The sequence below is a fragment of the Mesorhizobium sp. B3-1-6 genome (genome assembly GCF_006439555.1).
In the GTDB taxonomy this organism is placed as follows: Bacteria; Pseudomonadota; Alphaproteobacteria; order Rhizobiales; family Rhizobiaceae; genus Mesorhizobium.
The window spans coordinates 1-54547 of the sequence record NZ_VFTM01000022.1 but is presented as its reverse complement, the minus strand read 5'-3'; the positions used below and the strand labels follow the sequence as shown (position 1 = coordinate 54547).

The following is a 54547-nucleotide window of genomic DNA, read 5'->3' as shown; positions in this document are numbered from 1 at the left end:
CAGCGCCCGCCGCACCTCGGTCAATTCCAGCGCCATCACCGGCTCGCGCGCCGTCTTCTGGTTGGCGGCCTGGTGCGCGCCGTTGAGCGTCAGCGGATAGACATCCGGCGTCAGCTCCTTCTTCTCGATCAGCGAGCCGAGGACACGGGCTTCGACGGGGGACAGGGTCGGAAGATCGGTCATGGGCTGCAATCCTTTCTTGCGCCGGCGGGACAGCGCCCCCCTCTGTCCTGCCGGACATCTCCCCCACAAGGGGGGAGATCAGCAGCTTCGTCAACAGCGCTTATTCTTCGACGGCAGCGATTGGCGAAAGCCGCGGTGACAGCCAATCTCCCCCCTTGTGGGGGAGATGTCCGGCAGGACAGAGGGGGGCGCGAAGGATCGCTGCCTTCAAAGCACCGCGAGCGAATTCGCCCGACTAGACCCTTCTCTCCACCATCATCTTCTTGATCTCGGCGATCGCCTTGGCGGGATTGAGTCCCTTCGGGCAGGTCTGCGCGCAGTTCATGATGGTGTGGCAGCGATAGAGCCGGAACGGGTCTTCCAGATTGTCGAGCCGCTCGCCTGTCGCCTCGTCGCGGCTGTCGATCAGCCAGCGATAGGCCTGCAATAGGGTGGCCGGGCCGAGATAACGATCGCCGTTCCACCAGTAGCTCGGGCACGACGTCGAGCAGCAAGCGCACAGGATGCACTCGTAGAGCCCGTCGAGCTTCTCGCGGTCCTCGTGGCTCTGCAGCCATTCCTTGGCGGGCGTCGGCGAGACCGTCTGCAGCCAGGGCTGGATCGAAGCGTGCTGGGCATAGAAATTGGTGAGGTCAGGCACCAGGTCCTTGATCACAGCCATGTGCGGCAGCGGATAGACCTTCACCGCGCCCGAAATGTCCTCGGCGCCCTTGGTGCAGGCCAGCGTGTTCGAGCCGTCGATATTCATGGCGCAGGAACCGCAGATGCCTTCGCGGCAGGAGCGGCGCAAGGTCAGCGTCGGGTCGATCTTGTTCTTGATCCACAACAGCGCGTCGAGAACCATCGGCCCGCAATCGTCCATGTCGACGAAATAGGTGTCCATGCGCGGGTTCTCGTCGTCGTCCGGCGACCAGCGGTAGATGCGGTATTCGCGCAGGTTCGTGGCGCCTTCCGGCTTCGGCCAGGTCTTGCCTTGCTGGACCTTCGAATTCCTGGGAAGCGTGAGTTCGACCATTACTTGCGGTCCTTTCGGATGACGAGCTTCAGCCCGGACCAGATTTCGTTCACGGCGGCGACCTTGACGTCGACGAGGTTGTTCACAAAGATTAGCGGAGTTGTCATCAGAAAAGCCCTAGGTAGCGCTTCCGCTTGACAGCGCTTGGTCTGCCTGCATCCAACACATCGGAAACACCTGCGGTGTCGAGCGCAATAATCAGAGCCTCGACACCCTTATTCAACTTCAGCGTCATCTCATCTGCGTGTAGCGGGACGACGGCAAAGAAATTAACCTTAGTGCCATCGGCCGCGCGGAGGATATCTCTCTTGTCGGGCCAACTCGGTGGACGGAGAAGAATTACGCCGGACATTTTGGTGTTCTCGGCGTAAGGCTCCGGCGGACCGTCTTGCGACGCAACAGTATGCGAACTCCATATCCAGCTTCCATAGTCGTGAGGCATCCGGGCGAGCGACTTCATCAAGCGGATGGGCCAGTATTTATTCGGGTCAGCGAGTTGGTTTTCGGGGATCATTCCGTTTTCCCCAGCAGCAAACCATGACGCCGGGAGCGTGAAAACCAGTTCGGCTCGTTCATAATCCTCGCGGGGGTGGAGATTGCCCGGAACATTCATCGGGAGATCGCTCATTCCGCTCGTTACAAGAGTCCAGTTATTCCTCACCTCGTTTGGTGGAAACACGAGTATATCAAGATGCACTTTATCGGAGATGATTTCGTGGAAAACACCCGCTTGTTCGCCCAGGAATTCTCCAAGAAATCCTTGGATTTCTTCCAGGTAGACGGCGACATCTGTCGGGCCTCGAAACTCCGTTCTCACACCAGTGTAGTCGTACACTGAAGTTCCGTTGGGTAATTTCGACAGCTTTATCATTGCCGCGTCAGTACACCCTGGCCTTCGGCGCGATCTTGGCCAGGCTGATGCCGCCGTCCTTTTCCGCCAGCAGCGGCTCGGTGTGCACCGGCCGGTAGGTCAGCGTCACCTTGCCGTCTTCGCTCAGATGAGCCAGCGTATGCTTACGCCAGTTGGCGTCGTCGCGCTTGTCGAAATCCTCACGCGCGTGCGCGCCCCGGCTCTCCTTGCGCGCCTCGGCGCCGTAGACTGTGGTGATGGCGTTGGCCATCAGGTTTTCCAGCTCCAGCGTCTCGACGAGGTCGGAATTCCAGATCATCGAGCGGTCGGTGACCTTGATGTCCTTGAGCTCGCCCCAGAGTTCCGAAATGCGCTTGCAGCCGTTCTCGAGCGATTCCTGCGTGCGGAACACGGCGGCGTCTTCCTGCATGGCGCGCTGCATTCTCTCGCGCAGCACCGCCGTCGGCGTCGAGCCGTTGGCGTGGCGCAGCCTGTCGAAGCGCTCCATGATCTTTTCGACCGAAGCTTCGTTGGGCGATGGGATCGCCGACTTGCGGTCGATCACCTGGCCGGCGCGGATGGCCGCCGCGCGGCCGAACACGACGAGGTCGATCAGCGAGTTCGAGCCGAGCCGGTTGGCACCATGCACCGAAGCGCAGCCGGCCTCGCCGACGGCCATCAGGCCGGGCGACACGCGGTCGGGATGCTCGGCCGTCGGGTTGAGCACCTCGCCCCAGTAATTGGTCGGCACGCCGCCCATATTGTAGTGGACCGTCGGCAGCACCGGGATCGGCTCCTTGGTGAGGTCGACGCCGGCAAAGATCTTGGCCGATTCCGAGATGCCCGGCAGCCGCTCGTGCAGCACGGCCGGATCGAGATGGTCGAGATGCAGGAAGATGTGGTCCTTGTTCTTGCCGACGCCGCGGCCCTCGCGGATCTCCAGCGTCATGCAGCGCGAGACGACGTCGCGCGAGGCGAGGTCCTTGGCAGACGGCGCGTAGCGCTCCATGAAGCGCTCGCCCTCGGAATTGACGAGATAGCCGCCTTCGCCGCGCGCGCCCTCGGTGATCAGGCAGCCGGCGCCGTAGATGCCGGTCGGATGGAACTGCACGAACTCCATGTCCTGCAGCGGCAGCCCGGCCCTGGCTGCCATGCCGCCGCCGTCGCCGGTGCAGGTATGCGCCGAGGTGGCGGAGAAATAGGCTCGCCCATAGCCGCCGGTCGCCAGCACCACCATCTTGGCCGAGAAGCGGTGGATGGTGCCGTCATCGAGGTTCCAGGCGACGACGCCGGTGCAGGTGCCGTCCGGCTCCATGATCAGGTCGAGCGCGAAATACTCGATGAAGAACTGCGCGTTGTTCTTCAGCGACTGGCCGTAGAGCGTATGCAGGATGGCGTGGCCGGTGCGGTCGGCGGCAGCACAGGTGCGCTGCACCGGCGGACCGTCGCCATAGTTCATCATGTGGCCGCCGAACGGCCGCTGGTAGATCTTGCCTTCCTCGGTGCGCGAGAACGGCACGCCGTAATGCTCGAGCTCGTAGACGGCGGCCGGCGCCTCGCGCACCATATATTCCATGGCGTCGACATCGCCCAGCCAGTCCGAGCCCTTGACGGTGTCGTACATGTGCCACTGCCAGGAATCGGGACCCATGTTGGACAGCGAGGCGGCGATGCCGCCTTGCGCGGCCACCGTGTGCGAACGCGTCGGAAACACTTTGGTGATGCAGGCGGTGCGCAGCCCCTGCTCGGCCATGCCGAGCGTGGCGCGCAGGCCGGCGCCGCCGGCGCCGACGATCACGACGTCGAATTTATGGTCGACAAAAGTGTAGGCGGAAGCCGTGTTGGCTGTATTTGCGTTGGCCAAGACGTCAGCCTCCGAATGCGAGTTTGAGCAGGGCAAACAGCGAAGCGACGCCGACTGCCACGCAGAAGAAGGTGTTGAGCGCGATCAGCGCCAACCTCAGGCCTTCGCCATGCACGTAATCCTCGATGATCACCTGCATGCCGATGCGCATGTGGTAAAGCGGCGAGATCAGCACCAGCCCGAGCATGACCACCACGAACGGGTTCGCAAGCGCCGCCCGCACATCCGCGTAGTCATGGCCGTTGATCGCGATCAGGAAGCCGACGAAGAACAGGATCAAAGGAATGTTGGCGATGGCGGTCAGCCGCTGCCGCCAGAAATGCCCGGTGCCTTCGCGGGCCGAACCGAGGCCGCGGACTCTCGCCAGCGGCGTGCGCATGTCTGAATTGTTCGCGCTCATCAGAAAGCTCCCCGCGCCATGTAGCCGGCGATCCAGATCAGCAGCGTGAGCACGATCGAACCGGCGAGCGTCGCCCAGGCGATCCTCGACGCGGTGTGTTTTTCCAGTCCCGCGCCGGTGTCCCAGACAAGGTGGCGCAGCCCGCCCAGCATGTGGTGCATCAGCGCCCAGGTGTAGCCGAACAGAACCAGCCGGCCGAGCCAGGAGCCGAAGGCCCAGTTGACCCAGTCGAAGGCGGCCTGCGAGCTCGAAGCTGCGATCAGCCACGCCGCCACCAGCAGCGTCCCGAAATAGAGCGCGCCGCCGGTGATGCGATGGATGATCGACATCGTCATCGTGATCGGCGGCCGGTAGATCGTCAGATGCGGCGAGAGCGGCCGTTCACGTCTGGCAACTGCGCGGGTGGCTGGTGATTTGCTCATGGCTCCCCCAGATCGGCATCCTGGAGCCGCGATGCGGCGTTTGCCGCCCTCATATATGGCTTCGGACAGCCGGTTTCTAATGCTCTTTTTGCACCGCGTCAAAGCCGGAAAAACGTTTTGGAAACATCATTTAGTCTGACAAATTGGAGGCCGCGCGCTTCAATCGATTAGCGGCTGTTTAGAAGCCGGCGCAGCGTTCGCCGCAGTGCAACAAACTGCGCTATCTTCTGCAAGTCTGCGGGGTGGATCCCCTCTTCATCACCAGCGCCTCGCGTCCGTCGATCACGATTGCGTCATGCGTCGCCGCTTCCTGGTAGCGGCTGCTCTGGTTGGCGGGCGAGGCGGCGAACTCCTCGGCCGAGCCATCGGGCCGCATGACGCGCAATGCGCTGCCCAGATTCTGGATGGTGATCATGCCGCCATTGCCGCACCTGTAGGTGGCCGTGCCGATGCCGGACCGCGGCGTCGTAAGATCGGTGATGATCTTGGTTGGCGGTGCGGGCGTCTTGGCCGCTGTCGGGACCGACGCTGCCGCAGGCACTGGGGGCGTCGCAGGTATCGACGTCGCCGCTGGCCCGGCGGGCTGCTGGTTCGGCGCAGGCGAAGCCGGCGGCGGTGCGGCATCGGCCGACTTGGGCGCGCCGTCCTGCGGTACGCAGGCCGCGGCCGCGAGAAGCAGCGGGATGATGATCGAGACCCGAACCGTGTGGCCAAAGCTCATACGCTGCCCTTTCGTGCGCGGCACCCTACAACAATACCGGGAAAAGTGTGAACGGTTGGGTTCGGCGCCTTCGCCGTGGCCTTCCGTCCGGAATTGCGTCGAAACAAAGAGATAGCCGCTTGCCGTTACTGTGAAACGGTGGACCGCTGTAGCCACGCGACGTTGCAAGATCAAGGTGACCTGGAGTCGGATCGGCACTGCGACCGCCCTGCTGCCTGGCAAGCCGGGCCCTCGAAAATTAACCATGTTCCTTAAGAACCGGCGCCGAAGGTCTCCCGCCTCTTAACAAAGGTTAAGAAAGAGTTAATTTCCGATTCGAATCGGATTCCAGGCGCGATCTGTCGCGCCGATCAAGGGAGAGCGACATGCGTTCGAATTCAGTGCGGGCAAGCCTCGCGGCCGCGGCGCTGGCAGGGCTTGTCATGGCAATCGCCGCGCCGGCCGAAGCCGGCTTGCGCCATCACGACCGCGTCTATGCCGATTCCTTCGGCAATCTCGTCATCGACAGCGCCGCCGGCTACAAGCGCATCATTGTCGGCGAAGGCAAGCTCGCGAAAAAACTTTCCGAATACACCGGCGCCGGCCAGCCGGATGTCGTCTATGACGATGCGGACGAGGCGGGCGCGCCCGGCTGCTACCAGCCGCCGGTGCTGGTGAAGGGCCGCTCCTATATGTACGGGCTTTCCGACGGCGAGATGCCCAATCTCAGCCCTTGCCGTTGAAGATCGTCGGCGTTTGGCGCCGCCGCAGCGCGCCTGACACGCGTCCGGTGTCATAGACGACAACCGCCATGAATGCCGCCGCCGGCAGCCCGGCGACGAGAAGGTTGATCATCAGGCTGAAGTCGGCGCTCGGGTCAAACCCGAGGATGACGAAGTTGCAGGAGCTTCGGGCAATCGCGAACGTTGCGATCGCCTTCTGGACCAAGCAGGGGGTTGCGCCGGGCCTTTATGTATCAGCCGACGGCGAGCGGCTCGGCAGCGAAGGCGGTCTCGGGTCTCTCATAGGAAAGCCGCACGCTGTCGCGGCCGTTCTTCTTGGCCTTGTAGAGCGCCTCGTCGGCGCGCCGCATCAGCGGCGCCAGGCCTTCCCTGCCGGAGCGGGCGGCGACGCCGAAGCTGGCGGTCACCCTGATGCCGGGCGGCAGCCCGTCGATCGCGCCGGCCGAATAGAAAGCGCGGATCGCTTCGGCGAAGAGCCTTGCCGCCCCCAGGTCGCTGAGCGGCAAAAGCACGGCGAACTCTTCGCCGCCGATGCGGCCGGCGGCCCCGCGCGCGCCGGTGGCGGAACGCAGCTTGGCGGCGAAATCGGCGATCACCCGGTCGCCGGCCTCATGCCCATGTTGGTCGTTCAGCGCCTTGAAGTGATCGAGATCGGCAAGCACCAGGGCGACGGGAAAGCCGGCCTTGCCGCACTGGTCGAGCAACACGGTTGCCCGCTCCTCGAAGCCGCGGCGGTTGAGGATGCCCGAGAGCGGATCGGTATGCGTCTCGGCCTTCAGCGCCCTCATCACGTCGAGCGCCGCGGCCGTGAACAGGCTAAGCGCGATCAGCAGCGACAACAGCGCGTGCGAAAGCAGCGCCGTCGTCCAGTAGGACGAGCCGTAGAAGCCGTCATAGCCGGGGAACGGTCCATGCGCGATGACGACGATCAGCGTGCGGGCGATGAAGTTCAGCCCGGAAAGCAGCGACAGCGCGAACAGGATTTTCTCGGTCGGACCGTTGTTGCGCACCGTTCTCAGTTCCGCGGCGACCAGCAGGCTGAGCGCGCCAAAGCCGAAATTCATGACGAGCACGCGCCAGGTGAGGTCCGGCTCGACGAACATGAACCAGATGAAAGCGGCAAGCCCGCCTCCGGTCACGATACCGATGCCGACATAGGGCACGCGCCGCCCGTAGCGCGCGACGATCGCGCTGGAGAGGCAGCAGGCCGCGATCGTGAAGCAGATGTTGGAAGCCAGCTTGGTCAGCGCCACGCCGATCGGAAGCGTGAAATACTGCAGCAGGAAACCCGGCGCCGACAGGCAATAGCTCGCGCCGAGCGCGGCCAGATACGGGCGATGGCGCTGATAGGAAAACAGCACGAGGAACGCGGCGCCAAGCGCCAGCGCTATCGTCGGATTGAGCAGCGCTATGAGCAGACCGGTGTCCAAAGGACTGCGACTTTCCCCAACTTACCCAGGGGGAGATACTAGGACCTAAGCCCAAACAAGCGGTTAAGCCCCCGACGAGCACATCGCATGCCACACGGAACCGGCCTGCCGGAGCGGCGTTGTCCGGCCAGGCAGGAGACGCCAGACGGGAGACGATCGAGATGGCCGGCACGATCACTTTGACGAACCACGATGAAATCCGCTCCTGGGCGGCGGCGCGCGCCGGTTTCCCGGCCATCGTCGACATCTCCCCCGAGGCGGGAACGCAGCCCATGCTGCGGCTGGTTTTTGGGCAGCAGGCCTATGAAGACACCGACCGACCGGAGCGTTCGATCAACAGCGGCGGCTACGAGCTCGTGGAGTGGGACGAGTGGTTCAGGATTTTCGACGAGCGGCAGTTGGCCTTGGTCGTCGCCACCGACGAGCCCGGCCGGCGCGAGGAGTTTCACGAGATCATTCGCAGATAGAGCGCTGAAAGCAAAAGGCCCGGACGGCCTGTCCGGGCCTTTGTTGAGAGACGCAGCCGGCTGTTACTTCCAGTCGCGGATGTCGACAAAGTGGCCGGCGATCGCGGCGGCCGCCGCCATGGCCGGCGACACCAGGTGGGTGCGGCCCTTGAAGCCCTGCCGGCCCTCGAAATTGCGGTTCGAGGTCGAGGCGCAGCGTTCATGCGGCTTCAGCCGGTCGTCGTTCATGGCCAGGCACATCGAGCAGCCCGGCTCGCGCCAGTCGAAGCCGGCGGCAAGGAAGATCTTGTCGAGGCCCTCGGCTTCCGCCTGTTCCTTGACCAGGCCGGAGCCCGGCACGATCATGGCGTTGACGCGCGGGTTGACTTTTCTGCCCTCGACCACCTTGGCGGCGGCGCGCAGGTCCTCGATGCGGCCGTTGGTGCAGGAGCCGATGAAGACGCGGTCGAGCGCTATGTCGGTGATCTTGGTCCCCGGCGTCAGCCCCATATAGTCGAGCGCGCGGATCTTCGACGTGCGCTTGTTCTCGTCCGCGATCTCTTGCGGATTGGGCACGATTCCCTGCACCGAGACGACGTCCTCGGGCGAGGAGCCCCAGGAGACGATCGGCGGCAGTTTCTGCGCGTCGAGCACCACGACCTTGTCGAAATGCGCGCCCTCGTCGGACTGCAGCGTCTTCCAATAGGCGAGCGCGGCATCCCAGGCGGCGCCCTTCGGCGCGCGCGGCTTGTCCTTCACATAGGCAAAGGTCGTCTCGTCCGGCGCGATCAGGCCTGCCCGCGCGCCGCCCTCGATCGACATGTTGCAGATCGTCATGCGGCCTTCCATCGACAGCGAGCGGATCGCTTCGCCCGCATATTCGATGACGTAGCCGGTGCCGCCGGCGGTGCCGATCTCGCCGATGATGGCAAGGATGATGTCCTTGGCGGTGACGCCTTCCGGCAACTGGCCGTCGACGCGCACCAGCATATTCCGGGCCTTGCGCTGGATCAGCGTCTGGGTGGCCAGCACATGCTCGACTTCCGACGTGCCGATGCCATGCGCCAGCGCGCCGAAAGCGCCATGGGTCGAAGTGTGGCTATCGCCGCAGACGATGGTCATGCCCGGCAGGGTAAAACCCTGTTCCGGCCCGATGATGTGGACGATGCCCTGGCGGATATCGTTCTCGGAATAATATTCGATGCCGAAATCCTTGGCGTTCTTGGCCAGCGCCTCGACCTGGATGCGGCTTTCCTCGTTCTTGATGCCGAACTTGCGCTCGGGCGAGGTCGGCACGTTATGGTCGACCACGGCCAGCGTCTTTTCCGGATGGCGGACCTTGCGGCCACTCATGCGCAGGCCCTCGAAGGCCTGCGGACTGGTGACTTCGTGGACGAGGTGGCGGTCGATATAGAGCAGGCAGGTGCCGTCGTCCTGACGGTCGACCGTGTGGTCGTCGAAGATCTTGTCGTAGAGGGTGCGCGGTGCGCTCATGTGCGTAAATCCGTCGATATGAGAATAGGAAAAGCTGGCGTGGCTTCGGCCGGCAAGCGACTTCGATCAGCCGGCCCGGCGAAGTCGGCAGGTGAGCGCGCCGCAGACCCGCGCGGCAAATCGCGACGGCAGGCGCTTTCTGTCCTGCAGCACGAAGCCCTTGTAGGCCGGATCGCTGAAAAGCTTTTCCATGGCGGCGTAGATAGCAATGTTTTGGCTTTTCGGCAATTGCGCGCGGGGCCTGGTTCCTCGCCCTCACATTCCCACACCTTCGGAGGGCAAAGGCAGAGCGCCAAGGTCGGCGAGCGCGCGCCCTTCCTCTCCCCCGCCGATCGGGGGCTATCGCATATGAGTGATCGCATTGATGAGATAGTCGTCGTTCCAGGCGCATTTCTTGATGCGATGGCTGATGGGGACTTTGGCAGCATCGGCGGCCTGAAGGATGTTTCTAGCGAGGCGATTGAGAAGGGCTGTGTTGGCGGGAGCATTGTCCTTGCGGGCACGGCTGAGATCCTCATCAAGATGGACATCGAGCATCCAATGCAGGCCGTTCTCGATCTGCCAATGAGCTCTAGTGAGGTCGAGCGCCTGCTGAGGCGACATGAGCGTGGAGGCCATGAACAGGCGCATCAACGGCTTGGCCTGATCGCGTCGGCTGGTGATGCGGATGAAGGCCAGGTGGCCAGGCATCAGCGGCTCGGCCGCCGCCACGATCTCGGCTTGCCGCCATTCGTTGCGGCCGTGGCTGGTCTCGGTCCGCTCGGCAATGGAAGGGGTCGCGTCGGCCAGTTTCAAGTTGGCGCGGCGCAGCCAATGACGCCGGTTGCCCTTCAGCGCAAGCAGGTAATCGCCACCTCTTTGGGTAATGGCCGCAGCCATTCGGGTATGACAGTGGAGCGCGTCGGCGGTGACCAATCTGCCCGTAAGATCAATGAGTTCGACGACTTTGAGCGCGGCCTCGACTTCGTTCTCACCATCACTCGGCGAGACTGCCGCCAGGCACAGCCGGGTCTCGGCCGCGAAGGCCGACACCGTCAACGGCGGACTGGCTGCCAAGCCCTTCTCGTAGGCCCGCCGCAAAGCCTTGCCGTCAAGCGATACCACCTCGGGCGTCTCTCGGCTGGCTCGGGCGAAAGCGGCGGCAAAGGCGGCAAAAGCGCGACCGAAGGCCTCCGGGTCGAGCAGGCGCAGCAGCCGCGAGAAAGTGTCGTGGCCGGGAGCTGCGTCATAGTCGATCAGCCGCGACAGCGCTTGCTTGCGCTCCTGTGCGAACAAGGCAAATTCCGTCGCATTACTGGCACCGCACAGGCTTGCCGCGATCATCATCACGATCAGGTCGCCAAGCCGGTGCGTGGCGTTGGGCGCGCGGGGATCAGGCACCGCGCCAAAGTAGCTCTCAAGACAGGAAATGGCAGTCGCTCCTTCGCTCAACTGCCTCTCCAAAGAATCCTTTCTCAGCCTAAACTCAACCCCAAAAACGCCATATGCGATTCCCCTGCCCGCCGATCGGGGGAGAGGTGGCGAGCGAAGCTAAACGGAGTGGGGGTCGACTTGGCTCGGCCATTGTTATTTCAAACCGAGCAATGCCTCGGCTTTATAGGGGCCGGTGGCGAGTTATTAGCGACGGCGCATTTGAGCACCGCCGTCCTCCGCTCCGTCGCTGCTTCGCAGCGCCACCTCTCCCCCCTCCGGAGGGAGAGGAAGGGAGCCAAGATCGGCGAGCTCACGGCTCAAACCACCTCGAACACGAATGTCTTCACCAGCGCTTCCGGGTCGCCGATCGCGTAGCAGCGGAACCACGGGCTTTGCTCTACGAGCCGCCATCTCTTCGCCTGGGTCAGCTCGTCGAACACCGTTTGAAAACCGCCGCTCTCGAAAACCTGGTCGCGCACGGTGAAGATGGCGTGGCCGCCGCTTTTGGTGATGCGCACCAGTTCGTGCAGGCCGGAGGCAGGGGCATGACCGATGGTGAAGACGCCGGTCGAGAAGAAGGCTCGGAAATGCCGGTCGGGCCAAGGCAGCGGACCGCCAAGCATCGCCTTCTTCAGCTCGCCATAGGCCGGCTTGCCATTGGCCTGGCGGCTGCCGGCGATCTTCAGCATGTCGTCGGAGAGGTCGAGCCCGGCGATGTCGCCATAGCCCAGAGCCTTGAGCGACGGCCCCGACAGGCCCGTGCCGCAGCCGGCGTCGAGCAGCGGACCTTCGCCCGCCGGCACGTGCCGCGCCACCCAGGCGGTGATCAGGAAAGGCAGGAGATAGCCGAGCGAGGCGGTCTCGCTGTCATAGGTCGCAGCCCAGTCGGCATAGGCCTTTCCGAGTCCTTCCGGCGAGTCGGCCGAATAGACGGAGTCCAGCGCCGCATTGGCCTTGTCGAAATTCATGGGACGTCTCCTCCGCCGGATGCATGTGACCAAGGTAGAGCAATTCCAGGAAAAGTGGGAACCGGTTTTCCGTCCGGAATTGCGTCGGAAACAAAGAGGTAGCACCGACTTTGGTGCCCCCGCTATTCCTGATGCTGCCGGCGCAGCCGCTGTTCCAGCGTCCGCAGCGCCAGCGACAGGCCGACGGTCAGGATGAGGTAGATATAGGCGACGATCGAATAGGTCTCGAAGAAGCGGAACGAGCCCGCGGCATAGACCTTGCCGATCTGGGTAATGTCGGCGACGCCGAGCACCGAGACCAGCGAGGAATCCTTGACCATGGCGACGAAATCGTTGCCGAGCGGCGGCAGGATCATGCGGATCGCCTGCGGGAACACGATCAGCCGGAAGCGCTGCGCCCGGCTGAGCCCAAGCGCCTTCGCGGCTTCGATCTGTCCCTTCTCGACCGACTGGATGCCGGCGCGGAACACTTCCGAGATGAAGGCCGAGTAGCCGATGGTCAAAGCCATGATGGCGCGCCAGAGCAGCGACACGTCGCGCACCAGCAGTTCGCCGATCAGGCCGGCGCTCTGCAGCGGCGCAGTCAGCGCATTCCAGGCGGCGACCAAGGCCGGCGCGCCGGCAAAGGCGATCCAGAACAACAGCACCAGGATCGGCACGCCGCGGATGATCTCGACATAGAAGCGCGCGATCTGCCGCAGCCATTGCGACCCCGACAGCGCCATTAACGCAATGCCAAGTCCAAGCGCGGAGGCCAGCGCGAATGCGACCGCGGTAACGAAGATGGTGACGCCGATGCCCTTGGCGACGGTGGCGAAGACTTGCGCATAGAGGTCGCTGGAGGCAATGGCGAGGGCGGCGGCCAAAGCAAGGGCGAGGGCGGCGGCCAGCCACCAGGGGAATTCGGATTTGGCGGATGATGTGGGTGGCATCAGTTCCCAACGCTGGTGAATAGATGCCTTCGCAAGAGCTGCCGATCTCCCCCCTTGTGGGGGAGATGTCCGGTAGGACAGAGGGGGGTGCTGTCCCGCCGGCCTATCAACTGGTTGCGATCACCGCCTCTGACCGGATTCTCTTCGCAGAAGCTTAGAACGGAAATGTCGCGATCCTGCACACCCCCCTCTGCCCTGCCGGGCATCTCCCCCGCAAGGGGGGAGATTGGCAGCTTTGCCGGCCGTCGCGACAACAGCGCCTACTGCCCCATCTTGTAATCGAGGAACCATTTCTTGTTGAGCTTGTCGAACGTGCCGTCCGCCTTGAGCGCCGCGATGGCGGCATTGACAGGCTTCACCAGGTCCGAGCCCTTCGGGAAGATGAAGCCGAAATCCTCGGTGCCGAGCGGCCCGCCGATCAGCTTCAGCTTGCCTTCGGAGGCATCGACATAGCCCTGGCCGGCGGTGCCGTCGGTGAGCACGACGTCGACGTCGCCCGTCTTCAGCGCCTGCACGGTCGCGCCGAACGTCTCGAACAGTTTGATGCGCGGGTTCTGCTCGTTGCCGTCGAGCACGCTGTAGACGGCGGTGTAGAAGGGCGTGGTGCCGGGCTGGGCGCCGATCAGCCCGTCTTTGAAGGCGCCGAAGGTCTTGGCGTCGGTGAAGCGGCTTTCATCGCCGCGCACCAGCATGAATTGCTCCGAACGCATATAGGGGTCGGAAAAGTCGACCTTCTCCTTGCGGTCGTCCTTGATGGTGATGCCGGTCATGCCGATGTTGTACTGGTTGTCGGAAACAGCCTGGATCATCGCGTCCCAGGAGGTGTTCTGATACTCGACCTTGAAGTTCAGCCGCTTGGCGATCTCGTCCATCGCGTCATATTCCCAGCCGATTTGCTTGCCGGTCTTCTTGTCGATGAACTGCAGCGGCGGATAGGCGTTTTCCGTCACCACCACGACTTTTTTGCCGCCGAGATCGGGCAGATTGTCGGCGAGCGCCGCGACAGGCGCGAGAAGCCAGGCCACCATGGCGGCCAGCAGCAGTTTCGACTTGGTCATGACAAATCTCCGAAGGTGCAGGCCGCGCTGCAATCTCGCGGCCAGGAAGAATCCGGTGCCGACTTTAGAGCAATTCCAGGAAAAGTGTGAAGCGGTTTTCCGTTCGGAATTGCGTAAAAACAAAGAGATAGAGCCGCATGCGCCTTGCAAGCCGGTCCGCGCTGAAGCAGGCCGGCCAACACGCATCCGATGCTCTTCGGGGATGGTTTCGAGGACAGCCTTAGCGGCGTTCAGTCCTGATCGGCCGTGGCTTCGCGCAATCCGGCGACCAGTCGCGTCAGCGTGCCGTGCAGGGCTTTGAGTTCGGCTCGCTCCAGCGGCATGCCGCAGCTCAGTCCCTCCTGCACGCCCTTCATCTTCGCCCGCAGCGCCTGACCCTTCGCTGTCGGCTCGACCAGCACCCGGCGTTCGTCGGCGCTATCGCGCTGGCGGGTGACGAGGCCGCCGGCTTCCATCCGCTTGATCAACGGCGTCAGCGTCGCCGAATCGAGGCCAAGTGCTGCGCCGAGCTCGCCGATCGTGCTCGGCGAATGCCGCCACAGGGCCAGCATCGCCAGATATTGCGGATAGGTGAGGCCGAGCGGATCGAGCAGCGGCCGGTAAAGCTTCGTCATCAGCCCGCTTGCCGAATAGAGCGCGAAGCAGAGCTGCTGGTCGAGGCGCGGCACCTCGAGCGCCCCGACGCCCTGCGCCGGAGCTTGCTTTGTCATGATTTCGGTTTTCGTCGTCATGCAGCCTTTGCCGAGAGCGCCACGTCGATATTGCCCCGGATGGCATTGGAATAGGGGCAGATCTTGTGCGCTTCGGATACAAGCGCCTCTGCGCCCGCCTGATCAAGTCCCTTGATCTCGGCCGCCAGTGAAACGCCGAGCCTGAAGCCGCCCTGGTCGTTCGGATAGAGGCTCACCGTGGAGGTGACCGAAGCGTCCTCAAGCGGCAGGTTCTGCTGGCGTGCGACGAAGCGCACCGCGCTCTCGAAGCAGGCGGCATAGCCGACGGCGAAAAGCTGTTCGGGATTGGTGGCGCCGCCCTTGCCGCCGAGTTCGTTCGGCATCGCCAGATCGACCTTGAGCAGGCCGTCGCTCGTCTCGCCGTGACCGTTGCGGCCGCCGGTGACGTGAGCCTGGGTGCTGTAAAGTGCCGACATTTTTTGTCTCCATTTGATTTGTATGCGATTATTTAGTGTACAAGATAATTTGTTGTCAACGATGGCGAGGCGACTTTCCTGCGGCTGGCGATCACGGCTCGGTGAAAATGAAAAAGGCGGCCGAAGCCGCCTTTCCAAAACCTGTTTCGACGAAACCTTATTCGGCGGAGGCGGCCTCGGCCGAAGCAGCCTCAGCGGCGGCCTTCTTCTCGGCGGCTTCCTTGGCGGCCGTCTCGGCGGCCAGCGCCTGGGCGGCCGCGACCTTCTCGGCCTCGATGCGGGCGCGCTCGGCGGCCAAAGCATCACGCTCTTCGTCGTTCAGCTTGCGGGCGCGCACGCCGGTGTTTTCCGAAATGCGAGCCGACTTGCCGCGACGGTCGCGCAGGTAATAGAGCTTGGCGCGGCGCACCTTGCCGCGGCGCACGATCTCGACGCCCTCGACCATCGGCGAGTAGACCGGGAAAACGCGCTCGACGCCTTCGCCGTAGGAAATCTTGCGAACGGTGAAATTCTCCTGGAAGCCCGAGCCGGCGCGGGCGATGACGACGCCCTCATAGGCCTGGACGCGGGTGCGGGTGCCTTCGGTGACGCGCACCTGGACGCGCACGGTGTCGCCCGGCTGGAATTCTGGCAGCTTGCGCTTGGCTTCGATCTTGGCGGCCTGTTCGGCCTCGAGCTGACGGATGAGATCCATCTCAAATATCCACTTCTTGTTCTTCCGACAGTCAGAGCGTCCAACGCTCGCCTTGCAGTTCCAATGACCGCTCGGCTATGCCCCCAGTCCCCAAATTGTATCGGGGAACATCGGGCAGGGACGGCTACACCGCACTTGTTGACGGGTCCGAAAGATCGTTCTTCCGGTTCGGGCGGGCACATACAGGCATTTTGCCGCTTTGTCACGCCCTAATGCATGTCGCCAGGAAGTGTGAGCGGTTCCGGCACGCCTCATGCATCAAAAAAGACCTTGAGGCATATTTTTTGCCCCCATGGTCCCACATTACCGCGGCCGTGCCGGGTTGCGCGCGGCTTGTAAGCTTCCTAAGCGGGGAAAATGACTTTTTTCGATGCCGCCTTGCTCTTTCTCTCGGGTTTTGTCTCCGGTGCGGTCAACGCCGTCGCCGGCGGCGGCACCTTCGTAACCTTCGGCGCCATGACGCTGGTCGGCGTGCCGCCGATCGTCGCCAACGCCACCTCCTCGGTGACGCAGTTTCCCGGCTACATCACCTCGACGCTGGCCTATATCGACGACATCAGGCATTTCTGGCGCCAGGCGCTGCTGCTCTGCGTGATCTCGGCCTTCGGCGCGCTGGTCGGTTCGCTCATCCTGCTTGCGCTTTCCAACCCTTCCTTTCGCGCGCTGGTGCCCTGGCTGCTGATCGCCGCGACCGCGCTGTTCGCCGCCGGGCCATGGCTGAAACCGGCGCCCAAACCCGGCGCCGAAGCCAGGGTGGGCTCGTTCGCCGGATCGCTCGCCCAGTTCGTGACCTCGATCTATGGCGGCTTCTTCGGCGCCGGCATGGGCGTGATGATGCTGGCGACGCTCGGCCTGACGCAGGCCGGCGATTACCACCGGCTCAACGCGCTGAAGAACATGCTGGCCGTGGTCATCGCGGCCATCGCCATCCTGGTCTTCGTTTCGGGCGGCGTCGTCGCCTGGCCGCAGGCGATCGTCATGATCCCGGGCGGCGCGCTCGGCGGCTATGCCGGCGTCTGGATCGCCAAGCGCGTGCCGCAGGGCCTCGTGCGCGGCTTCGTCGTCGCGGTCGGCCTGTTCCTCGCCTTTTACTATTTCACCAAGGGCTGAACCGCCCCCAGCAAATCCGGCCGACGCTCCCGTGTGAGCTTCTCGGCCTCGGCGCGCCGCCATTCGGCTATTTTCTTGTGGTTGCCGGAGATCAGCACGTGAGGGATCGGCCTGCCTTCGAATTCCTGCGGCCGCGTGTAATGCGGATGCTCGAGCAGGCCGTTCTCGAAACTCTCTTCCTCGCCCGACACCGCATTGCCCATGACGCCGGGCAAAAGCCGCACCACGGCGTCGAGCAGCACGAGCGCCGCAGGCTCGCCGCCCGACAGGATGAAATCGCCGATCGACACCTCCTCCAGCCCCCGCGCTTCGATCAGCCGCTGGTCGACGCCTTCGAAACGGCCGCACAGGATGACGGCGCCCGGCCCGGCGGCCAGTTCGCGCACGCGCGCCTGCGTCAGCGGCCTGCCCCGCGGGCTCATCAGCAGCCTTGGACGCTCATCGCCCGGCGGCGAGGCGTGGTCGATCGCCTTGGCCAGCACGTCGGCGCGCATCACCATGCCGGCGCCGCCGCCGGCCGGCGTGTCGTCGACCGTGCGGTGCCTGTCGGTGGCGAAATCGCGGATCTGGATCGCCTCGAGCGACCAGGTGCCGGCCTCCAGCGCGCGGCCGGCCAGCGACAGGCCGAGCGCGCCCGGGAACATCTCCGGATAGAGCGTCAGCACCGAAGCGGCAAAGCTCAACGGTTGCCTCCGGCATCCTTCGGTCCGCGCGGCCGACCCTTAGGGTCGAAGCCGGCATCCCTGGGCGCTTCGCCGTCTTCTTCGTCTTCAACCAGCCCCGCCGCCTGAGGGTTGACCTCCACGAATCCGTCGGCGATCGAAACATGCGGCACCGCGGCCTGCGTGAACGGGATCAGCACGCCCTTGCGGCCGGCAAGGGTGACGTCGAGGATGTCGCCGCCACCGAAATTATGCACGGCGACGACCTTGCCGATGATGCCCGTATCGTCCCTGACGTCGAGACCGATGAGATCGGCGTGATAGAACTCGTCCTCCTCGCCGTCGTCGGGCAGCACCGAGCGGTCGACGAACAGCTCGGTGCCGGCCAAAGCCTCGGCGGCGTTGCGGTCACCGACGCCCTTGAAGCGCACGACCACGACGGTGCCGGCCGGCCTGATGTCCAGGATCTGGAAGGCGCGGCCGTCCTTGGCATAAAGCGGACCGTAGTCGGCCAGCGCCAGCGGGTCCCCGGTGAAGGTCTTCACCCGCAATTCGCCCTTGATGCCGTGCGCGGCGCCGATAACGGCCATCTGTACGGGGTTTTCGAGCTTCGACATCGGCGGCGCTTCCTTTGCCCTGCTCTACCCCCCTGAGGCCATCATTTCAATGATCGCCTCTTCACCGCTTCCTAACTTGCATGCCCGAAACTGCCGCCATGCAGGAATTCCTCATCCCAGCCAAACCCGACCTCCAGGCGGCGCGCCAGACCTGGCTGAAGACGCTTGCGCATGAACGCCGGCTGTCGCCGGAGACGGTCGAGGCCTATGAGCGCGACACCCGCCAGTTCCTGCATTTCTTGACCGAACATCGCGGCGGCTCTCCAGGCATCTCGGACATCGCCGACCTGCGCCCCGCCGATTTGCGCGGCTTCCTCGCCAAGCGCCGCAATGAAGGCGCTGGCGCGCGCACGCTGGGTCGCGGCCTTGCCGGCATCCGCTCGCTGCTGCGCTTTCTCGAACGGCGCGGCCTGGTCAATGCCGCCGGTGCCGCTGCTCTGCGCGCGCCGCGCCAGCCGAAATCGCTGCCCAAGCCGCTGACGGCAAGCGACGCCAAGCAAGTGGTGGCGATGGAAGGCCAGCTCGCGGACGAGCCATGGATCGCCGCCCGCAATGCCGCCGTGCTGACGCTGCTCTATGGTTCCGGCCTGCGCATCTCCGAGGCGCTCAGCCTGACCGGCGCCGATCTCGCGACGGAAGCCGACACCGTGCTGCGCGTCACCGGCAAGGGCGGCAAGACGCGGCTGGTGCCGGTGCTGCCGGTCGCCCGCAAGGCGGTCGCCGAATACCGCCGGCTTTGTCCCTTCCACATCGATCCCAAGGGTCCTTTGTTCCGCGGCGCGCGCGGCGGCCCGCTCAACCCGGCCATCGTCCAGCGTGAGATGGCCAGGCTGCGCTCGGCGCTCAACCTGCCGGACACGGCGACGCCGCACGCCTTGCGGCATTCCTTCGCCACCCATCTGCTTGGCCGCGGCGGCGACCTGCGCACCATCCAGGAACTGCTCGGCCACGCCAGCCTGTCGACCACCCAGATCTATACCGGCGTAGACACGGCAAGGCTGCTGGATATTTACGAGAAGGCGCATCCAAGGGCGTGAAGCCGCTGGGGGATGGCGCGAAGCCCTCCGGACTTCGTCATTCCAGGGCGGAGCAAGGAGCGAAGCGACGCGCGCAGACCCTGGAATGACGAAGCGATAAGCGTTGCGGCCAAAGCATTCTCTCCGAAAACCCGAGCGAACGTCAAAAGAGCTCACCGCACCAGAAACAATTTCATCCTCCAATTAACCGTTTTGCCGCTTTTCGGCGCTAAGACGCTTCTCCATGAAACGCGTCATCGCCATCGCCGACCGCGCGGCCCTTGTCTCGTTGAAGCTGCTTGCGGCGCTCAACCTGCTGTTTTTCCTGTCTTTCCTCGTCGTTCTGCTGATCGCCGGCCGGGCGCATGCCGAAGCGCCCAGTTGCGCCGGCACCGATCTTTTGACCACTCTGGAAAAGAACGACCCCGCCGCGTTCAAGAAGGTCGAGACCGAAGCGGCGGCCGTTCCCAACGGCAAGGGCCTGCTTTGGAAGCTGGAGAAGCCGGGCGAAAAGCCATCCTATCTGTTCGGCACCATGCACATGACCGATACGCGCGTCACCACGCTGCCGGCCGCCGCGCAGAAGGCCTATGACGGCGCCGGCACAATAGTCATCGAGACCACCGACGCGCTCGACAAGGCCAAGATGATGGCCGCCATGGCCAGCGAACCCGGCCTGATGATGTTCACCGACAACACCACCCTGTCGTCACTGTTGTCGCCGCAGGATGCGGCGGCGCTGGACAAGGGGCTCGACGCGCGCGGCATTCCGCCGGCGACGGTCGCCAAGATGAAGCCGTGGATCCTGTCGGCGATGATGGCGCTGCCGGCCTGCGAGGTGGCGCGCCAGAGCGCCGGCGAACCCGTGCTCGACGTCAAGCTCGCCTCGGACGCCAAGGCTTCGGGGAAAGACATCGAAGGGCTCGAGACCGCCGTCGATCAGTTGCGCGCCATGGCCTCGCTGCCGCTCGAATTCCATATGAAGAGCCTGGTCGAGACGATGAAGCTCGGCGACAAGGTGAACGACGTCAACGAGACGATGATCGTGCTCTACCAGCGTGGCGAGGTCGGCATGTTCTGGCCGCTCTTCCGGGCCGTGCTGCCGGAGACGGCGGACGACAAGGCCGGCTATGCCGCCTTCGAGCAGACCATGATCACCAGCCGCAACAAGGTGATGGCGGCGCATGCCGGGCCGATTTTGGCCAAGGGCAACGTTTTCATGGCCGTCGGCGCCATGCATCTGCCCGGTCCGGAAGGACTGGTCGAGGATTTTCGCAAGGCAGGGTATAGTGTTACCGCCGTCAACTGAGTCGTCTGGCGGCTGGCGGACCTGAAAACGCCGGTTTTTCAGCGCTTTCCGTCCGTCCGCGTGAAACCCGATGCGGGCTCAGCGCGTTGATGGCTGTTATTTTGATGACTTTCATCCAAGGAGGACACGTTTCATGGCGAACCCTAACGACCCCTTCACCCCTTCGAGCACGCCTCCCAAGTCGGGTGGTGGCGGCAGCGGGTGGCTGATCGCCCTGGTTGTTATTATCCTGGCCATTGTTGCCTATTATGTCTTTGGCAGAAGCGGCGGCGAGCATGCGCCGGCCCCGGCTGAGCCGCCGGCCGCCAGCACGCCGGCTCCGGCGCCTGCAACGCCGGCTCCAGCCCCTGAGCCAGCTCCGGCGCCTGCCCCGGCTCCCGCTCCGGCTCCCGCACCTGCACCCGCCCCTGCGCCAGCTCCGGCACCTGCACCGGCTCAGTAATAGGACGGCATCAAACGACAAACGGCCCGCCAACAGGCGGGCCGTTTTGGTTGGGACAACTGCGGCGCCTCGTCATACCCGGGCTTGACCCAGGTATCCATGCCGTAACCGTTGCCGTAGAGCGCAACAGAGCAAAATTCTGTAACCGTTGCAACGGCTTAGCGTCACGGCATGGATCCTAGGGTCTACGCGCGTCGCTTCGCTCCTTGCTTCGCCCTAGGATGACGAAGCGATGGGTTCCGCGCTGGCGCGCAGCTAAATATGAATCGGCTTGAAGAACGTCGCCAGAGCCGCTTCCTTCACCGCTTCCGACATCGTCGGATGCGCGTGGCAGGTGCGGGCGAGATCTTCGGACGAACCGCCGAATTCCATCAGCACCGCCGCTTCGTGAATCATCTCGCCGGCGCCGAAGCCGACGATATGGACGCCGAGCACGCGGTCGCTGGCCTTGTCGGCCAGGATCTTGACAAAGCCGTCGGTGTGCACCATGGCCCGCGCGCGGCCATTGGCGCTGAACGGGAATTTGCCGACCTTGTAGTCGATGCCGGCCTTCTTCAGCTCTTCCTCGGTCTTGCCGACCGATGCGATCTCCGGGCTGGTGTAGACGACGCTCGGGATGACGTCGTAGTTCACATGGCCGGCCTGTCCGGCGATGGTCTCGGCGACTGCCACACCTTCATCCTCGGCCTTGTGCGCCAGCATCGGTCCGGCGATGACGTCGCCGATGGCATAGATGCCGGGCACATTGGTTCTGAGATGCCCATCGGTCTTGACCCGGCCGCGCTCGTCGAGCTCGACGCCGGCTTCCTTCAATCCGAGACTGTCGGCATAGGGGCGCCGCCCGGTGGCGACCAGCACGACATCGGCCTCGATGGTTTCCGCCGCGCCGCCCTTGACCGGTTCGAAGGTGACAGTCGCGCCCTTCTTGGCCTTGGCGACGCCCGTGACCTTGGCGCCGAGCTTGAACTCGAAGCCTTGCTTGGAAAGCAGCCGCTGGAACTGTTTCGACACCTCGCCGTCCATGCCGCCGAGGATGGTGTCGAGGAACTCGACGACCGTGACCTTGGTGCCGAGCCTTGCCCAGACGGAGCCTAGCTCCAGCCCGATGACGCCGCCGCCGACCACCACCAGGGTGGCTGGCACCTTGGCCAGCGACAGCGCGCCGGTGGAGGAGACGACCGCCTTCTCGTCGAAATCGACCTTGACGCCTGGAATGCCGGCGACGTCCGAACCGGTGGCGATCACGATGTTCTTGGTCTCGATCTCCTCGACCTTGCCGTCCTCGCCGGTCACCGACACCTTGCCGGCGGAAATCACCTTGCCGGTGCCGCGGAAGGAATCGATCTTGTTCTTCTTGAACAGGAAGGCGACGCCGTTGACGTTGGAGGCGACCGTCGCGTCCTTGTGCGCCATCATCTTCTTCAGATTGAGCTTCGGCGCCGGTATCTCGACGCCCAGCGTATCGAAGGCGTGGCCGGCTTCGGCGAACATCTCGGAGGCGTAGAGCAGCGCCTTCGACGGAATGCAGCCGATGTTGAGGCAGGTGCCGCCGAAAGTGGCGTTCTTCTCGACCACCGCCGTCTTCAGCCCGAGCTGCGCCGCCTTGATGGCGCAGACATAGCCGCCGGGCCCCGATCCGATGATAACGACGTCATAAGCCATGTCTTTTTCCTTGTCCTGGCGCCGGATCGGTTCGGATAGGAACCACTCCAGATTATTTCCTTGTAAGCAATTCCGAACCGGAAAACCGCTACGCACTTTTCCTGGAATTGCTTTAGCGGCCGCCGCTCACATCGAGGATCGTGCCCGTTATATAGGAGGCCGCGTCCGACAGAAGATAGAGAACCGCGCTCGCGACTTCATCCGCCGTTCCCGCGCGTTTCATCGGCAGCGCGTCCTGCATCCGCGCCACGCGGTCTGGCTGGCCGCCCGAGGCGTGGATTTCGGTCTCGGTGATGCCGGGGCTGACCGCGTTGACGCGGATGCCTTCCAGCACGACTTCCCGCGCCAGCCCGATGGTCATGGTGTCGATCGCGCCCTTGGAGGCGGCATAGTCGACAAATTCGCCGGGCGAGCCGAGCCTCGCGGACGCCGAGGACAGGTTGACGATGGCACCGCCCTTGCCGCCATGCCTCATCGACATGCGCTTCACCGCCTCGCGGACGCACAGGAAGGAACCAACGACATTGATGCGCATCATGCGCTCCAGCCGCGCCATGCTCATCTCGTCGACCCGCGCCTTGACGTCGACGATGCCGGCATTGTTGACGAAAGCGTCGAGCCGGCCAAAGGCCTGGTCCACGGCTTCGAAGATTGCGATGACATCGGCCTCGTTGCCGACATCGCCCTTGACCGCGAAGGCGTCGCCGCCAGCGGCTTTGAGTTCGGCGACAAGAGCATCGGCAGCCGACTGGTTGGAGACGTAGTTCACCGCCACGCGATAACCAGCCTCGCTCGCCTGCCGGCAAATGGCCGCGCCGATGCCGCGGCTGCCGCCGGTGACCAGCAGTGTCTTCCTGTCCACGCTCATTCCTGGCAGCCTTTCAGCACGAAGATGTCCCACGGCACTTTGGAGAAGCCGGCGGGGCCATAAGCGGCCGACATTTCGAGCGACGGCCCGAGATCGGGAAAGATCAGGCTTTTCGGCGCGTCGGCGCCTTCGGCCGGCAGCAGGCCGATCGTGCCCTTCTCGTCGGCGCTGTAGATGACGCCTTCCCAGACCGTGCAGGCGGCAAGCTCCTCGCCGGTGACGTCGCCGGTCGGGCATTTGTACATCAGCGAGCCATGCGGCCGCGCGGCGCTGCCCTCGGTCCACATCGCGATGCCGTCGAGCACGACATTGTTGTCGAGGATCATGCGAAAGGCGTTGGTGATGGTCGCCGAGCTGCCGGCCGGGGCAAAGTCGATCTCGGCGCCGCTCTGCGCCTCGCCATAGACAGCGAGCTGGATCGGGCAGGCGGCCTGCGCGCCGGAACTCGCCGCAGTGAGCACCAGCGATCCGGCCATCAATCCGATCATGGGCGAGGCGGCATTCGTCATCACTTGGCCTGGTCGCCTTCTCGGCCGTCGGCGTTTTCGAGCACGCCGAAATCGGTCATCAGGACGACCGGCTCGCCGGCTGCGTCCAGTCCCCAGAAAGACGGATAGAAGCCATCGCCCCAGCCGCTCCAGAACATCGCGACGTTGACCGGATTGCCGGCGTCCGGATGGTGCATGACGAACCGGTCCTGGTTGGGTGCGAACTCGGCCGCCAGCACATCGTCATAATAATTCTGATCCGGCTTGAGCTTGTCCTGCGCCGCCGACATCAGGGCCATCGCGGCCTTGTCCATGAACGAGCCGAGGCCGGCATCGACTGGATAGCCGAAGATCTCGTCGCCGTTCAGCGTCGAAACGTCCTGTCCCGGCAGAAGGGCAAGCTCCCAGCGCACCGGCACGCCGGAACGGAAGCGAAGGAATGCGGCGGCGACGCGGCCCTGCGCCTCGAACAGCATGACCGGATAGCGCCCCGGCTTCACCTTGCGGGCCAGCGCCGGCCAGTCGTCGGTCGTGATCAGGGGATCGCAGGCGATGATCTCGCCGGTCGGCAGTTCCAGCTCGCCGATCGGCGTGACGGTGATCTTGCGCTCCGCCAATTGCGCATCGGAGAGCGCAAAGATGCCGAAATTGCTGCTGGCCGTCGCCGGATCCCAGTCGGCGGCCATGGCGAGCGATGGGATGGCGGCGGAGAAGCCAAGCAGGACAGTGCCGCACCGGAAAGTCCGCCGCATGCCGCGCGCCGTCTGGCCGAGCCCGAACCCGAACTTTTCCAGCCAGCTGCTCACGGCACGACCGATCCGATCACAGATCGAGCACCAGCCGCTCGGGATCTTCCAGGCTCTCCTTGACCCGCACCAGGAAGGTCACCGCTTCCTTGCCGTCGACGATGCGGTGATCGTAGCTGAGCGCCAGATACATCATCGGACGAATGACAATCTGGCCGCCGACCACCACAGGCCGGTCCTGGATCTTGTGCATGCCAAGAATGCCGGACTGCGGCGCGTTCAGGATCGGCGTCGACATCAGCGAGCCGTAAACGCCGCCGTTGGAGATGGTGAACGTGCCGCCCTGCATGTCGGCGACCGACAGCTTGCCGTCTCGCGCCGCCAGCCCAAGCCGGCCGATCTCCTTCTCGATCTCGGCGATGGACATCTGGTCTGCATCGCGCACCACCGGCACGACGAGGCCCTTTTCGGTGCCGACAGCAACGCCGACATGGGCGAAATTCTTGTAGATGATGTCGGTGCCGTCGATCTCGGCATTGACCGCCGGGATCTCCTTCAGCGCATGCGTCACCGCCTTGGTGAAGAAACCCATGAAGCCGAGCTTCACGCCATGCTTCTTCTCGAACACGTCCTTGTACTTGGACCGCAGCGCCATCACCGCGCTCATATCCACCTCATTGAAGGTGGTGAGCATGGCGGCGGTCGACTGCGCCTCCTTCAGGCGGCGTGCGATGGTCTGGCGCAGCTTGGTCATGCGCACGCGTTCCTCGCGCGGCGTATCCTCGGTCGAGGACGGCGCCCGGGCAACGACCGGCGCCGGAGCAGCCTTCGGCGTCTCGGCGGGCTGCGACGGCGCGCCCTTGGCGATGGCGTCGAGCACGTCGCCCTTCAGCACCTGGCCGCGCTTGCCGGAGCCGGACAACTGGTCGACGGAGAGATTGGCCTCCGCGATGAGCTTGGCGGCGGCAGGCGCCGGCGGCATGGTGCGCGGCTCGATCTGGCCGGCATCGCCAGCGATCCTGGCGGTTTCGGCCGCAGCCTGCTTGCCGGTGGATGCGGCATCCGGGCTGGAGGCCTGGGCGACTGCCTGCGGCTTGGTCGCCGGGGCTGCGCCGCCCGCCGAAATCGAGCCGAGCAGCGCCCCGACATTGACTGTCTCGCCTTCCTTGACGGCGATCTCGGCCAGCGTTCCGGCGCCCGCGGCGGGCACTTCCACCGTCACCTTGTCGGTTTCGAGCTCGACCAGGGGCTCGTCCGCGGCGATCGCGTCGCCGACCTTCTTGAACCACTTGCCGACAGTCGCCTCGGTGACGGATTCGCCGAGAGTGGGGACGCGGATTTCGGTAGCCATTGTGCCTGTCCGTTGTCTTCTTGAGGTCTGTTTAATCAGGTCTGCTTATTCACCAAGCGCCCTATTCGCCGAGAGCATCGTCGAGCAACGCGGCGAGCTGACTGAGATGCTTCGACATCAACCCTGTCGCCGGCGAGGCCGAGGCCGGCCGGCCGGTGTAGCGCACCCGCTGATGCTTGGCGTCGATATGCGCCAGCACCCATTCGAGATAGGGATCGATGAACGACCAGGCGCCCATGTTCTTGGGCTCCTCCTGGCACCACACCATCTCGGCGTTGCGGAAGCGTGACAGCTCGGTGATCAGCGCCTTGGCCGGGAACGGATAGAGCTGCTCGACGCGCAAAAGGTAGATGTCGTTGATGCCGCGCTTCTCGCGCTCTTCGTAGAGGTCGTAATAGACCTTGCCCGAGCACAGCACGACACGGCGGATCTTGGAGTCCTTCACCAGCTTGATCGGCTGGTTGGGGAGGAGCTGCGCATCGTCCCACAACAGGCGGTGGAACGAACTTTCGCCCGACATTTCCGGCAGCGTCGACACCGCTCGCTTGTGGCGCAGCAGCGACTTCGGCGTCATCAGGATCAGCGGCTTGCGGAAGTCGCGCTTCAACTGCCGGCGCAGGATATGGAAATAGTTGGCCGGCGTGGTGACGTTGGCGACCTGCATGTTGTCTTCCGCGCAGAGCTGCAGGAAGCGCTCCAGGCGCGCCGACGAATGCTCCGGCCCCTGGCCTTCATAGCCATGCGGCAAGAGGCAGACGAGACCCGACATTCTCAGCCACTTGCGCTCGCCCGACGAGATGAACTGGTCGAACACGACCTGGGCGCCGTTGGCGAAGTCGCCGAACTGTGCTTCCCAGAGCGTCAGCGCCTTGGGCTCGGCCAGGCTGTAGCCATATTCGAAGCCGAGCACCGCCTCTTCCGACAGCATCGAGTTGATGACTTCGTAGCCGGCCTGCGCCGCCGACAGATTGTTGAGCGGGATGTAGCGGTTCTCGTCGCGCTGGTCGTAAAGCACCGAATGGCGCTGCGAGAAGGTGCCGCGCTCCGAATCCTGGCCGGAAAGCCGGATCGGATTGCCGTCGAGCAGGATGGCGCCGAAGGCCAGCGCCTCGGCTGTCGACCAGTCGATGCCTTCGCCGGACTCGATCGCCTGGCGGCGGTTCTCGAGGAAGCGCAGGATGGTCTTGTGCGCCTCGAAATCCTTCGGCACCTCGGTCAGCTTCTTGCCGATCTCCTTCAGCGTGCGCACCGGCACGGCGGTCTTGCCGCGCCGCTGTTCGTCCTGGTTGTCGGCGGTGCGCAGGCCCGACCAGGCGCCGTCCAGCCAGTCGGCCTTGTTGGGCTTGTAGTGCTGGCCGACTTCCCATTCGGCTTCCAGATGCGCGCGCCAGTCGGCCCGCATCTTGTCGATCTCGGCCTGGGTGACGTGGCCTTCGGCGATCAGCCGGTCGGCATAGACCTGCACCACGGTCTTATGGGTGCGGATGTTGCGATACATGATCGGCTGGGTGAAGGCCGGCTCGTCGCCCTCATTGTGGCCGAAGCGGCGGTAGCAGAACATGTCCACCACCACCGGCTTGTGGAACTTCATGCGGAACTCGGTCGCGACCTTTGCGGCATGCACCACGGCTTCCGGATCGTCGCCGTTGACGTGGAAGATCGGCGCCTCGATCATCTTGGCCACATCCGACGGATAGGGCGAGGAGCGCGAGAAGCGCGGATTGGTGGTGAAGCCGATCTGGTTGTTGATGATGAAATGCAGCGTGCCTGCGACGCGATGGCCGCGCAGGCCCGACAGGCCGAGAATTTCGGCGATCACACCCTGGCCGGCAAAGGCGGCGTCGCCATGCAAAAGCAGCGGCATGACCTTGGCGCGCTCCGACAGCGGCACGACCTCGCCACGTTCGCGGCCGGCGAGCTGGTCCTGCTTGGCGCGCGCCTTGCCCATCACGACGGGGTCGACGATTTCCAGATGCGAGGGATTGGCCGTCAGCGACAGATGCACCTTGTTGCCGTCGAACTCGCGGTCCGACGAGGCGCCGAGATGGTACTTCACGTCGCCCGAGCCTTCGACCTCGTCGGGCGCGGCCGAGCCGCCCTTGAACTCGTGGAAGATGGCGCGATGCGGCTTGGCCATCACCTGGGAAAGCACGTTGAGGCGGCCGCGATGCGCCATGCCGAGCACGATTTCCTTCAGGCCGAGCTGGCCGCCGCGCTTGACGATCTGCTCCAGCGCCGGGATCAGCGACTCGCTGCCATCGAGACCGAAACGCTTGGTGCCCTTGTACTTGACGTCGATATACTGCTCGAAGCCCTCGGCCTCTACCAGCTTCGACAGGATCGCCTTCTTGCCGGTGGCGGTGAAGGTGATCTCCTTGTCGGCGCCTTCGATGCGCGCCTGGATCCAGGCCTTCTCTTCCGGGTCGGAGATGTGCATGAACTCGACGCCGAGCGTCGAGCAATAGGTACGGGCCAGGATGTCCAGCATCTGCCGCACGGTGCCGAATTCGAGCCCCAGCACATTGTCGAGGAAGATCGGCCGGTCGTAGTCGGCTTCGGTGAAGCCGTAGTTCTCCGGCGACAGCTCGTTGTAATCCTCGAGCGGCTTGGCGATGCCGAGCGGGTCGAGATTGGCGTGCAGATGGCCGCGCATGCGGTAGGCGCGGATCATCATGATGGCGCGCACGGAATCGCGCGTCGCCTGGTGCACGTCGGCGTCGGAAAGCACGGCGCCGTTGATGACCGCCTTTCCCTTCACCTTCTTTTCGATCGCCTTCTCGATCAGCCCCCAATTGCCGTCGAGCGCCGAGACCAGCTCGCCATTGGCCGTCAGCGGCCAGGAGGGCTTCGCCCAGGAGGCGCCCTTGGCGTTCTTGCGGACGTCGCCCGCGTCGTCCTTCAGCGCCGCGAAGAAGTCCTGCCACTCCGGATCGACGGAGGCGGGGTTGTCTTCATAGGCGGCGTAGAGCGCGTCGATATAGTCGGCATTGCCGCCATAGAGGAATGAGGTGAGCGAGAATTGGTCGTTGGCCTGATCTTGTCTTGCCATTTTCGTCTGCGGAGCCTGGCTCCGTCTCCCTTCGAGGGGAATAGTGAGTAGTCAGTAGTGAGTAGAACGATGGAAATTCCCGCTCAGCTGCTACTCGCCCGTTCTTCCCTGTTCACTACTGACTACTGCCTACTCACTACTGCCTTAACCCTTGATCGCCTCGACCAGCGTCGTGCCGAGCCGCGCCGGCGATGGCGAGACCTTGATGCCGGCCGATTCCATCGCCGCGATCTTGTCTTCCGCGCCGCCCTTGCCGCCCGAGATCACCGCGCCCGCATGGCCCATGGTTCGGCCGGCCGGCGCCGTGCGCCCGGCGATGAAGCCCGCCATCGGTTTCTTGCGGCCGCGCTTGGCTTCGTCCTTGAGGAACTGCGCGGCGTCTTCCTCGGCCGAGCCGCCGATCTCGCCGATCATGATGATCGACTTGGTCTCGTCGTCGGCGAGGAACATCTCCAGCACATCGATGAATTCGGTGCCCTTGACCGGGTCGCCGCCGATACCCACCGCCGTGGTCTGACCGAGGCCGACATTGGTGGTCTGGAAGACTGCTTCATAGGTAAGTGTTCCCGAGCGGGAAACAACGCCGACCGAGCCCTTGCGGAAGATGTTGCCCGGCATGATGCCGATCTTGCATTCGTCGGGCGTCAGCACGCCCGGGCAGTTCGGGCCGATCAGCCGCGACGTGGAGCGGTCGAGCCGCGCCTTGACCTTGACCATGTCCATCACCGGGATGCCTTCGGTGATGCAGACGATCAGCGGGATCTCGGCCTCGATTGCCTCGATGATGGCTTCGGCAGCACCAGCCGGCGGCACATAGATGACCGAGGCGTTGGCGCCGGTCTTTGCCTTGCCTTCCGCCACCGTGGCGAAGATCGGCAAGGTCTCGCCCTTGGCGCCTGTCCAGGTCTCGCCGCCCTTCTTCGGGTGGATGCCGCCCACCATCTTGGTGCCGTGATAGGCCAGCGCCTGCTCGGTGTGGAACGTGCCGGTCTTGCCGGTCAGGCCCTGCACCAGCACCTTTGTGTTCTTGTCGACGAGAATGGACATGGTGGCCCTTTTCTAAAAACCGTTGGTCGTGGAAGACTGCGCGGTCATGGTCACAGCCGCTTGAGATCGGCGACGGTGAGGTCGCTCTTGGCATTGCCGGTGTTGAGCGTTGTCGCCGGCTCGAACATCAGCACCACAGGTTCTTTGCTGAGCGAGCGTGGCCGGTGTTCGGTGCCTTTCGGCACGACGATGAAGTCGCCCTCGCCGAGCTCGACCGGCCCGTCGCGGAAATCGATGGCGATCCTGCCGCGCAGCACCAGGAAGGCCTCGTCCTCGTTGTCATGCGCGTGCCAGTCGAAAACCTCGCCGAACTTGGCGACCTTCGCCTGGCTGTCGTTGACGTCGCCGGCGATATGCGGATCGAAGACCTTGGTGATCGTCCGATCCGCTGCCTCGACCAAGTTTATCTTGCGCGGGGGCATCCGTTCAGCCCTTCACCGCCGCGACAATCTTCTTGGCTGCGTCGTCGAGATCATCGGCCGACACCACGTTCAAGCCGCTGTCGTTGATGATCTTCTTGCCGAGCTCGGCATTGGTGCCTTCCAGCCGCACCACCAGCGGCACCTTCAGGCCGACTTCCTTGACCGCGGCGATGACGCCTTCGGCGATGACGTCGCACTTCATGATGCCGCCGAAGATGTTGATCAGGATGCCTTCGACCGCGGGGTCCTTGGTGATGATCTTGAACGCCGCCGTCACCTTCTCCTTCGAAGCGCCGCCGCCGACGTCGAGGAAGTTAGCCGGCTCAGCGCCATAGAGCTTGATGATGTCCATCGTCGCCATGGCAAGGCCGGCGCCGTTGACCATGCAGCCGATATTGCCGTCGAGCGCGACATAGGCGAGATCGTATTTCGACGCCTCGATCTCCTTCTCGTCCTCTTCAGTGGTGTCGCGCAGTTCCATCACGTCCGGGTGGCGGAACAGCGCGTTGTTGTCGAACGATACTTTTGCGTCGAGCACGCGCAGATGGCCGTCCTTCATGACGATCAGCGGATTGACCTCGAGCAGGCTCATGTCCTTCTCGACGAAGGCCTTGTAGAGAATCGGGAACAGCGTGCCGCCATCCTTGGCCGCGTCGCCGTCCAGCTTCAACGCGGCGTTGAGCTTCTTCACGTCGTCGGCGCTCACGCCCTTTTCCGGGTCGATGGCGACGGTGACGATCTTTTCCGGCGTGTCATGCGCGACCGTCTCGATATCCATGCCGCCCTCGGTCGAGACGACGAAGGCGATGCGGCCGACCGAACGGTCGACCAGGATCGACAGATAGAGTTCGCGCTCGATGTCGGCGCCGTCCTCGATATAGAGGCGGTTGACCTGCTTGCCGGCCGGACCGGTCTGCTTGGTTACCAGCGTGTGGCCGAGCATCTCGTTGGCGTTGGCGACCACTTCGGCCGCCGACTTCGCCAGCCGCACGCCGCCCTTGGCGTCGGGACCGAGTTCCTTGAACTTGCCCTTGCCGCGGCCGCCGGCATGGATCTGGCTCTTCACGACATAGAGCGGGCCGGGCAGCGCTTGTGCCGCGGCCTCCGCCTCGCTTGCCTTGAACACCGGAACGCCGCTTGCAACCGGCGCGCCGAACGTCTTCAGCAGCGCCTTGGCCTGATACTCATGGATGTTCATGCGCTTGGTCTCCGGGGAAGGACGTTTTACTTGCCGGCGAGATGCGGGGCGATCTTGGTGCAGGCCTCGGTCAGGCCCTGCACGGCCGCCACCGAGGAATCGAACATCTTCTGCTCGGTCTTGGAGAGGTCGATCTCGATGACGCGCTCGACGCCGCCGGCGCCGATCACCACCGGAACGCCGACATAGGTGCCCTTGATGCCGTACTGGCCCGAGAGGTGCGCCGCGCAGGGCAGCACGCGCTTCTTGTCCTTGAGGTAGGATTCGGCCATGGCGATCGCCGAGGCCGCCGGCGCGTAGTAGGCCGAGCCGGTCTTGAGCAGGCCGACGATCTCGGCGCCGCCGTCGCGCGTGCGCTGCACGATCTGGTCGAGCTTCTCCTTCGAGGTCCAGCCCATCTTGACGAGGTCGGGCAGCGGGATGCCCGAGACAGTCGAATAGCGGATCATCGGCACCATCGAGTCGCCATGGCCGCCGAGCACGAAAGCGGTCACGTCCTCGACCGAGACCTTGAATTCCTCGGCCAGGAAGTAGCGGAAACGGGCGCTGTCGAGCACGCCGGCCATGCCGACGACATGGCTGGTCGGCAGGCCGGAGAACTTCTGCAGCGCCCAGACCATCGCGTCGAGCGGGTTGGTGATGCAGATGACGAAAGCCTTCGGCGCGTACTTCTTCAAGCCGGCGCCGACCTGTTCCATCACCTTGAGGTTGATTCCGAGAAGGTCGTCGCGGCTCATGCCGGGCTTGCGCGGCACGCCGGCGGTGACGATGCACACATCCGCGCCCTCGATGCCGGCATAGTCGTTGACGCCGGTCAGCCTGGAATCGAACCCGTCGACAGGAGAAGACTGCGCGATGTCGAGGCCCTTGCCCTGCGGAATGCCCTCGGCGATATCGAACAGCACCACGTCGCCGAGATCCTTGAGGCCGATCATATGGGCGAGCGTGCCGCCGATCATGCCCGAGCCGATGAGCGCTATCTTGTTGCGTGCCATGTGAGGATGTTTTCCTTTGTCTGTGACGAGGTCGTGACGGGGCCGGGAGGCCGAAAGGATGCGGGAAACCGCGAGATTTGGCCGCACCGAATAACGCCGACACGGAAGAAATTCAAACGATTATTTTGAGCTCAACATTTTCAATCGGTTAGATGCATCGGGAATTACGTAAACGTCAAAGTTTGTGAGCCGACTGAGGAGAATTTACACAATGAACGTCGAAATCAGAAGGCTTCATCCCGGCGATGACGCCCTTGTGATGCGGGTGGCCGACAACGTGTTCGACGAGCCGGTGCGGCCCGACCGCCTCGCCGCCTATCTCGCCGCGCCCGGCCATTTCATGATCGTGGCTATAGTTGGCCAAACCGTGGTCGGCCAATGCGCCGCCGTCATCCACCGCCACCCGGACAAGGTGAGCGAGCTCTATGTCGACGAGGTCGGCGTGGCGCCGCCCTTCCAGCGGCAGGGAATCGCACGAAAAATGCTCGACGCCATGTTCGAGATCGGCCGCGAGCATGGCTGCGAGGAAGCATGGGTGGGGACCGAGCCCGATAACGAGCCGGCGCGGGCGCTTTACGAGACAAGGCGGGAGCCGCATGGGAAGGCGGAGGATTTCGTGATGTATGTGTATCGACTTGGAGACTAGCCGAAGACCCCTCCGCTTCGTCATTCTAGGGCGGAGTAAGGAGCGAAGCGACGCGCGCAGACCCTAGAATGACGAAGGTAACCCCTTCTACCCCTGCGCCTGTCTCGCCGCGGCGGTCGCCGCCCCGTCCTTCCGCCGCTCCGTCCAGTCGTCCAGCCAGTCGCGGCTCTGCATCTCGACCAGGCGCGAGGCGGTGCGCTCGAATTCGAACACCTCCGTGCCGCGCTTGGCCGTGTAGAGCCCTTGCGGAGGCGCCGCGGCGCTCATCACCAGCCGCATGCGGTGGTCGTAAAGCGTGTCGATCAAAAGGATGAAGCGCTTGGCCTCGTTGCGCATGCCTTCGCCAAGCACCGGCACATGGTCGATGAACACGGTCGAGAAGCGGCCGGCGATCGCCAGATAATCGCGCGCGCCGAGCGGCTTTTCGCAAAGATCGGCAAAGGAAAAGCGCGCGGCGTCGCCGGCGGCGCGCGGCACGACGAGGTGGCGGCCTTTGAGCGTCAACGTGACTTCGCCGGCCGGCTGGCCATACGTCATCGCCTTCCAGGCTTCGTCCAGCGCGCGCTCGGCCGCGGCATCGTCCGGCGTGACATAAACCGGCTGGCGGTCGAGCTTTTCCTGCCGGTAGTCCTTCTCGGCATCGAGCGTCATCACATGGGCGTTGCGCTCGAGCAGCGAGATGAACGGCAGGAAGAGCTGGCGGTTCAGCCCGTCGCGATAGAGGTTCTCCGGCGCCACGTTGGAGGTGGCGACCAGCACCACGCCGCTAGCGAACAGCGCCGAGAACAGCCGCGACAGGATCATCGCGTCGGCAATGTCGCTGACGGAGAACTCGTCGAAGCACAGCACCCAGGCTTCATCGGCCAGCGCCCGGGCGACAGGCGGGATCGGGTCGTCTTCCTTGACGTCGCCGTTCTTTCGCGCCGCCCGGTGCTTCTGGATGCGGTCCTGCACATCGGCCATGAAGTCGTTGAAATGCACACGGCGCTTGCGCCGAACCGGCAGCAATTCGAAGAACATGTCCATCAGCATGGTCTTGCCGCGGCCGACGCCGCCATGGATGTAGAGGCCCTTGACCGGCTCGCGCGGCTGCCGCTTGGCCGCGAACAGCCAGCCCAGCGCGCTCGATTTCTGCGCCAGCCTTTTTGCCGAGATCTCTTCGATCAGCCGGTCGAGCGCTGCCACGATGCGCTCCTGCGCCGGGTCGCGCTCGACCGCGCCGCTCTGGACGAGATGGTCATAGCGCTGCCTGACGGTCGCATGGGTCTGGATACCGTCGCGAAGATGCATGGGTCACGTCAGCTGGAGCAATTCCGGCTTTCCGCCCGGAATTGCGTGGAAGCAATAGTCGGTTTCGCTCACCTTGTAAGCGAGATCGGCTGCCCGCTGGAAGTCTGGCCGTCGAACTTTTCGCCGCCCGACGAATAGAGCCTAGCCAGCGTACCGCCATTTTCGTCATAGAGCGTCAGCTGCTTGCCGGCGACGTTCCACGACTTGATGCCGTCGATCGGAGCCGGGCAGTGCAGCGGACCGGCACGGTAGCCGGCGCCGAACTTGGTCTGCGGCGTTGCCACCTTGCAGCTCTGCCCGGAGACGTTGACGTTCCAGACGCCGGCGACGCTGGCCGCGGTGAGATCGGTGGCGCCGGCGGGCGCCGTGCCATCCGGCGGCAGCGAGGCGACCTGGCTGTTCTTCGGAGCGGTCGGGAATTGCGACGGATCGGTGGCGCCGGGGGAGGCCGGCGGCGGCAGCTGATTCTGCGTCACCGTGCCGGAGGGCGCCGGGGTCAGCGGCGCCGGCTGCTGGTCGTCCATCGACGGGAAGCGCGAGGTTGAGCAGCCGCTCGCAACCAGCGCGGCCAGCGATACGGCCACGAGGCCACTCTTCGAAAAGAGGTGAAGCCGCGAAAAGGGGCAGGTCATCGAAAAATTCATCAAAACCTCCGTCGGATCCGGCCGGGGGGAGCCATCCGCGTAATCTCTGCTTCACCAAGATGGCGAAGGTGGCAGAATTTCAACCTGATATGGTTAAAATAGGGTTTTCGAGCCAGCTGTTGCAAATTTATCGCAGCGGGGAACCGAAGCTGGGAAAATGCCGGAACACTCTCCTAAGCTGTTGAAATGGAGCATTAAATCCGAGCGCTCGGCACAAAGACATAGCCGTCCGGGCCGACGATATAGCATTCGCGCAGGCCATGCGGCTTGTCGATCGAGCCGGCCAGCACGATGTGGCCGAGCGCCGCCGCCTTTTTCTCGACCGCATCCGGATCGGCGCCGTAAAGCCGCAGCTCTATGCCGGCCCCGCGTGTCTCGGCGCCCGCCGTGACACCGGTCATCGGATTGTCGAGATAGGAATGGTCGGCATGCAGCATGAAGATTGAGCCCAGAAGCTCGATCGCCGCAAAGTCCTCGTCGGCATAGATGATCCGCGCGCCAAGCACGTCGCGGCAGAAAGCCTCCATCGCCGCCATGTCGGTGACCAACAGGTTGACGCCGACCCCATGCGGCAGCGAGCGGCCGAAATCCTCGGCCTTCATCCACGGTGTCTTGGTTCGCTTCATTGCCATGGCGATCACCCCCTGTCTCCGGATCCTAGACGAGCCGGGCTTCGGCCATTGGCATTCGCCGGCAAAAAGCTTGCGCCAGGCAGGCGCGTCCTTATCTCAGGAAATGACACAAGCGGGCGGGAGACAGGATGGCCGCGAGAACAGGAACCGCCAACCGCTACTACAGCGGGCCGCCCAGCGATCATTTCGACGGCGCCTTGTTCTTCAATCCCGGCGGCAAGCCGCCCGGGCGCTTCACCGATCTCCTCAAATGGCAGTTCGGCGGCGGGCGGGCGAAATGGCCGGCCACCTTTCCGAGCCCTTATCCCCCGGCCAAGCCGGACCTACGGGTGGAAGGCAGCGCGCTGAGGCTTACCATGGTCGGCCATGCCTCGCTGCTCATCCAGACGGCGGGCTTGAACATCCTGACCGATCCGGTCTGGTCGGAGCGCGCCTCGCCTTTCGCCTTCGCCGGCCCGAGAAGGGTCAATGCGCCGGGAATTATCTTGGCCGACCTTCCGCCGATCGACCTGGTCCTGATCAGCCACAATCACTACGACCATCTCGACCTCGCCACGCTGAAGCGGCTGAAAGAGAGCCACGATCCGCTGGTGATCGCGCCGCTCGGCAATGACGCCATCATCGGCCGGGCGGCGCCCGGCATGCGGCTCAGCGTGCATGATTGGGGCGACAGGCTGAGCGTCGGCGCGGCCGCCATCCACATCGAGCCAGCGCATCACTGGTCGGCGCGCGGCGGGCGCGACCGCCGCATGGCGCTGTGGGCGGGCTTCGTCATCGAGACGGCGGCGGGCAATATCTATTTCGCCGGCGACACCGGTTTCCATGACGGCATCAACTACCGGCTGATGGCACAAAAGCATGGCGGCTTCCGCCTCGCCATCCTGCCGATCGGCGCCTATGAGCCGCGCTGGTTCATGGCGCCGCAGCACCAGAACCCGCAGGAAGCCGTTCAGGGCATGAAGCTGTGCAATGCGGCTCACGCCGCAGGCTGCCATTGGGGCACATTCCATCTCACCGACGAGCCGATCGAGGAGCCGGCGCAAAAACTGGCCGAGGCGCTGGCGGCTGAAGGCTTGCCCTCGGAACGATTCCGCGCCATGCGGCCCGCAGAGGTATGGGACGTGCCGCCCGTCTGACAAAGGAACCCAAGCCGGCGAAACGCGTTGGTTCGCGACGCAATTTCGCCGGAGCTTCCCCATGATCAAGTGGATCATCATCCTTTTGATTGTCGCCGCCGCCGCGAGCCTGCTTGGCATGCCGGCGCTGGCCGGCGCCGCCGCCACGGGCGCGCGCATCCTTATCGGCATCGTGCTGATCATCTTCCTGCTGATCGTGCTCGGCGTCTTCGCAGTAACTTAAGCGCGACCCCTTGGTCATCGCGGCGCGACCTCTTGGTCGTCGCCACCTGGCCGGACTGGTAATTCCCGCCCGTTTCCGCCATATAGCGCCCAAACGGATTGGAATGACCGGTTAGATGGCAGGCACCGCCCCCTTCGCCAAGATGAACGGCATCGGCAACGAGATCATCGTTGCCGATATGCGCGGCCGTGCCGACAAGGTAACGGCCGCGGCGGCGATCGCGCTCAATGCCGGCGAGGCGACGAAGTTCGACCAGATCATGGCGATCCACGATGCGAAGACGCCGGGCACCGCCTACTATGTCGACATCCTGAATTCCGACGGCACCAGCGCGCAGGCCTGCGGCAACGGCATGCGCTGCGTGGTGCAGGCTTTGGCTGCCGAGACGGGCAACAAGAGCTTCAGCTTCGAGACCCGCGCCGGCATCGTGAATGCGCAGGAGCACGCCGACGGCCTGATCTCGGTCGACATGGGCAAGCCCCGCTTCGGCTGGCGGGAGATCCCGCTGGCGGAAGAATTCCGCGATACCCGCATGATCGAATTGCAGATCGGCCCGATCGACGCCCCGGTGCTGCATTCGCCCTCGGCGCTGTCGATGGGCAACCCGCATGCCATCTTCTGGGTCGACAACGACGTCTGGTCCTACGAGCTCGCCCGCTTCGGCCCGCTGCTCGAGAACCATCCGATCTTTCCCGAGCGCGCCAACATCACCATCGCCCAGGTGACCTCGCCTGAAACCATGATCATCCGCACCTGGGAGCGCGGCGCCGGCCTCACCAAGGCCTGCGGCTCGGCGGCTTGCGCCGCCGTGGTCGCGGCCGCCCGCACCAGGCGCACCGGCCGCAGCGTTTCGCTGCTGACGCCGGGCGGCGGCGAGCTCAATGTCGAATGGCGCAATGACGACCACGTCATCCTGACCGGCGCGGCCGAATGGGAATTTTCCGGCAGCTTCGATCCCTCGACCGGCGCCTGGGCTCGCGACACCGAAAGCGCCGCCTGATGTCCGCCCTTCAAAAGGGCGCGCCCCAAGCCCCCACCGGCAAGGGTATCGACGTCGTCACCTTCGGCTGCCGCCTCAACACCTATGAATCGGAAGTGATGCGCCGCGAGGCCGAAAGCGCCGGCCTCGGCGCGCTTCAGGGCGGCGCTGTCATCTTCAACACCTGCGCCGTCACGGCGGAAGCGGTGCGCCAGGCCAAGCAGGCGATCCGCAAGGCGCGCCGCGAGAACCCTTCGGCCCGCATCATCGTCACCGGCTGCGCGGCGCAGACCGAGCCGCAGAATTTCGCCGCCATGGACGAGGTCGACCTGGTGCTTGGCAATGAGGAAAAGCTCAAGGCCAACTCCTACCGCGCGCTGCCCGATTTCGGCGTCAACGACACCGAGAAGGCGCGCGTCAACGACATCTTTTCCGTGCGCGAGACGGCAAGCCACATGGTCGACGCCATCGAGGGCCGGGCGCGCGCTTTCGTCCAGGTCCAGAACGGCTGCGACCATCGCTGCACCTTCTGCATCATCCCTTACGGCCGCGGCAATTCGCGCTCCGTGCCGATGGGCGCGGTGGTCGAGCAGGTCAAGCGGCTGGCCGGCAACGGCTATGCCGAGATCGTTTTGACCGGCGTCGACATGACCAGCTTCGGCGCCGACCTACCCGGTAGCCCAAAGCTTGGAAAGCTGGTGAAGACGATCCTGCGCCAGGTTCCGGACGTGAAGCGGCTGCGGTTGTCCTCGATCGATTCCATCGAGGCCGACGACGACCTGCTCGACGCCATCGCCACCGAGCAGAGGCTGATGCCGCATCTGCACCTGTCGCTGCAGTCGGGCGACGACATGATCCTGAAGCGCATGAAGCGCCGGCATCTGCGCGACCAGTCGATCCGCTTCTGCGAGGACGTGCGCAAGCTGCGTCCTGCAATCGTCTTCGGCGCCGACATCATCGCCGGCTTCCCGACCGAGACCGAGGCGATGTTCGAGAATTCGGAAAGAATAATCGAGGAATGCGGGCTGACGCATCTCCACGTCTTTCCGTTCAGCCCACGCGAAGGCACGCCCGCCGCGCGCATGCCCCAGGTCCGCCGCGAGGTGGTGAAGGCGCGCGCCGCAAGGCTGCGCGCGGCGGGCGAGGCCGCCTATCGTCGTCACCTTTCGTCGCTTCCCGGCACGCGACAGTCGATCCTGGTCGAGCGCGACGGACTTGGCCGCACCGAGGGTTTCACGCTGGTCGCGATCGACACCGGCGCGCCCGGGGAGATCGTCGATGCCGTGATCGCCGGCCATGACGGCGCCCGACTGATTGCGGCGCCCTCTGCCGCGCAAGCCGCCTGAGACTGCGAGACGCATGGCTGGTTTCTTCAAGAAGATATTTTCGTTCGGCAGAAAAGAGGTCGTCGAGGAGCGCGCCGACGAGACGCTGCCGCCGATCAAGTGGGACGCGCTCGACGCGCTGAAGCCGGAGGCCGAGCCTCAATCGGTTCCCGAAGAGCCGAAGCCCGAGCCTGCTCCATCCATCCCGCCGGCACCGGAGCCGACCATTCCCGCCGAGCCGGAACCGCTGCCGCAGCCCGAGCCGGAAGAAGAGCCGCAACCGGCGCCCGAGAAGCCGGAGCCGCCTGCCCCCGAGGAAGTGCCGCCGGCACAACCCGAGCCGACACCGGAACCCGAACCTGCTCCGCAGGAAGTGCCCGCACCCGCGCCGACTCAGCCGGACATCGAGCCTTCGCGTCCGGAACCGCAGCCGGAACAGCCACCGGTCGAAGTGCCGACGCCGCCTGCCGAAGTCCCGGTCGAAACGCCGCCGCCCATCGAGGTTCCGCCAGTGGCGCCGCCCTCTGTGGAACCATCCGCCGAAACCGGCGCGGAAATCGCGCCTCCTATTCGACAGCCAGCGCCCGTCGAGCCGCAGCCGATCCTGGCCGAGATCGCGCCGGAACCGGAGGCCGTGCCGCGGCCGCCAAAGCCCACGCCCTCTGCCGGCAAGGTGACGGTTTCAAAGAAGGTCGAGCAGACGGCGGAGCCGGTAAAGGCGCCGGAGCCGGCGCCGCGGCGCTCCTGGTTCCAGCGCATGCGCGAAGGGCTCGCCCGCTCCTCGCGCGAGCTTACCGGCAACATTGCCGGCGTCTTCACCAAGCGCAAGCTGGACGAGGAGACGCTGCAGGACCTGGAGGACGTGCTGATCCGCGCCGACCTCGGCGTGGAGACCGCGCTGCGCGTCACCGATTCTCTCGCCTCGAGCCGCTACGGCAAGGATGTCTCGGACTCGGAAGTCCGCGCCGTGATGGCCGCGGAGGTGGAGAAGGTGCTGACGCCGGTGGCAAGACCGCTCGAGCTCGATCTCAGCCACAAGCCGCATGTCATCCTGGTCGTCGGCGTCAACGGCACCGGCAAGACCACCACCATCGGCAAGCTTGCCGCCAAGCTCACCGATGGCGGCCTCAAGGTGATGCTGGCAGCCGGCGACACGTTCCGCGCCGCCGCGATCGAGCAGTTGAAGATCTGGGGCGAGCGGACGAAATCGCCGGTCGTCGCCTCGAAACTCGGCGCCGATGCGGCGGGCCTCGCCTATGACGCCTTCGAGAAGGCCAAGGAGGCCGGCTCCGACGTGCTGATCATCGACACGGCCGGCCGGCTGCAGAACAAGACCGAGCTGATGGCGGAGCTGGAAAAGATCGTGCGCGTGTTGGGCAAGCTCGATCCCGAAGCGCCGCACACGGTGCTGCAGACGGTCGACGCCACCACTGGCCAGAACGCGCTGAACCAGGTCGAGATCTTCCGCAACGTCGCCGGCGTCAACGGGCTGGTGATGACCAAGCTGGACGGCACGGCGCGCGGCGGTATTCTGGTGGCGATCGCCGCCAAGCATCGGCTGCCGGTCTATTTCATCGGCGTCGGCGAGCAGGTCGACGACCTCGAACCGTTTTCCGCCAGCGAATTCGCCAGGGCGATCGCCGGCGTGGCTTGAACAAAGGCGCGATCTTGGAAGGGCCGCCTGCTTTTCGGCCAGATCATGCGCAAGAAGGACTTTTATGAACATCCTCGAACGCGACCCATCCGATCCTCGCCGCAAGCCGATCAACCCCGGCTTGAAGTTCCTGCTCGAGCTTGGGCCAGGGCTCGTGTTCTTCTTCGCCACCATCCGCGGCGAATGGCTGGCCGAGAAATTTCCGATACTCAGCCATCTCGGCGAGCCGATCCTGATCGCCACCGCCTTCTTCATGGTCGCGACGGCGCTTTCGCTCGGCGTCTCCTGGCTGCTGACGCGCAGCCTGCCGCTGATGCCGCTGGTCTCGGCGATCGTCGTCTTCGTCTTCGGCGCGCTGGCGCTTTACCTGCAGGACAAGACCTTCGCCTTCATGAAGCCGACGATCATCAATTCGCTGTTCGGCGTCACGCTGCTCGGCGGGCTTCTGTTCGGCCGGTCGCTGCTTGGTTACGTTTTCGATTCCGCCTTCCAGCTCGATGCCGAGGGCTGGCGCAAGCTGACCTTCCGCTGGGGGCTGTTCTTCCTCTTCCTCGCCGTGCTCAACGAGGTCGTGTGGCGCAACTTTTCCGAGGCGACCTGGCTTTATTTCAAGGTCTGGGGCACGATCCCGATCACCTTGCTGTTCACCTTCAGCCAGATGCCGCTGATCATGCGCCATTCGCTTGAGGAAAAGTCCAAGCAAGAGAAGGCCGGAAATTAAAGCAATTCCAGGAAAAGTGGCTGCCGGTTTTCCGTCCGAAATTGCGTCAAAATAAGGGGGCGGCATGGAATTCCTGACCACACATGACGAGCTGAGGACGGTCTACAAGACACCGCGGCCGACCGACGGCTCGATCCGCAAGGAGCTCAAAAGCCTCGACGGCCATTGCCGTTCCTTCATCGGCAAGAGCCCCTTCGCGCTGATCGGCTCCTCCGACGGCGCCGGCAATGCCGATGTGACGCCTAGCGCATGACCCCGAAAATCGAAATCGATTTTCGGAAAGGATCATGCGCCAAATCAAAAGTGTTACAGCGTCCTTTGCGCGTCCAAAGGACGCGCGGCGCTGTAATGGCGACAAGCCCGGCTTCACCGCCATCCTCGACAACTCCACCATCGCCATTCCCGATCGCCCCGGCAACAACCGGCTGGACACGCTGGAAAACATCATCCGCAATCCGTCGGTCGGGTTGCTCTTCCTCATCCCCGGCATGAACGAGACGCTGCGCGTCAATGGCGATGCCCGCATCACCGTCGATCCCCTCTTACGCGAGCGCCTTGCGGTCGACGGCAAGGAGCCGCAAAGCGTCATCGTGGTGACGGTCAAGGCCGCCTATATGCATTGCGCCAAGGCCTTCATGCCCTCGGATCTGTGGAAGCCGGAGACCTGGTACGACCGCGCGACCCTGCCGACGCTCGGCCAGATCATACGCGACCAGCTGGCTCTTGGCGAAAGCGCCGGCGAGATCGACCGCGAGCTGGACGACGATTACCGCCAGACCATGTGGTAGGCTTCGCGGACGACTCAACTCTTCGTCCAGCTCCTTCCCTTGATCGAGATCATTGCCATATCGGGCAGCCTGCGCGCCGCCTCGACCAACTCGGCCCTGGTCGCCGCATTGGCCGCCAACGCGCCCGCGGACTGCCGTGTCGAGGTTTATGACGGCCTTGGCCGGCTGCCGATTTTCAACCCCGACGACGAGGGCGAGCGCACGCCGCCGGAAGCGGCACGCCTGATCGAGATGGTCACCCAGGCCGACGGCGTCGTCGTCTCCTGCCCGGAATATGCGCATGGCGTGCCCGGCGGCGTGAAGAATGCGCTGGACTGGCTGGTCTCGCGCGACGCCGCGGTGGGCAAGCCGGCGATGCTGGTCCACGCCTCGCCCCGTTCGCTCTATGCGCGGGCGGCACTGGCCGAGATCATGCGGACGATGTCGTTCGCGATGTATGAGGAGGGGACGCTGGAGATCGCGCTGCTGGGCAAGAAGCCGGCGGAGATGGAGGCGATTCTCAGCGAGGATGCGAACCGGCGGGCGATCCGTGAGGCGGTGCGGGGTTTTGCGAGTTTTATTCGCGGACAAACATAAGGTCGTCATTCGAGGGCGGAGCAAGGAGCGAAGCAACGCGGCGCAGACCCGACGCTAAGGCGTTGCGACGCTTACAGAATTCTGCCCCGTTGCGCTCGACGTCGAAGATCACGGAATGGATCCTCGGGTCAAGCCCGAGGATGACGAACGCGAAGGGAAGCGCCCATATCTCGCCGTCGCCGAAAGAACCTCTCAGGCACCCGAACCTGCTGCGTCCTATCCCTTCCGCAGCGTCTCGACATCGGTCTTGCCGACATACCAGTCGCGGGCGTTGACCTCCTCGAACACCACCCAGACATCGTCATTGCCGAGCCCGGTGGCGTCCATGATGGCCGCGGTCACTTTCTTGGCGATGTCAGCCTTCTTGCCGGCCGGATCGGCGGCGATCACTTCCTTGACGATGCGGATGTTGACGAATGGCATGATGTTCTCCCCGTGGGTTCTTCCGTTTGGCGTCAGGCAATGGCTTGGCAATTCGCTCCGGCAAAGCGGATGGTGGTGGTTGCGGGAGCCGCAGCGCCGCGGGCGCTGCTGGGATGCGCAGAAAGGCCAGGAATGGCCGAAGAAGCGCCTGCAGAACCTTCAATAGGTTTTCGCCCCATTCACCATCAGCCGCACCATGTAGAGCGAGGTGGTGCCGGCGATGTAGAGACAGTTGAGCTTGTTGCCGCCGAACACGCAGTTGGCGGTCACTTCCGGCACCTTGACCTTGCCGATCAGCGTGCCGTCCGGATCGTAGCAATGGATGCCGTCGGCGGCACTCGTCCAGATGCGCCCGTCGGAATCGAGCCGGAACCCGTCGAACAGGCCGGCGGTGCAGTCTGCGAAGACCTTGCCGCCGGAAACCTTCCTGCCGTGCTTGCCGACGTTGAAGACGCGCATATGCGCCGGGTTCTTCTCGCCATGCGTGCGGCCGGTGTCGACGACATAGAGCAGGCTTTCGTCGAGCGAGAAGGCGAGCCCGTTCGGTCGCACCATGTCGGTGATGACGGCCTCGACATCGCCCGTATCGGGATCGACGCGATAGACATTGCAGGCGCCGATCTCGCTCTCGGCCTTGTCGCCCTCATAATCGGTGTCGATGCCGTAGCTCGGATCGGTGAACCAGATCGAGCCGTCGGAGCGCACCACCACGTCGTTGGGCGAGTTCAGCCGCTTGCCCTTCCACTTCTCGGCGATGGTCGTGATAGAGCCGTCGAATTCGGTCCGGCTGACGCGGCGGCCGGAATGCTCGCAGGTCACCAGCCGGCCCTGCCGGTCGACGGTGTTGCCGTTGGAATTGCCGGACGGCTGCCGGAACACGCTGACGCTGCCGTCGGTCTCGTCATAGCGCAGCATGCGGTTGTTCGGGATGTCCGACCAGACGACATAGCGGCCGGCGGCGAACCAGGCCGGCCCTTCCGCCCAGCGGCAGCCGGTGAACAGCTTTTCCACCTGGGCGCTGCCGTTGAACAGGCGCGCGAAGCGCGGATCGAGAACGTCGTAATAGTCTTCGGCCGCCATGCATTTCCTCCCGGCATCAGGTGACGGGGCGGATCAAGCCAGCCCGGAAGCGATCTGGCAAGACGGCAGGCCCGTAATTTGTATGACAAAACAGATGAGAAATCCGTGAAGCCCGGCCGGCGCGGGGCTCCGTGCGGCCCATAGCCTGTTAGGGCTGGATTAACCGGCTATGCGCTGGTTGCAATGGTGCATTGCAACATCTTTCTTTTGCAACGCACCATTCCTATGTCATCTTCACAATCGTCAGGGAGGAACAACTAAGAAGGAACCCTGTCATGTTCGACAATCTTGTCTCCCGCGCCCGCGCCAGCATGGCCAAGCGCCGTCATTACAACCGCCTCGTCGCCGAAATCGAGAACCTGTCCAGCCGCGATCTCGCCGATCTGCGCGCCGACCGTTCGGAAATGCTCTACCAGGTCCACAAGCAGATCTACGGCTGAGCGGCAGGCCGATCGTCCGGCCACTTCGTCATTCTCGGGCTTGACCCGAGAATCCATTCGGTGACTTCCAGGCGTCGCAGCGATGCAGAACGCGCTGCACAAGCGCCGAAATCCAGGCCGCCGCGCTCCTCGATCAGCGTCACGGAATGGATTCTAGGGTCTGCGCGCGTCGCTTCGCTCCTTGCTTCGCCCTAGAATGACGACGCAAGTATCCGTCTTGACCTGGCGCCGCCGCGCTAACCCGGCGCCGCCAGCGCTTTCTCGATCTGCGGCAACAGCAACGCTCTCACGGAGTCGGGCGTCAGGGGCCCGACATGCTTGTAGGCAATCTTGCCGTCCTTGCCGATGACGAAGGTCTCCGGCACGCCGTAGACGCCCCAGTCGATCGCCGCGCGTCCGGCCGGATCGACGCCGATCGCCTGATACGGATTGCCGAGCTCGCCAAGGAAACGGCTGGCGTTTTCCGGCTGGTCCTTGTAGTTCAGCGCCGCAAGCGTGAAGCGCTTGTCCTGCGACAGGCCGAGCAGCACCGGATGCTCCTCGCGGCACGGCGCGCACCAGGACGCGAACACGTTGACCAGCGTCACCTTGCCGGTAAAGTCTTTTGACGCGAGCCCCGGCAGGCTCGTCCCTCCGAGCGGCGGCAAGTCGGTCTGCGGCGCCGGCAGGCCGATCAGCGCCGAGGGGATTTCCGAGGCGTCGCGGCCCGAGAGCAGTTGCGACAGGAACAGCCCCGCCAGCCCCAGGAACACCAGCAGAGGCAGAAGCACGAACAGGCGGCGCCGCGGCGCCGGCGTTTCGGTTTCAATGCTCATGATTTGACAGCCTTGTCGGAGCGCCGGCGCACCCCGGCCGCCTCCAGCGCCGCGAGCTCGCGTTTGCGCGCCCGCTGGTCGAACAGGATCCAGCCGATCAGCCCGGCGAGCACCACGGCGGTGATGGCATAGGCGGCGGTGACGAAGAGGGCATGCGCGCTCATGTCAGCCGCTCCCCGCTCTCCGCCGTGCCAATCGTTGCGATCATGTCTTCCCTTAACCTCGCGCTGGCAGTTCCGCAATTTGTCGCGGTGCCGCAGTGAAGGAACATTCTCGTCGTCTCAATCCGTCCCATGCCGCAGCGCCAGCGCCGCCGCCAGCGGACCGAGTACTGCAAGAAACAGCGTCAGCGCGGCAAGAATGAGGAAAGGCTGCAGGAATGGCGCCGGATCGGCCACCGCGCCATAGCTTGCCGAAACGCCGAAGATCAGCACCGGAATGGTCAAAGGCAGCACCAGCACCGAAATCAGCAATCCGCCGCGCGGCAGCGCCACCGCCACCGCGGCACCCGCGGCGCCGATGAAGGTGATGGCCGGCGTGCCGACGAGAAGCGTGAGCGCCGTGGCGCCGATGCCGAGCGGCTCCATGTTCATGAACAGGCCAAGCAAAGGCGCCGCGACCACCAGCGGCAGCACGCTGCCGGTCCAGTGCGCCAGGCACTTCGTCAGCACCGTCAGCGCCAGCATGTGGCGGTCGTTGTTCAGCACCAGCAGATCGAGCGAGCCGTCCTCGCGATCAGCCTGGAACAGGCGGTCGAGGCCGAGCAGGCAGGCAAGCAGGGCGGCGATCCACAGGATCGCCGGGCCGATGCGCGACAAGAGGTTGAGGTCGGGACCGACGCCGAACGGGATGGTGACGATGACGGCGAGGAAGAAGATGACCCCGATCAACGCCCCGCCGCCGGCGCGGATGGAAAGGCGGATGTCGCGCAGGAAGAGGGGCCACATTATAAAGGGATCCCTTGGCGAGGCTGGCGCTCCGGCACACCCCCCTCTGGCCTGCCGGCCATCTCCCCCGCAAGGGGGGAGATCGAATGTCGCGCGGACTTTCGCCAATCACCGACGCCGCGAAGGAGATGCCGGCGCCGAAGCTGCCAATCTCCCTCCTTGCGGGGGAGATGTCCGGCAGGACAGAGGGGGGTGCCTCGCGCCGACATCAGTCGCCCATCCTCAATTCCGTCGCCCCGCCCAGCCCCAGCGGCAGATGCGTGGCCGCCACGACAATCCCTCCGTCGCGCAGATGCGCCTTCATCAGCTCCGCGAATCGCTCCTCCGAGGCCTTGTCCAGCCCTGCGGTCGGCTCGTCGAGCAGCCAGACCGGCCGGCGGCTCACCAGGAGCTTCGCGATCGAGGCCCGTCGCCGCTGCCCTGTCGACAGATAGCCGAAGGGCAGATGTCCGAGCCCGCCGAGCGCCACCGTCTCCAGCGCCTCCTCGACGCCCAGTCCCGGCTCTCCCTGGAAGGCGCGCCAGAAGCCGAGATCCTCCTCGACGCTGAGCGCCGTCTTCATCGCGTTGAGATGGCCGAGATAATGCGAAGCAGAGGCGACCGTCGGGAAGGCCTCGCCGCCATCCTCGAACCGCACCTTTCCCTGCGCGGCCGGCAGCAGGCCGGCGACGATTCTGAGCAGCGTCGATTTGCCCGAGCCGTTCGGACCGGTGACAATGAGCGCCTCGCCCTTGTCCAGCGCGAAGCCGATGTTGGAAAAAACCGTCTCGCCGCCGCGCTCGCCGCCTAGATTTTCGGCGATCAGCCGCATTCTTGCCCGTCCCGAAAGCACCGTTTCGCGGCCGTTTCCGGCTCACGCAAATTCGTCCTTCGACTGTCTAGAACTATTCCAGGAAATTCTCTATATGCGGTTCATCCGTGCCAGCGGTCGGCGCGGGATCAGAATTAGCGCCGAACCAGCGCACGCGCCGCCTTGAACGGCTCGGGTTGCTTGGGAGCGGACAGCGGAAATGGCCGTACCCGCACCTTTGCGCGTGATTGCATGCCAACGGCGTCCGTTCCCTTTCAGGCTGAACAGACAAGGACGGATCGCCGTGACCAAATCCCTCGACAGTTTCAATTGCTGCCGCACCCTGACCGCGGGTGGCGCGGACTATGTTTACTTCGACCTCGTTGCGGCCGAGAAGAACGGCCTCACCGGCATCGCCCAGCTGCCTTATTCGATGAAGGTGCTGCTGGAGAACCTGTTGCGCAACGAGGATGGCCGTTCGGTCACCAGGGAATCGATCCAGGCGGTCGCCGCCTGGCTGACCGACAAGGGCACCGCCGGGGTCGAGATCGCCTATCGCCCGGCCCGCGTGCTGATGCAGGATTTCACCGGCGTTCCGGCGGTGGTCGACCTGGCGGCGATGCGCGATGGCATCAAGGCGCTCGGCGGCGACCCGGAGAAGATCAATCCGCTGGTGCCGGTCGACCTCGTCATCGACCACTCCGTCATCGTCGACGAGTTCGGCACGCCGATGGCCTTCGCCCGCAATGTCGAGCTGGAATATGAGCGCAACGAGGAGCGCTACAAATTCCTGAAATGGGGCCAGCAGGCCTTCCGCAACTTCCGCGTCGTGCCGCCCGGCACCGGCATCTGCCACCAGGTCAACCTCGAATATCTGGGACAGGTCGTGTGGACCAACGCTGAGGACGGCGAAACCACCGCCTATCCCGACACCTGCGTCGGCACCGATTCGCACACCACCATGATCAACGGCCTCGGCGTTTTGGGCTGGGGCGTCGGCGGCATCGAGGCCGAGGCCGCGATGCTCGGCCAGCCGGTCTCCATGCTCTTGCCGGAAGTCATCGGCTTCCGCCTCACCGGCAAGCTCAAGGAAGGCGTCACCGCCACCGACCTCGTGCTCACCGTCACCCAGATGCTGCGCAAGAAGGGCGTCGTCGGCAAATTCGTCGAGTTCTTCGGCCCCGGCCTCTCCAACATGACGCTGGCCGACCGCGCCACCATCGGCAACATGGCGCCGGAATATGGCGCGACCTGCGGCTTCTTCCCGGTCGACTCGGAAACCATCCGCTACCTCACCATGTCCGGCCGCGAGGAGAACCGCATCGCGCTGGTCGAGGCCTATTCCAAGGCGCAAGGCATGTGGCGCGACGCGGGCTCGGCCGATCCGGTCTTCACCGACCTGCTCGAGCTCGACCTCGGCGACGTCGTGCCGTCAATGGCCGGCCCGAAGCGCCCAGAGGGCCGCGTCGCCCTGCAGGACATCCCCGCCGGCTTCGCCAAGGCGATGGAGACAGAATACAAGAAGGCCGCCGAGATCTCGAAGCGCTACGCCGTCGAAGGCACCGACTACGATCTCGGCCATGGCGACGTCGTCATCGCCGCCATCACCTCCTGCACCAACACCTCGAACCCGAGCGTGCTGATCGGCGCCGGCCTGCTTGCTCGCAACGCCAACCGCCGCGGCCTGAAGCAGAAGCCGTGGGTGAAAACCTCGCTCGCCCCCGGCAGCCAGGTGGTGGCCGAATATCTCGAAAAGTCCGGCCTGCAGAAGGAGCTCGACCAGATCGGTTTCAACCTGGTCGGCTTCGGCTGCACCACCTGCATCGGCAATTCCGGCCCGCTGCCGGCACCGATCTCCAAGACCATCAACGATAAAGGCTTGATCGCCGCCGCGGTGCTTTCCGGCAACCGCAACTTCGAAGGCCGCGTCTCGCCGGACGTGCAGGCGAACTACCTCGCCTCGCCGCCGCTGGTGGTGGCGCATGCGCTGGCCGGCACAGTGACCAGGGACCTCACCACCGAGCCGCTCGGCGAAGGCAGCGACGGCAAGCCGGTCTATCTCAAGGACATCTGGCCGACCTCGGCCGAGATCCAGGAGTTCATCGAGAAGAACGTCACCCGCGAGCTGTTCGCCCGCAAATATGCCGACGTCTTCAAGGGCGACGCCTACTGGCAGAAGGTCAAGGCGCCGGAAGGCCAGACCTATGCCTGGGACAACCACTCGACCTATGTGCAGAACCCGCCCTATTTCGCCGGCATGGGCCGCTCCTTCGGCAAGGTCGGCGACATCAAGGGCGCGCGCGTGCTCGGCCTTTTCGGCGACAAGATCACCACCGATCACATCTCGCCGGCGGGCTCGATCAAGGCTGCATCGCCGGCCGGCAAGTATCTGACCGAGCATGGCGTCGGCGTCGCCGACTTCAACCAGTACGGCACGCGGCGCGGCAACCATGAGGTGATGATGCGCGGCACCTTCGCCAACATCCGCATCCGCAACCACATGCTGGGCGAGAACGGCCGCGAGGGCGGCTACACGATCCACTATCCCTCGAAGGAGGAGATGTCGATCTACGACGCGGCGATGGAATACAAGCAGGAAGGCGTGCCGCTGGTGATCTTCGCCGGCGTCGAATACGGCAACGGCTCGTCGCGCGACTGGGCGGCCAAGGGCACCAACCTGCTCGGCGTGCGCGCGGTCATCGCCCAGTCCTTCGAGCGCATCCACCGCTCCAACCTGGTCGGCATGGGCGTCATCCCCTTCGTCTTCGAGGACGGCACCTCATGGGCCTCGCTCAACCTGAAGGGCGACGAACTGGTCGAGATCGACGGCCTGGACGCGATCAAGCCGCGCCAGAAGATGGTGGCCAAGGTCACCTATGGCGACGGCACGGTGAAGAACGTGCCGATCATCTGCCGCATCGATACGCTGGATGAGCTCGACTACTTCAAGAACGGCGGCATCCTGCAATACGTGCTGCGCGACTTGGCCGCGTAGCGGCCAGGGAATAGGGCTTAGGCATTAGGCAGTAGGGAAGGACACCTACTGCCTACTGCCTACTGCCTACTGCCTTACCTGCGGCTTCCCAAACCGCGCCGTCGCCGCCAGCAACACGGCGAGCATCAGCCCGTTGAAGACATGCCAGAGGAAATGCGTGCCGAGCGGGAAGCTGGTGCAGACCAGCGGGTCGATCATGCGGCAGAGGACCGAGACGACGAAGATCGCCGATCCGGTCAGATTGTACCAGCCGGCCCGGTTGCCGGTGGCCGCCGCCCACGCTCCGAAGAAGGCGAGCGCCAGGAAGGGCGGCAGGTAGCCCGTAGTGCCGTTCGACGCTTGGCGCAGCCAGTCGGGCACGGCGTAGGCGATCAGGCCGGCCACGGCATAGAAGGCGACGAAGACGAGGATCGCCTTGCCCCATTCCATACCGAGGAAACGCCGCAGGTTGAACAGCGTGTAGGCCAGCGTGAAGCCGGCGATCGGCAGGATGTCGGCCCAGATCGTGCCTTTGCTGGCGAAGGTGTGGAAAAGGGTCGAGCCGATGCCGATCGCCACCACCCACCAGGCCAGCACTTCGGCGAAGGCGCCGGTCTTGTATCGCCGCACCTGCTGGACGCCCCATAGTCCCGCGGCAATGAAAGCCAGGTTGGTCAAAGCATTAGCCGGCTCGGCCCAAAGTCCAGGCCCCGTCCGTTCGCAATAGAGATCGACAGGGGTCAGGAGAGTTTGCCACATGGTGAGGATGCTGCTCCCGAATCGAACCACGCCTTGAAATGCAATCGCCTCTCCTATTGCGCCCTTACCTGCGGCTGCAACAGCAAAAATTTCACCGCAACGTGACTTCCCGTTGACTGGCGCTTCTGCCACATATTTTAGCAATCAGAACAAGGCCGGCGTCACCGGCGGGAATTGGAAAAGTCATGGCATTTCGAGGACGATTGCGGCTTGCGGCAGTAGCGCTGGCCTTTACGGCGTTGGGCGGCGTGGCCCTGGCAGCCGAGCCTGAGAAGGCCGCGACCGGCAAGCCTCAAGCCGACAAACCTTTGGGCGTGGTCGAATTGTTCACCAGCCAGGGCTGCAGTTCCTGTCCACCGGCCGACGAGTTGTTTGCCGAGCTCGCCGGCAAGGACGACATCGTCGCGCTCGCCTACCACGTCAATTACTGGGACTATCTCGGCTGGCAGGACACGCTGAGCACCAAGGAGAACACCGAGCGCCAGTATGACTATATGCGCGCCTTCGGCAGCCGCTCGGTCTACACGCCGCAGGCCGTCATCAACGGCCGCAGCCACGTCAACGGCGCCAGCCGCAAGGACGTCGACGGCGCCTTGGCGCGGATGGACAGGACCGGCGAAGGCATGCGGGTCGCCATCAAGGTTAGCCGCACCAGCGACCGTGTCGTGATCGACGCGGGCGATGCCGGCAACGGCCCGACCGACGCCCATCTGGTGATCGTCTATTTCGATCCGCCGCGGATGGTGAAGATCGGCCAGGGCGAGAACAGCGGCCGAAGCCTGACCTACTGGAACGCCGTTTCCGACATCCAGACCGCCGGCATGTGGCACGGCAAGGCGCAGCGTTACGAATTGCCGATGACCGAGATCGCCAAGAAGGGCGGCTGCGCGGTGCTGCTGCAGTCGGTTGGTCAGGACGGCATGCCCGGCCCGATCCTCGGCGCCGCCTTCATCCGCAAGCCCGACCGGCTTTAGCTCCCGCCTTCTAGCAATTGGCTTCTCGTCCGCTCGCGCGCGGACCGCTTCTTACCACAAGGCAGGGCAATCTTTGGGAGTTCGGATAGCCGGCATGCCTTGATCGGCGTGATTGATCGGCCGAAGACCTGATTGCCACGTGGTTCCCCCAATCCGTCGCTGCTTTGCAGCGCCACCTTTCCCCCCCTCCGGAGGGAAAGGAAGGGAGCCTTGCTGGACGAGCGTTGTCGGCAAAAAGCCTGGCGCGCCTTTCCTCTACCCCGTCGATCGGGGGAGAGGTGGCTCGGCGAAGCCGAGACGGAGTGGGGGTCGACCAGCGCTGCATAAGACAATGCATGCGCCAAGCTGCCATTCACGCTATCGCCAAGACCAGCCGCTTGGAAATGTGTGCATGCCGTAGACAAGGGTGAAGGAAAACAAAAAACCGGCGTCAGCTTGCTTCTGACGCCGGTCATTCAGGTTTTGGGATCGTCGCACCTGATTTTTCCAAGGAAAAACCGAGGTTGGTTCGATCCGACGCTGACCCGTGGGCGGGGGGCTTGGGGTTTACGAGCCGGTGCCGGACCGAACCGTCTCAGGCAACGCCGGTAAATTCGTCGGACATTGGGGCATGAGCGCGGATTATTTGTGGCGAGAATGTGGCAGAGCATCACCAATTCCAACATGTGTTTCGCAAACGTGACTGGACGTTTGGGAAACCGCGCGACCATCGGGCCTGCTTAGCCAGGCCTTGCAATTCGACCGCGAAAGCGCGAACCTTGGCCGGCGCATGATTCAATCGAAGGATCGAGGCATGACCGATCACAGCAGCGGGACGGAGGATGGGGAAGCATCCGGAATATTGATCCCGTTGCACGAGGCGCGCAACGCCCGCCTCGACCAGCCGGTGCGATTCGACCGGCGCGAGCTCGACCAGATTCTGAGGCTTTACGGACGCATGGTGGCGGCCAATGAATGGCGCGACTACGCGATCGACCATCTCACTGATCGCGCTGTCTTTTCCGTCTTCCGCCGGGCCAGCGAAGTGCCGCTTTTCCAGATCGTCAAGGACCCCAGGCTGGCACGCCGGCAAGGCGCTTTTGCCGTCATCGCCGCAGGCGGCCGCATCCTGAAGCGCAGCCAGGAACTCGGCCGCGTGCTTGGCGTGTTCGATGCCAAGCTGAAGCTTGTCGAGGCGTAATCCGGAAAGAGGAATTGAGGAACTGGAGAAAAGGACTCTGAATATCTTTCTTCAATTGCCCAATTCCACAGTTCTTCAATTCCCCTTCAGCCTTTCGCGAAACTTCCGTTCCGGCAGCGAATTCGGATCGGGCGGCAGTTCCGCGCCGCCATTCAGCGAAAGCTGCATGAACACCGTGTCCAGCCAGCGTCCGTGCTTGTAGCCGGATCCTTCCAGGCGACCGGAATGGCGGAAGCCGAGCTTCTCGTGCAGCCGCACCGAGGCGCTGTCCGTGTGGCCGTCGCCGATCACCGCGATGATCTGGCGGAAGCCCGCCGCGCGCGCCGTCTCGATCAGCGCCTGCATCAGCAGGAAGCCGACGCCCTGCCCCTTGGCCTCCGGCGCGACATAGACCGAATCCTCGATGACGAATCGGTAAGCGGGGCGGGGCCGGAACGGCCCGGCATAGGCATAGCCGAGCACGATGCCGTCATTCTCCGCCACGAGATAAGGAAAGCCGCCGGCCGCCAGGCTGTCGAATCGGTCGCCCATTTCGGCGCGGCTGGGCGGCTCCAGCTCGTAGCTCGCCGTGCCATGCGCGACCGCATCGGCATAGATTTCGGTGATTCGGTCGAGGTCGGCCGCGGTGGCGGCCCTGATCGCAACATTGCTCATAATTTGTGCAGGTTCTCTTTCCTGCCTCGATAACAGCAGAGGACTGCGCAAAAAGAAAGGGCGGCCGTTGGGCCGCCCTCAGACTGCTGACAAACCTCTGGCATTTGCCGGGGGTTTTTGATTCACTGGGTCATGTTGAAGCGACCCGCCCCTGAA

General features: G+C 64.3%; 59 protein-coding genes and 2 pseudogenes (1 of these 61 cut by a window edge). 19 read left to right on the top strand and 42 right to left on the bottom strand.

The window, feature by feature from the left end; genetic code table 11:
- The 8 genes and pseudogenes from FJ414_RS19895 to FJ414_RS19855 form a co-directional block, all read right to left on the bottom strand.
- Positions 1-183, bottom strand: the 5' portion of a protein-coding gene (locus tag FJ414_RS19895) for a DUF480 domain-containing protein (protein ID WP_140646047.1). 450 nt of this gene lie to the left of the window's left edge; only the first 183 of its 633 coding nucleotides appear in the window; the start codon lies at positions 181-183; its stop codon lies beyond the left edge, outside the window.
- Positions 184-418: 235 nt separating this feature from the next.
- Positions 419-1198, bottom strand: coding sequence for a succinate dehydrogenase iron-sulfur subunit (locus FJ414_RS19885; protein WP_140646046.1), 780 nt, complete (start codon positions 1196-1198; stop codon positions 419-421).
- A pseudogene (locus tag FJ414_RS32115) lies at positions 1198-1278 on the bottom strand (DUF3052 domain-containing protein); the annotation flags it as partial. The pseudogene FJ414_RS32115 and the gene FJ414_RS19885, both read right to left, overlap by 1 nt.
- Before the next feature lie 26 nt (positions 1279-1304).
- A complete protein-coding gene (locus FJ414_RS19875) occupies positions 1305-2069 on the bottom strand; it encodes a suppressor of fused domain protein (RefSeq protein ID WP_140646045.1) in 765 nt (254 codons plus the stop codon).
- A gap of 7 nt (positions 2070-2076) precedes the next feature.
- Positions 2077-3912, bottom strand: coding sequence for a succinate dehydrogenase flavoprotein subunit (gene sdhA, locus FJ414_RS19870; protein ID WP_140646044.1), 1836 nt, complete (start codon positions 3910-3912; stop codon positions 2077-2079).
- A gap of 4 nt (positions 3913-3916) precedes the next feature.
- Entirely contained in the window at positions 3917-4312 is a 396-nt protein-coding gene (gene sdhD, locus FJ414_RS19865) for a succinate dehydrogenase, hydrophobic membrane anchor protein (protein WP_140646043.1), read from the bottom strand.
- Positions 4312-4734: a succinate dehydrogenase, cytochrome b556 subunit gene (gene sdhC, locus FJ414_RS19860; RefSeq protein ID WP_140646042.1), complete on the bottom strand. Its 423-nt coding sequence runs from the start codon at positions 4732-4734 to the stop codon at positions 4312-4314. The genes sdhD and sdhC overlap by 1 nt, the downstream gene beginning before the upstream one ends.
- A gap of 220 nt (positions 4735-4954) precedes the next feature.
- Complete coding sequence (locus FJ414_RS19855) at positions 4955-5455, bottom strand: hypothetical protein (protein WP_140646041.1); 501 nt, start codon at positions 5453-5455, stop codon at positions 4955-4957.
- Between the two features lie 365 nt (positions 5456-5820).
- On the opposite strand from FJ414_RS19855, the gene FJ414_RS19850 reads away from it, so the two are divergent.
- Entirely contained in the window at positions 5821-6177 is a 357-nt protein-coding gene (locus FJ414_RS19850) for a hypothetical protein (RefSeq protein WP_140646040.1), read from the top strand.
- On the opposite strand, the gene FJ414_RS19845 is transcribed toward FJ414_RS19850, so the two are convergent.
- Complete coding sequence (locus FJ414_RS19845) at positions 6161-6382, bottom strand: hypothetical protein (protein ID WP_140646039.1); 222 nt, start codon at positions 6380-6382, stop codon at positions 6161-6163. The genes FJ414_RS19850 and FJ414_RS19845 overlap by 17 nt on opposite strands.
- 28 nt (positions 6383-6410) lie before the next feature.
- On the bottom strand, positions 6411-7607 hold the full coding sequence (locus tag FJ414_RS19840; RefSeq protein ID WP_140646038.1) for a GGDEF domain-containing protein: 1197 nt from the start codon (positions 7605-7607) through the stop codon (positions 6411-6413).
- Between the two features lie 161 nt (positions 7608-7768).
- Between FJ414_RS19840 and FJ414_RS19835 the strand changes: the two genes are divergently transcribed.
- Positions 7769-8074, top strand: a complete 306-nt coding sequence (locus tag FJ414_RS19835; RefSeq protein WP_140646037.1) for a hypothetical protein — start codon at positions 7769-7771, stop codon at positions 8072-8074.
- Positions 8075-8137: 63 nt separating this feature from the next.
- Here FJ414_RS19835 and leuC read toward each other — a convergent pair whose 3' ends face one another.
- From leuC to rplS, 9 genes are all read right to left on the bottom strand, one after another.
- Complete coding sequence (gene leuC / locus FJ414_RS19830) at positions 8138-9547, bottom strand: 3-isopropylmalate dehydratase large subunit (protein WP_140646036.1); 1410 nt, start codon at positions 9545-9547, stop codon at positions 8138-8140.
- Positions 9548-9613: 66 nt separating this feature from the next.
- Complete coding sequence (locus FJ414_RS32010; RefSeq protein WP_140646035.1) at positions 9614-9739, bottom strand: hypothetical protein; 126 nt, start codon at positions 9737-9739, stop codon at positions 9614-9616.
- A 147-nt stretch (positions 9740-9886) separates the two neighbouring features.
- Positions 9887-10978, bottom strand: coding sequence for an ISAs1 family transposase (locus FJ414_RS19820; protein ID WP_246672451.1), 1092 nt, complete (start codon positions 10976-10978; stop codon positions 9887-9889).
- Positions 10979-11277: 299 nt separating this feature from the next.
- Complete coding sequence (locus tag FJ414_RS19815) at positions 11278-11928, bottom strand: class I SAM-dependent methyltransferase (protein WP_140646034.1); 651 nt, start codon at positions 11926-11928, stop codon at positions 11278-11280.
- Between the two features lie 122 nt (positions 11929-12050).
- Positions 12051-12860: an amino acid ABC transporter permease gene (locus FJ414_RS19810; protein ID WP_140646033.1), complete on the bottom strand. Its 810-nt coding sequence runs from the start codon at positions 12858-12860 to the stop codon at positions 12051-12053.
- A 260-nt stretch (positions 12861-13120) separates the two neighbouring features.
- Entirely contained in the window at positions 13121-13918 is a 798-nt protein-coding gene (locus FJ414_RS19800; RefSeq protein ID WP_140646032.1) for a transporter substrate-binding domain-containing protein, read from the bottom strand.
- Between the two features lie 230 nt (positions 13919-14148).
- Positions 14149-14628 carry a MarR family transcriptional regulator gene (locus FJ414_RS19795; RefSeq protein WP_246672450.1) on the bottom strand — a complete coding sequence of 160 codons (480 nt, stop codon included), beginning with the start codon at positions 14626-14628 and terminating at the stop codon, positions 14149-14151.
- Between the two features lie 17 nt (positions 14629-14645).
- Positions 14646-15065: an organic hydroperoxide resistance protein gene (locus tag FJ414_RS19790; protein WP_140646030.1), complete on the bottom strand. Its 420-nt coding sequence runs from the start codon at positions 15063-15065 to the stop codon at positions 14646-14648.
- A gap of 157 nt (positions 15066-15222) precedes the next feature.
- A complete protein-coding gene (rplS, locus tag FJ414_RS19785; protein ID WP_140646029.1) occupies positions 15223-15759 on the bottom strand; it encodes a 50S ribosomal protein L19 in 537 nt (178 codons plus the stop codon).
- A gap of 357 nt (positions 15760-16116) precedes the next feature.
- Here rplS and FJ414_RS19780 point away from each other — a divergent pair, with 357 nt between their 5' ends.
- A complete protein-coding gene (locus FJ414_RS19780) occupies positions 16117-16869 on the top strand; it encodes a sulfite exporter TauE/SafE family protein (RefSeq protein WP_140646028.1) in 753 nt (250 codons plus the stop codon).
- Here the strand turns inward: FJ414_RS19780 and trmD are convergent.
- Entirely contained in the window at positions 16851-17552 is a 702-nt protein-coding gene (gene trmD / locus FJ414_RS19775) for a tRNA (guanosine(37)-N1)-methyltransferase TrmD (protein ID WP_140646027.1), read from the bottom strand. The genes FJ414_RS19780 and trmD overlap by 19 nt on opposite strands.
- Complete coding sequence (gene rimM / locus FJ414_RS19770) at positions 17549-18148, bottom strand: ribosome maturation factor RimM (RefSeq protein WP_140646026.1); 600 nt, start codon at positions 18146-18148, stop codon at positions 17549-17551. The genes trmD and rimM overlap by 4 nt, the downstream gene beginning before the upstream one ends.
- 98 nt (positions 18149-18246) lie before the next feature.
- On the opposite strand from rimM, the gene FJ414_RS19765 reads away from it, so the two are divergent.
- Complete coding sequence (locus FJ414_RS19765) at positions 18247-19185, top strand: tyrosine recombinase XerC (protein WP_140646025.1); 939 nt, start codon at positions 18247-18249, stop codon at positions 19183-19185.
- Between the two features lie 223 nt (positions 19186-19408).
- A complete protein-coding gene (locus FJ414_RS19760) occupies positions 19409-20473 on the top strand; it encodes a TraB/GumN family protein (protein WP_140646024.1) in 1065 nt (354 codons plus the stop codon).
- A 697-nt stretch (positions 20474-21170) separates the two neighbouring features.
- On the opposite strand, the gene lpdA is transcribed toward FJ414_RS19760, so the two are convergent.
- From lpdA to mdh, 10 genes are all read right to left on the bottom strand, one after another.
- Complete coding sequence (gene lpdA, locus FJ414_RS19750) at positions 21171-22577, bottom strand: dihydrolipoyl dehydrogenase (RefSeq protein WP_140646022.1); 1407 nt, start codon at positions 22575-22577, stop codon at positions 21171-21173.
- Between the two features lie 112 nt (positions 22578-22689).
- A complete protein-coding gene (locus tag FJ414_RS19745; protein WP_140646021.1) occupies positions 22690-23445 on the bottom strand; it encodes an SDR family oxidoreductase in 756 nt (251 codons plus the stop codon).
- A complete protein-coding gene (locus FJ414_RS19740; protein WP_140646020.1) occupies positions 23442-23954 on the bottom strand; it encodes a hypothetical protein in 513 nt (170 codons plus the stop codon). Before FJ414_RS19740 ends, FJ414_RS19745 begins: the two co-directional genes overlap by 4 nt.
- Positions 23954-24685 (bottom strand): DUF4241 domain-containing protein, encoded by a 732-nt coding sequence (locus FJ414_RS19735; protein WP_140646104.1) that lies wholly within the window; start codon positions 24683-24685, stop codon positions 23954-23956. The genes FJ414_RS19740 and FJ414_RS19735 overlap by 1 nt, the downstream gene beginning before the upstream one ends.
- A 70-nt stretch (positions 24686-24755) precedes the next feature.
- Positions 24756-26030, bottom strand: coding sequence for a 2-oxoglutarate dehydrogenase complex dihydrolipoyllysine-residue succinyltransferase (odhB, locus tag FJ414_RS19730; protein WP_140646019.1), 1275 nt, complete (start codon positions 26028-26030; stop codon positions 24756-24758).
- A gap of 61 nt (positions 26031-26091) precedes the next feature.
- Positions 26092-29079, bottom strand: coding sequence for a 2-oxoglutarate dehydrogenase E1 component (locus tag FJ414_RS19725; RefSeq protein ID WP_140646018.1), 2988 nt, complete (start codon positions 29077-29079; stop codon positions 26092-26094).
- Between the two features lie 144 nt (positions 29080-29223).
- Positions 29224-30126 (bottom strand): succinate--CoA ligase subunit alpha, encoded by a 903-nt coding sequence (sucD, locus tag FJ414_RS19720; RefSeq protein WP_140646017.1) that lies wholly within the window; start codon positions 30124-30126, stop codon positions 29224-29226.
- Between the two features lie 50 nt (positions 30127-30176).
- On the bottom strand, positions 30177-30548 hold the full coding sequence (locus FJ414_RS19715; protein WP_140646016.1) for a cupin domain-containing protein: 372 nt from the start codon (positions 30546-30548) through the stop codon (positions 30177-30179).
- A 4-nt stretch (positions 30549-30552) separates the two neighbouring features.
- The gene (gene sucC, locus FJ414_RS19710) at positions 30553-31746 is read right to left on the bottom strand and encodes an ADP-forming succinate--CoA ligase subunit beta (RefSeq protein ID WP_140646015.1); all 1194 of its coding nucleotides are present in this window, start codon (positions 31744-31746) and stop codon (positions 30553-30555) included.
- 26 nt (positions 31747-31772) lie between these two features.
- Entirely contained in the window at positions 31773-32741 is a 969-nt protein-coding gene (mdh, locus tag FJ414_RS19705) for a malate dehydrogenase (protein WP_140646014.1), read from the bottom strand.
- Positions 32742-32952: 211 nt separating this feature from the next.
- Here mdh and FJ414_RS19700 point away from each other — a divergent pair, with 211 nt between their 5' ends.
- The gene (locus tag FJ414_RS19700; protein ID WP_140646013.1) at positions 32953-33387 is read left to right on the top strand and encodes a GNAT family N-acetyltransferase; all 435 of its coding nucleotides are present in this window, start codon (positions 32953-32955) and stop codon (positions 33385-33387) included.
- Between the two features lie 87 nt (positions 33388-33474).
- Here the strand turns inward: FJ414_RS19700 and zapE are convergent, their stop codons facing one another.
- The 3 genes from zapE to FJ414_RS19685 all read right to left on the bottom strand — a co-directional run bounded on the left by zapE (position 33475) and on the right by FJ414_RS19685 (position 35953).
- Entirely contained in the window at positions 33475-34677 is a 1203-nt protein-coding gene (zapE, locus tag FJ414_RS19695) for a cell division protein ZapE (RefSeq protein ID WP_140646012.1), read from the bottom strand.
- Between the two features lie 68 nt (positions 34678-34745).
- On the bottom strand, positions 34746-35321 hold the full coding sequence (locus FJ414_RS19690; protein ID WP_246672448.1) for an AprI/Inh family metalloprotease inhibitor: 576 nt from the start codon (positions 35319-35321) through the stop codon (positions 34746-34748).
- A 194-nt stretch (positions 35322-35515) separates the two neighbouring features.
- A complete protein-coding gene (locus FJ414_RS19685; protein ID WP_140646011.1) occupies positions 35516-35953 on the bottom strand; it encodes a VOC family protein in 438 nt (145 codons plus the stop codon).
- 128 nt (positions 35954-36081) lie between these two features.
- Between FJ414_RS19685 and FJ414_RS19680 the strand changes: the two genes are divergently transcribed.
- The 9 genes and pseudogenes from FJ414_RS19680 to FJ414_RS19640 all read left to right on the top strand — a co-directional run bounded on the left by FJ414_RS19680 (position 36082) and on the right by FJ414_RS19640 (position 43355).
- Positions 36082-37089, top strand: a complete 1008-nt coding sequence (locus FJ414_RS19680) for an MBL fold metallo-hydrolase (protein ID WP_140646010.1) — start codon at positions 36082-36084, stop codon at positions 37087-37089.
- Between the two features lie 61 nt (positions 37090-37150).
- The gene (locus FJ414_RS19675; RefSeq protein ID WP_066991727.1) at positions 37151-37312 is read left to right on the top strand and encodes a DUF1328 family protein; all 162 of its coding nucleotides are present in this window, start codon (positions 37151-37153) and stop codon (positions 37310-37312) included.
- A gap of 115 nt (positions 37313-37427) precedes the next feature.
- A complete protein-coding gene (dapF, locus tag FJ414_RS19670) occupies positions 37428-38312 on the top strand; it encodes a diaminopimelate epimerase (protein WP_140646009.1) in 885 nt (294 codons plus the stop codon).
- On the top strand, positions 38312-39637 hold the full coding sequence (gene mtaB, locus FJ414_RS19665) for a tRNA (N(6)-L-threonylcarbamoyladenosine(37)-C(2))-methylthiotransferase MtaB (RefSeq protein ID WP_140646008.1): 1326 nt from the start codon (positions 38312-38314) through the stop codon (positions 39635-39637). The genes dapF and mtaB overlap by 1 nt, the downstream gene beginning before the upstream one ends.
- 13 nt (positions 39638-39650) lie before the next feature.
- On the top strand, positions 39651-41270 hold the full coding sequence (gene ftsY / locus FJ414_RS19660; protein ID WP_140646007.1) for a signal recognition particle-docking protein FtsY: 1620 nt from the start codon (positions 39651-39653) through the stop codon (positions 41268-41270).
- Between the two features lie 64 nt (positions 41271-41334).
- Positions 41335-41991 (top strand): septation protein A, encoded by a 657-nt coding sequence (locus FJ414_RS19655; RefSeq protein ID WP_140646006.1) that lies wholly within the window; start codon positions 41335-41337, stop codon positions 41989-41991.
- 64 nt (positions 41992-42055) lie between these two features.
- Positions 42056-42235 (top strand): annotated as a pseudogene (locus tag FJ414_RS19650) (pyridoxamine 5'-phosphate oxidase family protein); the annotation flags it as partial.
- A 43-nt stretch (positions 42236-42278) separates the two neighbouring features.
- Entirely contained in the window at positions 42279-42779 is a 501-nt protein-coding gene (locus FJ414_RS19645; RefSeq protein WP_181181660.1) for an MSMEG_1061 family FMN-dependent PPOX-type flavoprotein, read from the top strand.
- 39 nt (positions 42780-42818) lie between these two features.
- Positions 42819-43355 (top strand): NADPH-dependent FMN reductase, encoded by a 537-nt coding sequence (locus FJ414_RS19640; protein ID WP_140646005.1) that lies wholly within the window; start codon positions 42819-42821, stop codon positions 43353-43355.
- Between the two features lie 216 nt (positions 43356-43571).
- Here the strand turns inward: FJ414_RS19640 and FJ414_RS19635 are convergent, their stop codons facing one another.
- Positions 43572-43778, bottom strand: a complete 207-nt coding sequence (locus tag FJ414_RS19635; protein WP_013892236.1) for a 4-oxalocrotonate tautomerase family protein — start codon at positions 43776-43778, stop codon at positions 43572-43574.
- Positions 43779-43937: 159 nt separating this feature from the next.
- Positions 43938-44858 (bottom strand): SMP-30/gluconolactonase/LRE family protein, encoded by a 921-nt coding sequence (locus FJ414_RS19630; RefSeq protein ID WP_140646004.1) that lies wholly within the window; start codon positions 44856-44858, stop codon positions 43938-43940.
- 275 nt (positions 44859-45133) lie between these two features.
- Between FJ414_RS19630 and FJ414_RS31530 the strand changes: the two genes are divergently transcribed.
- Positions 45134-45298 (top strand): hypothetical protein, encoded by a 165-nt coding sequence (locus FJ414_RS31530; protein WP_181177681.1) that lies wholly within the window; start codon positions 45134-45136, stop codon positions 45296-45298.
- Positions 45299-45534: 236 nt separating this feature from the next.
- Here FJ414_RS31530 and FJ414_RS19625 read toward each other — a convergent pair whose 3' ends face one another.
- The 4 genes from FJ414_RS19625 to ccmA form a co-directional block, all read right to left on the bottom strand.
- Positions 45535-46113: a DsbE family thiol:disulfide interchange protein gene (locus FJ414_RS19625; RefSeq protein ID WP_140646003.1), complete on the bottom strand. Its 579-nt coding sequence runs from the start codon at positions 46111-46113 to the stop codon at positions 45535-45537.
- Positions 46110-46277 carry a heme exporter protein CcmD gene (ccmD, locus tag FJ414_RS19620; protein ID WP_140646002.1) on the bottom strand — a complete coding sequence of 56 codons (168 nt, stop codon included), beginning with the start codon at positions 46275-46277 and terminating at the stop codon, positions 46110-46112. Before ccmD ends, FJ414_RS19625 begins: the two co-directional genes overlap by 4 nt.
- A 117-nt stretch (positions 46278-46394) precedes the next feature.
- The gene (ccmB, locus tag FJ414_RS19615; protein ID WP_140646001.1) at positions 46395-47060 is read right to left on the bottom strand and encodes a heme exporter protein CcmB; all 666 of its coding nucleotides are present in this window, start codon (positions 47058-47060) and stop codon (positions 46395-46397) included.
- Positions 47061-47268: 208 nt separating this feature from the next.
- A complete protein-coding gene (gene ccmA, locus FJ414_RS19605) occupies positions 47269-47871 on the bottom strand; it encodes a heme ABC exporter ATP-binding protein CcmA (RefSeq protein ID WP_140645999.1) in 603 nt (200 codons plus the stop codon).
- A 283-nt stretch (positions 47872-48154) separates the two neighbouring features.
- Here ccmA and acnA point away from each other — a divergent pair, with 283 nt between their 5' ends.
- Positions 48155-50845, top strand: coding sequence for an aconitate hydratase AcnA (gene acnA / locus FJ414_RS19600; RefSeq protein WP_140645998.1), 2691 nt, complete (start codon positions 48155-48157; stop codon positions 50843-50845).
- Positions 50846-50911: 66 nt separating this feature from the next.
- Here the strand turns inward: acnA and FJ414_RS19595 are convergent, their stop codons facing one another.
- Positions 50912-51583 carry a ceramidase domain-containing protein gene (locus FJ414_RS19595; protein ID WP_140645997.1) on the bottom strand — a complete coding sequence of 224 codons (672 nt, stop codon included), beginning with the start codon at positions 51581-51583 and terminating at the stop codon, positions 50912-50914.
- A gap of 185 nt (positions 51584-51768) precedes the next feature.
- Between FJ414_RS19595 and FJ414_RS19590 the strand changes: the two genes are divergently transcribed.
- Positions 51769-52557, top strand: a complete 789-nt coding sequence (locus FJ414_RS19590) for a thioredoxin family protein (RefSeq protein WP_140645996.1) — start codon at positions 51769-51771, stop codon at positions 52555-52557.
- 793 nt (positions 52558-53350) lie between these two features.
- On the top strand, positions 53351-53737 hold the full coding sequence (locus FJ414_RS19585) for a DUF2794 domain-containing protein (protein ID WP_140645995.1): 387 nt from the start codon (positions 53351-53353) through the stop codon (positions 53735-53737).
- Between the two features lie 75 nt (positions 53738-53812).
- Here the strand turns inward: FJ414_RS19585 and FJ414_RS19580 are convergent, their stop codons facing one another.
- Positions 53813-54391, bottom strand: coding sequence for a GNAT family N-acetyltransferase (locus FJ414_RS19580; RefSeq protein WP_140645994.1), 579 nt, complete (start codon positions 54389-54391; stop codon positions 53813-53815).
- Between the last annotated feature and the right edge of the window lie 156 nt (positions 54392-54547).

Bases quoted from the DNA above. Each gene is read 5' to 3' on its own strand.
- FJ414_RS19885 (WP_140646046.1), bottom strand. From the start codon at position 1,198: ATGGTCGAACTCACGCTTCCCAGGAATTCGAAGGTCCAGCAAGGCAAG.
- FJ414_RS19875 (WP_140646045.1), bottom strand. From the start codon at position 2,069: ATGATAAAGCTGTCGAAATTACCCAACGGAACTTCAGTGTACGACTAC.
- sdhD (WP_140646043.1), bottom strand. From the start codon at position 4,312: ATGAGCGCGAACAATTCAGACATGCGCACGCCGCTGGCGAGAGTCCGC.
- sdhC (WP_140646042.1), bottom strand. From the start codon at position 4,734: ATGAGCAAATCACCAGCCACCCGCGCAGTTGCCAGACGTGAACGGCCG.
- FJ414_RS19855 (WP_140646041.1), bottom strand. From the start codon at position 5,455: ATGAGCTTTGGCCACACGGTTCGGGTCTCGATCATCATCCCGCTGCTT.
- FJ414_RS19850 (WP_140646040.1), top strand. From the start codon at position 5,821: ATGCGTTCGAATTCAGTGCGGGCAAGCCTCGCGGCCGCGGCGCTGGCA.
- FJ414_RS19835 (WP_140646037.1), top strand. From the start codon at position 7,769: ATGGCCGGCACGATCACTTTGACGAACCACGATGAAATCCGCTCCTGG.
- leuC (WP_140646036.1), bottom strand. From the start codon at position 9,547: ATGAGCGCACCGCGCACCCTCTACGACAAGATCTTCGACGACCACACG.
- FJ414_RS32010 (WP_140646035.1), bottom strand. From the start codon at position 9,739: ATGGAAAAGCTTTTCAGCGATCCGGCCTACAAGGGCTTCGTGCTGCAG.
- FJ414_RS19815 (WP_140646034.1), bottom strand. From the start codon at position 11,928: ATGAATTTCGACAAGGCCAATGCGGCGCTGGACTCCGTCTATTCGGCC.
- FJ414_RS19810 (WP_140646033.1), bottom strand. From the start codon at position 12,860: ATGCCACCCACATCATCCGCCAAATCCGAATTCCCCTGGTGGCTGGCC.
- FJ414_RS19800 (WP_140646032.1), bottom strand. From the start codon at position 13,918: ATGACCAAGTCGAAACTGCTGCTGGCCGCCATGGTGGCCTGGCTTCTC.
- FJ414_RS19795 (WP_246672450.1), bottom strand. From the start codon at position 14,628: ATGACAAAGCAAGCTCCGGCGCAGGGCGTCGGGGCGCTCGAGGTGCCG.
- FJ414_RS19790 (WP_140646030.1), bottom strand. From the start codon at position 15,065: ATGTCGGCACTTTACAGCACCCAGGCTCACGTCACCGGCGGCCGCAAC.
- rplS (WP_140646029.1), bottom strand. From the start codon at position 15,759: ATGGATCTCATCCGTCAGCTCGAGGCCGAACAGGCCGCCAAGATCGAA.
- FJ414_RS19780 (WP_140646028.1), top strand. From the start codon at position 16,117: ATGACTTTTTTCGATGCCGCCTTGCTCTTTCTCTCGGGTTTTGTCTCC.
- rimM (WP_140646026.1), bottom strand. From the start codon at position 18,148: ATGTCGAAGCTCGAAAACCCCGTACAGATGGCCGTTATCGGCGCCGCG.
- FJ414_RS19765 (WP_140646025.1), top strand. From the start codon at position 18,247: ATGCAGGAATTCCTCATCCCAGCCAAACCCGACCTCCAGGCGGCGCGC.
- FJ414_RS19760 (WP_140646024.1), top strand. From the start codon at position 19,409: ATGAAACGCGTCATCGCCATCGCCGACCGCGCGGCCCTTGTCTCGTTG.
- lpdA (WP_140646022.1), bottom strand. From the start codon at position 22,577: ATGGCTTATGACGTCGTTATCATCGGATCGGGGCCCGGCGGCTATGTC.
- FJ414_RS19745 (WP_140646021.1), bottom strand. From the start codon at position 23,445: ATGAGCGTGGACAGGAAGACACTGCTGGTCACCGGCGGCAGCCGCGGC.
- FJ414_RS19740 (WP_140646020.1), bottom strand. From the start codon at position 23,954: ATGACGAATGCCGCCTCGCCCATGATCGGATTGATGGCCGGATCGCTG.
- FJ414_RS19735 (WP_140646104.1), bottom strand. From the start codon at position 24,685: ATGCGGCGGACTTTCCGGTGCGGCACTGTCCTGCTTGGCTTCTCCGCC.
- odhB (WP_140646019.1), bottom strand. From the start codon at position 26,030: ATGGCTACCGAAATCCGCGTCCCCACTCTCGGCGAATCCGTCACCGAG.
- FJ414_RS19725 (WP_140646018.1), bottom strand. From the start codon at position 29,079: ATGGCAAGACAAGATCAGGCCAACGACCAATTCTCGCTCACCTCATTC.
- sucD (WP_140646017.1), bottom strand. From the start codon at position 30,126: ATGTCCATTCTCGTCGACAAGAACACAAAGGTGCTGGTGCAGGGCCTG.
- FJ414_RS19715 (WP_140646016.1), bottom strand. From the start codon at position 30,548: ATGCCCCCGCGCAAGATAAACTTGGTCGAGGCAGCGGATCGGACGATC.
- sucC (WP_140646015.1), bottom strand. From the start codon at position 31,746: ATGAACATCCATGAGTATCAGGCCAAGGCGCTGCTGAAGACGTTCGGC.
- mdh (WP_140646014.1), bottom strand. From the start codon at position 32,741: ATGGCACGCAACAAGATAGCGCTCATCGGCTCGGGCATGATCGGCGGC.
- FJ414_RS19700 (WP_140646013.1), top strand. From the start codon at position 32,953: ATGAACGTCGAAATCAGAAGGCTTCATCCCGGCGATGACGCCCTTGTG.
- zapE (WP_140646012.1), bottom strand. From the start codon at position 34,677: ATGCATCTTCGCGACGGTATCCAGACCCATGCGACCGTCAGGCAGCGC.
- FJ414_RS19690 (WP_246672448.1), bottom strand. From the start codon at position 35,321: ATGAATTTTTCGATGACCTGCCCCTTTTCGCGGCTTCACCTCTTTTCG.
- FJ414_RS19685 (WP_140646011.1), bottom strand. From the start codon at position 35,953: ATGGCAATGAAGCGAACCAAGACACCGTGGATGAAGGCCGAGGATTTC.
- FJ414_RS19680 (WP_140646010.1), top strand. From the start codon at position 36,082: ATGGCCGCGAGAACAGGAACCGCCAACCGCTACTACAGCGGGCCGCCC.
- FJ414_RS19675 (WP_066991727.1), top strand. From the start codon at position 37,151: ATGATCAAGTGGATCATCATCCTTTTGATTGTCGCCGCCGCCGCGAGC.
- dapF (WP_140646009.1), top strand. From the start codon at position 37,428: ATGGCAGGCACCGCCCCCTTCGCCAAGATGAACGGCATCGGCAACGAG.
- mtaB (WP_140646008.1), top strand. From the start codon at position 38,312: ATGTCCGCCCTTCAAAAGGGCGCGCCCCAAGCCCCCACCGGCAAGGGT.
- ftsY (WP_140646007.1), top strand. From the start codon at position 39,651: ATGGCTGGTTTCTTCAAGAAGATATTTTCGTTCGGCAGAAAAGAGGTC.
- FJ414_RS19655 (WP_140646006.1), top strand. From the start codon at position 41,335: ATGAACATCCTCGAACGCGACCCATCCGATCCTCGCCGCAAGCCGATC.
- FJ414_RS19645 (WP_181181660.1), top strand. From the start codon at position 42,279: ATGCGCCAAATCAAAAGTGTTACAGCGTCCTTTGCGCGTCCAAAGGAC.
- FJ414_RS19635 (WP_013892236.1), bottom strand. From the start codon at position 43,778: ATGCCATTCGTCAACATCCGCATCGTCAAGGAAGTGATCGCCGCCGAT.
- FJ414_RS19630 (WP_140646004.1), bottom strand. From the start codon at position 44,858: ATGGCGGCCGAAGACTATTACGACGTTCTCGATCCGCGCTTCGCGCGC.
- FJ414_RS31530 (WP_181177681.1), top strand. From the start codon at position 45,134: ATGTTCGACAATCTTGTCTCCCGCGCCCGCGCCAGCATGGCCAAGCGC.
- FJ414_RS19625 (WP_140646003.1), bottom strand. From the start codon at position 46,113: ATGAGCATTGAAACCGAAACGCCGGCGCCGCGGCGCCGCCTGTTCGTG.
- ccmD (WP_140646002.1), bottom strand. From the start codon at position 46,277: ATGAGCGCGCATGCCCTCTTCGTCACCGCCGCCTATGCCATCACCGCC.
- ccmB (WP_140646001.1), bottom strand. From the start codon at position 47,060: ATGTGGCCCCTCTTCCTGCGCGACATCCGCCTTTCCATCCGCGCCGGC.
- ccmA (WP_140645999.1), bottom strand. From the start codon at position 47,871: ATGCGGCTGATCGCCGAAAATCTAGGCGGCGAGCGCGGCGGCGAGACG.
- FJ414_RS19595 (WP_140645997.1), bottom strand. From the start codon at position 51,583: ATGTGGCAAACTCTCCTGACCCCTGTCGATCTCTATTGCGAACGGACG.
- FJ414_RS19590 (WP_140645996.1), top strand. From the start codon at position 51,769: ATGGCATTTCGAGGACGATTGCGGCTTGCGGCAGTAGCGCTGGCCTTT.
- FJ414_RS19585 (WP_140645995.1), top strand. From the start codon at position 53,351: ATGACCGATCACAGCAGCGGGACGGAGGATGGGGAAGCATCCGGAATA.
- FJ414_RS19580 (WP_140645994.1), bottom strand. From the start codon at position 54,391: ATGAGCAATGTTGCGATCAGGGCCGCCACCGCGGCCGACCTCGACCGA.